This window comes from Lysinibacillus sp. GW821-FHT14F06 (assembly GCF_058803665.1).
Map to the genome: position 1 here is coordinate 1 of NZ_JBXAPF010000039.1, position 48,238 is coordinate 48,238.

Sequence of the window (48,238 nt, forward strand, 5' to 3'; positions counted from 1 at the left end):
TTACCCGCCCCTACTAGATAGGCCTCATCTGCTTTAAAGCGATGGAAGGCGCCACTATCCTCTCGTGAATAAATGGCCACCGTTTGGATATGAAGCTCCGTGCAGGCGCGGAAAATACGAATCGCAATTTCTCCTCGATTGGCTACGAGAATTTTGTTGATTGACTCCATTGATATCCCCCTTTATGATTGTGATTTTTTCCTTTCTACCTTTTCAAACATGGAAACATTAATCAATATCCCCATAGCTAAAGATAGAATAATTATAGATGTCCCGCCATAGCTAATAAAAGGTAACGTTACACCGGTTAACGGGATTAACCCAGTTACACCCCCAAGATTGATAAACGATTGAAAACCAATCCAGCTTGCAATACCAGCCGCAATCATACGTGCCAGTGGATCTTTTGTGCATAAAGCAATTGAAAATCCTTTATATATAATAAATCCTAGACCACCTAAGACGATTAGCACTCCCCAAATACCTAGCTCTTCCATAATAATCGCCATAATGAAATCGGTTTGTGGTTCAGGCAAATACCCCAATTTTTGAATGGATTGACCTAGTCCCCTTCCCTCTAAGCCGCCCCCGCCAATTGCATAATAACTATTAACAACTTGATGACCAAAATCGTTTTCATAATCAAACGGGTTAAAATAGGATAAAATACGACCTTTCCGGTTACCCTTTAACAGTTCGCCTTTAAACAACCATAGAATACCAATGATAGCTGCACCAAATGCCCCTAGCACACCAAAAAACTTCCAAAATGTTTTAAACGGAATTCCACTGGCTGCCACAACAGAGACAGCTATGCCACATAAAATAATGCTGGCTCCTAAATCCGTTTCAAAAGCTACCCCTGCAACGACAAGAATCCAAAGAAATATTGGATAAAATATTTCAGTCGGTTGTAGCTTTTCAAATGTGTATTTTTGTGCTTTTCGATGAAAGGCAGCAGCAAAATATAAAATAATAAATAGTTTCGCATATTCAGAGGGCTGGAAATTCCCAAATCCAGGAACAGCTATCCAGCTCTGAGATCCGATTCCTTCCTCAGCACCATTTCCGTCTATCTTTACCCAAGTAAATAACACAGCAAGTACAATTGTCAGTAGCAGCATGATATTTTTATTTGCATAATGCTTATAAGGGAAAAATGCAGCCACTAAAAATCCTAAAAACGCTACGATTAAATTGGTCACTTGCTTATTATAATAGAAATCGGGCGTTTGTTCTTTGAACACAATGGCCACCATCATACTGGAGCTATAAATCATCACCAAACCAAATAAGCTTAATAATAGGACCGTAAAAAATAATGGGTAATCAAAATTTTGTGCATAACGTTTTAAGTATTGTCTCATCGAAAAACCTCGTTCTAGAAAAAAAACTCAAATCGCAGATTGCGTTTGAGTTTTTTCTTTTTATTTGTCTGTATACGCGTCGTGTAGTACAGAAAGTTCTTTCTCGAGTGAATCGAGAATTTCTTTGCCTTTTTCGCGCTCAATCAGTCCAAGCTTCACAGCAAAGTCAATTTCACGTGAAAGGCCGAACATTTGTGTATCTAATACTTCTTCATATAAAGGGCATTGTGGCATTGTTAAATGATCCATTTGTACTCGAATAAGGCGAGCAATTTTGTCTGCATCAGCAACTAATAGCTCCAAAGCCTTCTCCTGAAAAGAAGTTTGTGATTTCGTATCCATGAGGACGCCCCCATTATCTGATATTTCTTCGATTCTATCTTAATAAAGTTTATCTTTTAGTCGTTAAAATTGCAAGTGTCTTCGTTGGAAAAATAGCGAATTCAAATTATATTTCTTTATTATCTCTAGTCATTAGCGTTATACTATTTCATGGATATACAAGATTTAAGGAGGATTTCTATTATGGAAACAATAATTCCTATTAAGGGTGCAGTTTCATTTCAACTAACATTAGATCCTACAGTTTGGATTTTCGATGATCGTAAATTAGATTTAAAAACATACTTCACATCACAAGAAGTGGAAGAAGATAAGGATATTAAATATATGCGTGAGGTTGGTGCTCATTGGTCACGTGAAATAATGGAAGGAGCAACTTTCCCTCCAACATTAAAATCTGAACGCAAATTTGATCGTAAAGGGATGGAAACAGGTACTTTCGGTATCGAATTAAGCCCCTTCTTGAAAAATGCTGAAATGAAACCTGAAGCGACAACAATTGTTATTGAATGCGAAGATAGCAAAGAATATTCGTTCTCAATTGCGGAGGCACAAACACTCATTTTAAAATATAGCCAGGATGGCAAACCTCTACTAGAAGATGGCCCTGTCCATGTGCTCTTTAAAGATGGTTCGAATGTAGATAACCCTATCAAAAATGTATCAGCCATTCGTGTTGAATAGGAGGGAATACAATGCGTGTAAAATGTGTCATTTGCGATACAATTAACAATTTAGACGATGATTTACCGTTAGCAAAAAAATTACGCAATCGACCAATTCATACGTATATGTGTGACACATGTCATGATCGTATTAAAGACAATACGCTTGCACGAATAGAAACGGGAAATTTCCGCTTTTATCGTACTTCACCACAAATGGATAAAGATTTTTAAATAAATACTGCTCTAACAACGAAATCATTCCGAGATATGAGTATTCTCGGAATGATTTTTGTTTATTGATTAGTGATTTGAAATATCATAGACATCATACAATAATAATTTCCCATAACGATAAAAGCGAGGAATCTCATAATAATGAGATAAACCTCACTTTCATTCTTTTAATTCCAATTAGGAGCCACTTCACCTTATACATTATTCTTTATAATCATCTTTTCAATCAGCTCGACCACTTGATACATAATTGTCGCAAAAAAGGCAATGATGAGCAGTGACATCAGAACTAGATTAAAATTAAATACTTGGAAGCCATAGATAATTAAATAGCCAAGACCTTTTGAGGCAACTAAAAATTCACCCACAATAACCCCTACCCATGATAATCCTACGTTTACCTTTAAAGTTGAAATAATCGTTGGGAAAGAGGCTGGGAGTATGACTTCTTTAAATATCTGCCACCTCGTAGCCCTAAAAGTTTGTAATACTTTACTATAGTTTGGATCTACCCCTTTAAAGGCTGTATAAACAACAATGGTTGTAATAATAATCGAAATTAATGCACCCATTGCAATTATCGAAAAATACCCTGGTCCAAGTGCAACGATTAAAATAGGTCCTAGCGCAACTTTTGGCATGGCATTTAAAATCACTAAATAGGGATCCAATACCTTCGATAACAAAGGAGACCACCACAAAATAATAGCTATTAATGTACCAAGTAAAGTACCAGCAATAAAACCAATAATGGTCTCCATCAACGTGACGCCCACATGCAATGTTAACGAACCATCACTTACTTTTCCAATAAATGTTTGCCATACATGTGTTGGTGAGCTAAAAATTAACCGATTAATCCATTCAAATCTAGAAAGAAGCTCCCATCCACCAAAAAAAATGAGTAAGATGATGAGCTGATACAGTCGAACAAAACGTTTTTCCTTCTTTAACATTCGTTGATATTGTTTAAAAGGTGTATTAACCAAGGCTCTCCAGCTCCTTCCAAATAGCTTGGAATACATCTGAATATGCTGGATGTTGTCGCACATCAAAAGGTGATAACTGTTGTAATGCTTCAGGTATTTTAAAAACTCTGTGTAATGTGCCTGGATTCGCTGAGAAAAGAAATACCCGTTCACTCATCGCAATCGCCTCACCAATATCATGGGTGACAAGAACTGCTGTTTTTTGATAGGCCTTTAACGTTTCAACAACCAAATCTTCAAGCTTTAACTTCGACTGATAATCAAGTGCCGAAAACGGTTCATCTAGCAATAAAATTTTTGGGTTTACTGCCAGCGTTCTTGCTAATGCAACGCGTTGCCGCATCCCACCGGACAGCTCTCGTGGGTAATTGCTGCTGACATTCGCTAGACCCACTTCTTGCAACAATGCATTTGCGGTTACTTTATGCGTTTTTTGGCTACGCTCCATAATTTTCAAACCAATCGTAATATTGTCCTCAATATTTTTCCATGGAAATAAATAATCTTGCTGAAGCATATAGCCAATAAGTGATTGATTTTGTGTCGATATTTCCTCACCATCAATATAGACCTTGCCTTCAGTAGGAGGAAATAAGCCTGCTATGATGGACAATAAAGTCGTTTTCCCACAACCGCTTGGTCCGATAAATGAGACAAACTCACCTTCACGAATGCCTAAATTAATATCACATAATACATCCTTTGCCTGTGTGCTTGAAAAATAACTATGGTGAATATTTTCTAGGTTTAAAAATTCCATATTACTCAGCAGCCTTTTTCGCAAAGGTTGTATTCACAAGTTTTTCATAATCCACCCGCTGAGGAAGTTCACCTGCTTCCTCCATAATCGTTTGCAAGTTATCCCATTCCCCCTTCTCCAGTATAGGATCTGTCGCATAAGAGCCCTGAGATTTATAACGCTCTACCACTGTTTCAATTAAAGCTACATCCACATTTTCAAAGTATGGCTGAATAATTTTAGCAACTTCAGCAGCACTTTCTTTTTGTACAAAATCTTGTGCTCGTTTCAATGCATTTGTAAAGCCTTGGACTGCCTTCGCATCGTCCTTTAAATAACTACTTTTTGCCATAAACGAGGTATAAGGTAATTGACCAGATTCTGTACCAAATGAAGCAACAATATAACCTTTCCCTTCTTTTTCAAACACACTTGCGGTCGGTTCAAATAGTTGTACAAAATCTCCAGTTCCAGAAGCAAAAGCCGTAGAAATATTTGCAAAGTCAATATTTTGAATAAGTGTTAAGTCTTGAGTTGGATCTATGCCATGTTTTTTCAATACAAATTCTCCTGCCATTTGCGGCATTCCGCCCTTACGTTGGCCTAAAAATGTGGAGCCTTTTAATTGATCCCAAGAAAAATTATCTATCTTATCTCGTGCAACTAAAAATGTACCATCTGTTTGAGTGAGCTGGGCAAAATTTTGAATTGGGTCGTTTGCGCCCTGAAGTGTCACATAAATAGAGGTTTCTGATCCAACTAGGGCAATATCAATCCCATCTGAAAGTAATGCTGTCATTGTTTTATCCCCACCTGCTATTGTCTGTAGCTCCACGGAAAGTCCTTCGTCTTCAAAGAATCCTTTTTCAAGAGCAACATACTGTGGTGCATAGAAAATTGAGCGAGTCACCTCTCCAACTTTGACTTTTTCAAGCTCTTGTTTATTACACGCTGTCAAAGAAAGGAGAAGTACAGCAATTACACTTAAAAACAAGCCTCTTTTAAACCACCGCATTCCTTTTCCTCCTTGTTGTTGAAAATAAGCCTATCGACATTAACTTATTCACATGAGAAGATTTCGGTGCCTATCTTTTAAAACTGTTCTACATCAAATGCTGAGTTGAATACAATTAGGTAATGATTTGTCATTTCTTTCCACAAACAAAAAAAGAAAACAGCCTTAGCTATTCAACGCTAAGACTGTTTTCATGTAAAGTTATCTTACTGATTAGTAGCTTGTTGCTCTTCTCTTTTTTCACGCCACATGCGTGTTTTATAGACAATTAAAATTAATGCCGCTACAATAAGCCCTTCAACCATTGGAAGATATAAAGCAAAAAATGTTAACAGAATACAACCTAAAAACAGGAAAATATAAATAATAATATTTTGTGATCGTTTTAATTTCTTTGCAAAGCCTAGTTTATAGACAATCGCCGAAAGTAGAAACACCAGGAAAAATAGAACATAGCCAGCAATATCATAGTTAGGCATATTCTCATATAAAAAACGTGTAATGCCAGCCATTTTTTTATAGGCTTCTTCTGTTTCCTTTGCATTTACCTGTGCAGCTACTTGAATAACATTCAGTTCCCCCATTAAAGCGGACTTAATATCCAAGACTCCTCTTCCTTTCATGGAAGCAAAAATTATTGTTCAGCGTTTTTAAGTTTTTTCGCTATTCTTTCACGTTCATTTTTATCTAGAATTTGCTTACGAAGGCGAATAGACTCTGGTGTAATTTCTAGGTACTCATCATCATTTAAGAATTCTAATGCTTCTTCTAGTGTTAATAAACGCGGTTTTTTAATAACGTTTGTTGCATCTTTTGTCGCAGAACGAACATTTGTCTTTTGCTTCATTTTTGTTATGTTTACAGTAATATCATTGTCACGTGTATTTTCACCAACAATCATACCTTCATAAATTTCAGTACCTGACTCTACAAATAGTGTACCACGGTCCTCTACCTGCATCATACCATAAGTTGTCGATTTACCAGTCTCCATAGATACTAAAACACCCTGATGGCGTCCACCGATGCGACCTGGAATGAATGCTTGGTAGCAATCGAATGTATGATTGATGATCCCAAAACCTTTTGTCATGGACATAAATTCAGTTGTATAACCAATTAAACCACGCGCAGGTACAAGGAACGTTAAACGAACTTGACCATTGCCATTGTTCACCATGTCCAACATTTCACCTTTACGTGTACCAATAGATTCAATAACTGAACCCACATTTTCTTCTGGTACATCGATTTGGACGCGTTCAAATGGCTCACATTTCACACCATCAATTTCACGAATGATTACTTGTGGTTTTGACACCTGTAACTCAAAGCCCTCACGACGCATATTTTCAATCAGGATTGATAAATGTAGTTCACCACGACCTGAAACTGTCCATGCATCCGGCGAATCTGTATCTTCGACACGTAAAGATACATCTGTTTGAAGCTGTGAACGTAAGCGCTCCTCTACTTTACGAGCTGTTACCCACTTACCTTCACGACCTGCAAATGGTGAGTTGTTGACTAGGAAAGTCATTTGTAATGTTGGTTCATCAATACGTAATGGTGTTAATGCTTCCTGATGTTCTACAGGACATACCGTTTCACCAACGTTGATGTCTTCCATGCCTGATACAGCAATTAAATCTCCAGCTTTAGCTGACTGAATTTCTTCACGTTTTAAACCAAAGAAACCAAATAGTTTAGTTACGCGGAATTGTTTTACTGTACCATCTAATTTCATTAATGCTACTTGTTGACCTACTTCGATTGTCCCGCGGAATACACGTCCAATACCGATACGACCTACATAGTCATTATAGTCCAGTAAAGCTACTTGGAATTGTAATGGTTCTTCAGAATTATCCACTGGTGCTGGAATTGCTTCGATAACCTTTTCAAATAGGCATTGCATATTTTCCTCTTGATTTGCTGGATCTGAATCAAGTGAAGCTGTACCATTGACACCTGAAGCATAAACAACAGGGAAGTCCAATTGATCATCATCTGCTCCCAGCTCAATAAATAGCTCTAGTACTTCATCTACTACTTCAAGTGGACGAGCAGAATCTTTGTCTACTTTGTTAACAACAACAATTGGTGTTAACTTTTGCTCTAATGCTTTTTTTAGCACGAAGCGTGTTTGCGGCATACAACCCTCATACGCATCGACAACTAGTAAAACGCCATCAACCATTTTTAAAATACGTTCTACCTCACCACCGAAGTCAGCGTGTCCAGGCGTATCAAGGATGTTGATACGAGTTCCGTTATAGTTTACCGCAGTATTTTTTGCTAAAATTGTAATACCACGTTCGCGTTCAATATCATTAGAGTCCATTGCACGTTCTTCAACATATTCGTTTGAACGGAATGTACCAGATTGTTTTAATAATTGGTCAACTAAGGTAGTTTTACCATGGTCAACGTGGGCGATTATTGCGATATTGCGAAGATCTTGACGTAAGTTTGTCATTATTCCACTCCATATTCTTTTTTCGAATGTTTAACTGTGATATTATAGCACAAGAGGGATAGAAATGTCCTTATTAGAATTTTCATCATTCTAAAAAATATATTTGATTTACAAATTTTTAATATAGGGGGCTCGGTTATGAATCGTGCAAAATTCGTAATGGCCATTTATGCATTAGCAGCTGTTTTAGCAATGTGTTCTATCGGATATTCTGTGGCTGCTGAAAGTGTGTTTGGTATTATAGCAGGCATTTTGGCTACTTGTGTCATTTTTATGACAGCCTTTAAAATGAAACGCAAATTGCGTGAGCAAGGATTACTTTAACAGACATTGATGTTACAAAAAGGAGCCTGTCTAAAAAAAGACAGCTCCTTTATTTTTCATAAGGCACAATATATGTTTCTAATAATTCTTTGTGTATGGAAGGATTTGCAATAATAAATGTATCCTGATGCAGGAAATCAAAGCCTTCACCGTGTAAATTTGTGGCAACAGCGCCAACTTCTTGTGCGATAATGGTACCCCCTGCAATATCCCATGGCGATAAACGCATAGAAACATAAGCATCTAGCTTACCACTCACTACAAACGCTATTTCCATAGCTGCCGAACCATATGATCGTGTACCTCGTACTTTACGGACCATATCAATAACTTTTTCATGATGAATATGCCGATTCGGTGCAACCCAGTGTGCATTAATCCCAATGATAGATTCTTCTATTTTTACTGACGGTAGTTTTCGTAAAGGAGACTCATTGTACCAAGCGCCTTCTCCAGCTATCGCATAAAATAAGTCTTCACGCATCACGTCAAATATGTAACCAAGCTTTCCGATTCCATTAATGAATATACCAATGGAAATCATAAAATGGCGGTGTTGTTTAACAAAATTCATCGTGCCATCAATAGGATCAATAATCCACACAACGCCATCTAAGGATTCTACTTTTTCTCCCATTCCCTCTTCCCCTAAAATTTTGTGAGATGGATCAAAAGCTTTTATTTTTTCAATAAAGAATAATTCTGTATCACGATCAATATTTGTCACAAGGTCATTGGCACCTGATTTTGTTTCGATGACCAAATTATACGAAAAGGCTTGTCTAATGCGGCTGCCCGCTTCAAAGATAATATTTTTCGCAAATTGATCCAATTGTTGCATGTCCATAAAAACCCACCCTTCGATTAAAAAAGCCTATGCTTTTGGCCTGACTTTACATATTTTCATGTTCTCACCATTTAAGAATATGCTGATTTCTTTTTCTCTCGATGTTAGCATGGTGTATACTGCACATTGTACTACTAAAAACGTAAAACATTTCATTATGATATAAAGTCTATTTTACCCTTTATAACAATAAAAATCACCTGCTGTCGGAATATTCAGCAAGTGATTTTCAAATTGGTATGAAATTTTTATTACGCATAGGCGTGCAAACTTTCAAGTTCCATCTGAATTTCAGTCAGACGTTTTTTACTTTTTTCAATTTCTGCTTCATTTTTTTCATTCATAGCGTCGAAGAGAGAAGCTAATTCATAATCTAATTCCAACTGTAAAATGTGTTCATATTGCTTTTCAATGTCAACTTTACGTATAATTTTTACGATTGGTTTCATAAAAATCACTTCCTTTTTTTAATTTTTCACAAGAACATTTTGGATATATGAGAAAGTTCTTGTTATAAGATTTTTTCCCATTTTTCTAATAAAATAAACCTTATAAATCGAAAGGGGCTACTATCATTGCCAAAAATAAAGTGGACGAATAAAGACTTTAATGTTTTTCATATAGACGGTTTAGAGCAGAGAATGGATGCATTAAATACTTCTGTACGACCAAAATTTCAACTGCTAGGAGAAGATTTTTCTGCTTTCTTTTCCAGTCATCTTGGAGAAGAATTTTATCCTCATGTTGCAAAACACGCACGAAGAACTGTGAATCCTCCAAATGATAGCTGGGTTGCCTTTGCTCCGTACAAAAGAGGTTATAAATCCTTACCTCACTTTCAGATTGGTCTTTGGAGCACACATTTATTCATCGTCCTAGCTATTATTTACGAAGCTCCTGAAAAAAATGTGATGGCTCAGCGTTTAATGGCTAATAAATCATTACTAGAACAGCTTCCTGAAGACTTTATTGTGTCTGGAGATCATATGTCTCCAGCAGCTACTCCAATGCAAGTGGCAAAGGAGGACAAGCTAGATGATTTACTCCTTCGTTTACGTGATGTTAAAAAAGGCGAATTTTTAGTAGGCCGGCATATTCCAAGAGAGCAGGCAAGTAAGCTGTCCGCTAGTCAACTCCATCAAATAACAGAAGAAACTTTCAGTCATTTGCTTCCAATTTATAACGTCATTATTGGAAAATAATGTTTGATGCATGATATTTTTATCCATGTGACATAATAATGCAGATGATGTAACTATGTTAAATGTCGATTTATATGTTGCCTGTTTACATTTATATATTGTGGAAAATTTCTAATTTTATTCCTATTTTATTGAATTTTTTTGCAGATAAATCAATCCAAATTGTAATATTTTACATTATTCAATAAAAATGATATTGATGTAGTGTATGCAAAACGCTCTTTTTTAACACACATATAGTGGAAAGCTCTAAAATAAAAAAAGTGGACGTGAGAATAACTCACATCCACTTTTTTAATGACGTTGTTTAGGAACGACTTTAATCAAAGTACCATCCATAGCTTCTTTTGTTAGTTTAACGACAGGATAACTTACATAGCCACTGGCTTCTTCAAACTCACGAAAAATAGATTTTTCTTCTGCTTGTGAAGGGACAATTTGTTTAAAACGACGATACTTTGCCAGCATACTCTCACGTTTAATGCCCTTCTCGTAAGCTTGCTCAATTCCTTCGAAGAATTGAACAACATCAACAATTTCTTCTGTAGACCAATCTGTTGAAAACGGATAGGAATATTCCATTAGACATAACCACCTTTACGTTATTGTCCCCATTTTACTCGGATACTTTCAGCTTCTGCAACCATACGATTGATAAGCTCCTCAACTGTTGGAATATCATGAATCATTCCTGTTACTTGACCAGCCCAGCCAAACCCTTGATCTTCCACACCATCATAAATAAAACGTTTATTGGCAGTGCCACTAATGAAATCTTTTAAAGCTTCATATGTCGGTGTTTTCTCCTCGATTTCTAAAATTTTCGCTGTAAAATCATTGCGTAATGCTCGAGCTGGTGCACCAATAGAACGTTTAATAATTGTTGTATCAGCCTCACTGCTTGCCAGTAACGCCTCTTTATAAGCTTCTGATGCATCTATGCACTCTTTAGTCGCAATAAAGCGTGTACCCATTTCAATACCCTCCGCTCCAAGTGCCTGCGCTGCCATCCAACCTCGACCATCACCTATACCACCAGAAGCAATCACCGGTATATTTACACTGTCAACAACTTGCGGAACAAGCACCATTGTGCCGACATCATCACGTCCAAGATGACCACCTCCCTCTTGTCCAACAACCATCACAGCATCTGCTCCAAGTTGTTCTGCTTTTTGAGCTTGTCTACGTGCGGCTACAAGCACTAACTTTTTAATGTCGGTTCCTGCCAAAATATCAAAAATAGGTGCAGGATTCCCTCCAGTCATTGTTACTACAGGTACTTTTTCTTCCACTGCCACACGTACCATATCCTCATAGCCAGTGCCATACATGCCAATGGCAAAGTTTACACCAAACGGTTTATCTGTTAATGTTCGTACTTTCTGAATTTCTGCGCGCAATAAGTCAGGATCACGTAAACTCATAGCCGTTATTTGCCCGAGTCCTCCAGCATTCGACACTGCAGCTGCCAAATCAGCATATGCTAAATAGGCTAAACCCCCTTGAATAATTGGGTATTTCACATTTAAAAGTTCTGTCACACGTGTATTCCAATTCATAGTACCTCCCCTTTCGTACGTTACTAACTTCTCGAAATGATCAAAAAACCCTTTTATTTTTTTAATTAAAGTCTATTCTTTCATGTCGTAAGGTGCTATAATTCATTTGTTTTCTTAGATATTATAAAGTGAGGTGGTACCTGCGTTGTCACAATTAGAGACTCCTTTGTTCGACGTATTACTTAAACATCGGAACAGACATCCGATTCAGTTCCATATTCCAGGCCATAAGAAAGGTCAAGGTATGGATCCAGCCTTCCGAGAATTCGTCGGCGACAACGTTTTATCAATTGATTTAATTAATATTGCTCCACTAGACGATTTACATTCACCAAAAGGAGCCATTAAAGAAGCGCAAGCACTTGCTGCCGAGGCCTTTGGTGCTGATCATACATTCTTTTCCGTTCAAGGTACTAGTGGCGCCATCATGACGATGATTCTGACCGTCGTCGGTCCAGGTGATAAGATTCTAGTGCCACGGAATGTTCATAAATCAATTATGTCAGCGATTGTTTTCGCTGGTGCAATTCCGATTTTTATTCATCCTGAAGTGGACAGTGAATATGGTATTTCGCACGGAATATCACCTGAAGCTGTCGAAAAGGCTTTAAAGGCTTATCCAGACACAAAAGCAGTTCTTGTTATTAACCCAACTTATTATGGCTTTACAGCTGATTTAAAACGTATTGTCGAAATTGCGCATGGTCAAAATATTCCAGTAGTTGTTGATGAAGCCCATGGCGTACACATTAAATTTCATGATGAGCTTCCATATTCAGCGATGGAGGCAGGAGCCGATATGGCTGCTACGAGCGTACATAAGCTAGGCGGCTCCATGACACAAACATCGATTTTAAATGTACGTGAAGGACTTGTATCAGCAAAACGTGTACAAGCTGTCTTTTCAATGCTGACAACAACATCGACATCTTATCCATTGCTGGCATCGCTTGATACAGCTCGACGTCAGCTAGCAATTCATGGCGTTGATTTAATCGATGATGCTCTTCGCTTGGCAAAGGATGCTCGTAAACGTATTAATCAGATCCCGCATTTAAAATGTGCTGGAAAGGAAAAATTGCATTCATCTGCAACCTATGATATGGATCCTTTAAAGCTTCTAATTAGTGTAAAAGATTTGGGTATTTCTGGGCATCGAGCTGAGGAATGGTTACGTTATAATGCGAATATAGAGGTAGAACTTTCTGATCTTTACAATATTCTATGTTTAGTAACTTTGGGAGATACGAAAAAGGAGATAAATCTTCTTATTAACGCACTTAATCGTATGTCCAAAGCATTTGATTCAGAAGCTGCAATCACTGAAGCAGTGGTTAATGTTCCAGAAATTCCAGCTCTTGCTATGTCACCACGTGATGCATTTTATGCAGATACTGAGGTTGTTCCATTGGCAGAGGCAGATAACTGTATTTGTGCAGAATTTATTATGGTATACCCTCCTGGAATTCCAATTTTTATTCCCGGGGAAATAATTACGCAAGAAAATATTCGTTATATTCAAATGAATATTGAAGCAGGTTTACCAGTACAAGGACCTGAAGATTCAACATTGAAAACCATTCGTGTTATTAAAGAACGCAAGCCAATTATTTAAACCTAAAAAGCTACCTCTTAAAATTGAGAGGGCACTGAAAAACTAAAAAAATTCACTTTTTTATATTAGAATTTTGTCTTTTGTTGGATTTGAAAACTTAAAAAAGTCGATTTGCATCACAATTTTTGTGGCAAATCGACTTTTTCAGTGCCCTCTAAAATTGATGAGGTAGCTTTTTAATTATCTATAAAATACACCCGAAAGCATACCAATAATTTCATAAATAATCTCTACTGTCTTTGGATGATAGATTTCTGCTTTAGAAAATGTTTCTTCAACTGTAATTAGCTTATCTATCTGATACTAATCACTTAACTTGATGTATATCAGGATAACCCTTCCCTAGATTCCATTTCGACACAGTTTGTCAGAAAATATTCAAATAATCCTCAACCTTATTCTATGTATAATGATATTGTTCTCTTAATTTTTTTTATGGTTTTCAACATCCACTCAATGTTCTATTGGATAGTATTAACATAATATATAGTAATCTATGGAAATTTTTATTTACATATTCGCAACGACTAGTTGCTTTTATAGAAGTGATGGTGTTTTTGTTAATATTCATGCAAAAAGTTAGATTAACTAAGATACATTTTCTACAATATAAAAAGGGAGGGATTTCGATGAATACATGGGATCAACAATTTAAAACTACCGAATATGTCTATGGTGAACAACCAAATGCGTTTATAGAAGACTATGCAGATTTTATAAAGGGTTATGTAAATGTTGCTGCATATGCAGAAGGTGAAGGAAGAAATGCGGCTTTTTTAGCTTCTAAAGAACATTTAGTAACCGCCTTTGATTATGCTCAAAGCGGGCTAGAGAAGACGAAACAACTGGCAAAAAAACAGGATGTTGTAGTGAATACACAGCTTATTGATTTATTACATGATGAATTACCAGTAGAAAAGTTTGATGCTGCTATAATGATATTTGGACATTTTCCAATGGAGAAACAGCATGACGTTTTTGAGCGTATTGTAAATTCAGTCAAGCCAGGTGGACGAATCATGATGGAGTTATACTCAATTTATCAGCTTCCATACGCATCAGGTGGCCCAAAGCAACTAGATTATTTATATGATCCTCTACATGTACTAGCTTGGTGTCAATCTTATAAAATTATCCATTTTTTCACAGGTGAACAAATAAGAAATGAAGGTACTTTACACACTGGTCTTGCCCATACTATTCAATTTATTATTGAAAAGAATAAAAAAGAGTCTTAATGGTCACAAAAAAAGCAGATTTTTACCCTTTACAATTATTTGTAAAGGGTTCGTTCTTTTACATAAACAAATACACAAAGAGTGGACAGAGAAATGCACCAATAATTGCCGTTAACCCCATTGATAATGAGCCAACTGATAATTCTCGTTCTCCATACTCTCTTAATTTAACAAGCCCAACACCATGTGAAGCACTGCCTACTGCAACACCTCTGCTAACCGCAGAATCAATTTTTCCAAATTTAATAACTAACGGTCCAATTATTGCGCCTACAAACCCCGCTAGCATGACAAATACAGCCGTTAAAGGAGGAATCCCTCCAATTGTTTCGCTCACCTGCATACCTACCGGTGTCGTTAAAGATTTAGGTAAGGCTGTCAGCATCCAGCTATCACTTACCCTAATCCATTTTAGCATCACAAAAATCGTCACTAAGCCAGTAATCATACCAATAAAGATACCTGACAAAATAGAATATTTATACTTCATAATAATGGCACGCTGATTATAAAGAGGATAGGCGAGTGCTACTACCGCTGGGCCAAGCATTTTTTGAAGCCACTCTCCTCCCTGCATATAGGTCGAATAAGGTATCTGAAATACTACTAAAATAACAGCACTTACAATAGTTGTCGTTACTAGCGGAATCATAATAGGATGTGGAAATCGCTGATATAGCTTTGTAAAAAGCATAAACAATACAATGGTGCCAATCACAACAATTATTTCAATCAACAGTTAATTTCCCCTCTCCTTCTTCAAGAACAGCCTCTGTTTCTTTTTTCACCGACTCTTTCTTCTCAATCATTTGAGTAAATAATCCAGTGATATAAATAGAAATTAATGTACTAGCTACAACAGCCAAAATAATTAGCAATCCAGTCGTTGACATAAGCTCTGGATAGTCAATCACTCCTACTGTTGCAGGAATGAAAAATAAGGTTAAAATACCGATTAAAAAGCCCGCTCCATCTTGAATATATTCTACTTTAATTATTCTAAATTGAAGTGATAGCGCTAATAAGAGTAGACCGATAACGCTTCCGGGAAGAGGTACATGCAATAAAGTCACAATGCCCACGCCCATGTAGTAATAAATATTGAGTATCCCAATTTGGACAATAATCCGTACAACTTTCATTAACCATGCAGCAAATTTTTCGTTCAACATTTCGCCACTTTTCACCCCCTATTACGATTATTCTACATCTGTAGGAATTTTCTGTCTATTACAATTTTAGAAAAACAATAGGAAAAGAAGATAACTCTACACAATTTGAGCCATCTTCTCTTCATACATTAGTCGAATATGCTTTTGTTTGGGCACCGTAACATTTTGTTTTTCTCAAAAAATATTACGATGTTTATTTTTTCAAATTTCTATAGTGCATGTCCAGATCCACCATCAATATTCACTGATGTACCAGTCACATAACTTGCTGCATCTGATACTAAAAAGGTAATGACATTTGCTGCTTCCTCTGTGTCCCCTACTCGACCAAGCGGAATTATTTGACCGACTTTGCGAGAATATGCTTCCCAAGCCATCTCCGGCTCTTCCTGCTTCCATTTTTTTTCGATTTGGTCACTACGAATTAGCCCTATACACACAGAATTTACACGAATATTATCCTTCCCTAAGTCTTTACTCATCGCTTTTGTTAAAGCAAGTCCAGCAGCTCGACTTACAGTAGTGGGAAGAGAGCTAGCAGGTGGCGTTTTAGCCATAACGGCCGTTACATTGACAATTGCCCCACCTCCAGCCTTACGCATATAAGGAACAGCATATTTTGAACAATGAACAGCACCAAATACCTTTAAATCTAAATCAGCCTGCCACAGTTCACTACTAACTGATTCAAATGGATTTGCTGAGGCTGTACCTGCATTATTAATAAGAATATCCACTCCTCCAAAATGCTCTACTGTACGCTCAATTAAGTATTTACAATCCTTTTCTTTTGTAATATCTGTCGGTACGAATAATACTTCTTCACCTGTTTCATTTTTAATACAGCCAGCTGCCACTTGAAGCTGTTTTTCGCCACGCGCGCACAGTACAACCTTTGCTCCCTCTTTCACAAGCTGCATCGCTGTATAATAGCCAATACCCTTACTTGAGCCTGTTATAATAGCGACTTTTCCCTTCAATCCTAGTTCCATATTCATCACCCCAGTTTTTGGTTCACTTCTATTGCTCTGTAGGCATCGATAGCTAGCGCTAATTATATTTCCATAATCTGTTTATATTAAAATTCTATCTATCTCTGCTAGATTAGCTACTTCGCACTGTTATTCGAACTATATTTTTTGAATATTCATTCGATATAATTACTTTATCAAAATTATTAGCATTATACAAAAAACGGCTATAAAGCTACTAATGCTTTATAACCGTTTAAATTCATCTAATTATTTTTTTGTAACAATATGGATTGGGTTGCCAAGTAGGACTTCAGCTGCTTCCATAGTGATTTCACCTAATGTTGGGTGAGCATGAATTGTTAATGCGATATCTTCAGCAGTCATACCGCCTTCGATTGCTAAGCCCATTTCAGCGATCATATCAGATGCACCAGCACCTACGATTTGAGCACCAATTAATAAGCCATCTTCTTTACGAGCAACAAGCTTCACGAAACCTTCTGATTGGTTTAATGCAAGAGCACGACCATTTGCTGCGAATGGGAATTTCGCTGCAGTGTATTCGATGCCTTCCGTTTTAGCTTGGTCTTCGTTGTAACCAACTGTTGCCATTTCTGGATCTGTGAAGCATACAGCAGGAACAGCTAAATAGTCAACTACTGATTTTTCACCAGCAATCGCTTCAGCAGCAACTTTACCTTCGTAAGATGCTTTATGTGCAAGCTGAGGACCTGCAACGATATCACCAATTGCATAGATGTTTGGAATATTTGTACGACATTGTTTGTCAACATTAATAAGACCGCGTTCACCGAATTCAATACCGATTTCAGCAAGGCCCATTTCATCTGTATTTGGACGACGACCTACAGTAACTAATACGTAATCAGCTTCAACTTTTTTCTCTTCTCCGCCAACTTCATATGTTACAACTACGCCGTTTTCAGTTTCTTCAACGCCTTTTGCAGATGCGTTAACTTCAATTTCAACGCCTTTCTTTTTAAGGCCTTTTTTCACGATTTGCGTCATTTGTTTTTCGAAGCCAGCTAAAATATCTTTTCCGCCTTCAATAATTGTTACTTGAGAGCCAAGGTTTGCGTAAGCTGATCCTAGCTCTGTACCAATATAACCTCCACCGATAACAACTAATTTACCAGGAACTTCTTGTAAAGAAAGTGCACCAGTAGAATTTAGTACGCGCTCAGAGAATTTGAATGTTGGAATTTCAACCGGACGAGAACCTGTTGCAATAATGACATTGTTAAATGTGTAAGTTTGAGCAGATTCACCATTGATGATACGCACTGAATGGGCGTCAACGAAATAAGCTTCACCTTGTACAATTTCAACTTTATTACCTTTAAGTAAGCCTTCAACACCGCCAGTTAATTTTTTAACAACGCTGTCTTTAAATGCTTGTGCTTTTGAGAAGTCTAATTTCACATCAGAAGCGATGATTCCCATGTCATCTGAATGTTTAGCTTGCTCAAAACGGTGACCTACTGAAATTAATGCTTTTGATGGGATACAGCCTACGTTTAAGCACACACCACCAAGTACATTTTTTTCAACGATTGTTACTTTTTGGCCAGTTTGAGCTGCACGAATTGCTGCTACATATCCTCCAGGACCTGAACCAATGACAAGAGTATCTGTTTCGATTGGGAAATCTCCTACTACCATTTTTGTTACGCCTCCATTAATAATAATTCTGGCTCACTTAACAAACGCTTTAAGTGGTTTAAAGCATTTTGCGCAGTGGCTCCATCGATCATACGATGATCAAAGCTCAATGATAATGCTAACACAGGTGCGGCTACAATTTCACCATTTTTTATTACAGGTTTTTCTGAAATTCGACCAATACCTAAAATTGCTACTTCAGGATGATTAATTACCGGTGTAAACCATTGTCCTCCAGCAGAGCCAATGTTCGTAATCGACATGGAAGCACCTTTCATTTCATGAGGTGCAAGCTTGCCATCACGCGCTTTCGTCGCTAGTTCATTAATTTCATTTGATACTGCAAAAACAGATTTACGATCAGCATGCTTAATAACTGGTACTAGCAAGCCTTTTTCTGTATCTGCTGCAATACCGATATTGTAGTAATGCTTTTGAATAATTTCTTGTGTTGCATCATCTAATGAGCGATTAAATTCTGGGAATTCACGTAAAGTTGAAATAAGGGCTTTTACTACATATGGTAAGTATGTTAATTTAACACTTTTTTCAGCAGCGATATCTTTGAATTTTTTACGATGTGCTACAAGAGCTGTTACATCGACTTCATCCATTAGTGTAACATGTGGAGCCGTTTGTTTCGAGTGTACCATTGCTTTTGCAATCGCTTTTCGAATACCTGACATTTTCTCACGTGTTTCTGGGAACTCTCCTTCAAGAACTACTGGTGTAGCTGGAGCAGTTGTAACTTGCTGAATTGCTGCTTCTGCTGTTTCTACAGATGCTGCTTCAGCTTCTAAAGTACCTCCACCTTTTAAGAAGTTTTCAATATCTTCTTTTAGGATTCGACCATTTTTGCCAGTTCCTTGAACTACATGGATATTTACATCGTTATCACGTGCAAATTTACGTACAGAAGGCATTGCAATCACACGTTTTGTGTCATCAACAACTGTCTCTGCTTTTTCTGTCTCTGCCTTCACCAGAGACTTCTCCTCATTTACAGGAGCTTTCTCTACGTTCTGACCAGATTCAGCAGTTGCTTGAACTTGTGCTTCTGTTTTTGCTTCAGCATGATCGTCACCTTTTAGCTTTAAGTCTTCATAGCCTGGTGCATCAAATCGGATTAAAACATCGCCAACAACCGCAACTGTCCCTTCTCCTACTAAAACTTCTTCTACCGTTCCTTCAACTGGTGAAGGGATTTCAACTACTGCTTTATCATTTTGCACTTCGCAAAGAATATCATCTTCTTTTACTGTATCGCCAGCTTTGACGAACCATTTCACGATTTCGCCTTCGTGAATACCCTCACCGATATCTGGTAATCTAAATTCAAATGCCATGTGTACCCATCCTTTCTAATTCATTAGAATGTTAAAACTTTTTTCGCTGTTTCCATTATATCTTTATAGTTCGGTAACCAAACACCTTCAGCTTGTGGGAATGGGTACACAGTATCTGGTGCAGCCACACGAAGTACAGGAGCTTCTAGGCTTAAAATAGCGCGCTCTGTGATTTCTGCTACTACATTTGCAGCGATACCTGCTTGTTTTTGCGCTTCTTGTACAACGATTGCACGACCTGTTTTTTCAACAGATGCAATAATTGTTTCAATATCAATCGGTTGAATCGTACGTAAGTCTATAACCTCTACAGAGTGACCTTCTTTTTCAAGCTCTTCTGCAGCCTTTAAGCTTTCATGTACCATTAAACCATAGGCAACAATCGTTAAATCCTTACCTTCACGTTTTACATCCGCCTTGCCTAGTGGAATTTCATATGCTTCCTCAGGCACCTCTTCACGGAATGAACGGTATAGTTTTAAATGCTCTAAGAAAATTACTGGGTTATCATTTCGAATAGATGAAATCAGTAAGCCTTTAGCATCATATGGTGTAGATGGTACAACAACAGTTAACCCTGGTTGTGCTGTCATTAAACTCTCTAAACTATCTGAGTGCATTTCTGGTGTATGTACTCCACCGCCAAATGGAGAACGAATTGTTACTGGTGCATTATAGACACCACCACTACGATACCTCAGACGTGCTAACTGACCACTAATTGAATCCATCACTTCATAAACAAAGCCGAAGAACTGGATTTCAGGAACAGGACGGAAACCTTGCAGAGAAAGACCAATAGCTAAGCCACCAATACCTGATTCTGCTAGAGGTGTATCAAATACACGGTCCACACCAAATTCTTTCTGCAAGCCTTCAGTTGCACGGAATACACCACCGTTGACACCTACATCTTCCCCGAATACAAGAACGTTTTCATCATTCTTTAATTCTGTGCGAAGTGCATCTGTAATTGCTTGAATCATTGTCATTTGTGCCATAGGTTATTTCGACTCCTTCTCTTTGTAGATTTCATACTGTTCTTTTAAATTAGATGGCATTTCGCCTTTATACATATTTTCCATTAATTCTGTTACTTTTTGTTTTGGTGCAGCATCAGCTTTTTTAATTGCTTCTTTAATTTCTTCTTTTGCACGCTCGATTACTGCTTCTTCTTTCTTCTCATCCCATAAACCTTTTGCTTCTAGGTATTTACGGAAACGCACAAGCGGATCTTTTTGAGACCATTCATTATCTGTATCAGACGTACGATAGCGAGTTGGGTCATCTCCAGCCATTGTATGAGGACCGTAGCGATAACACATCGTTTCAATTAATGTAGGACCTTCTCCATTAATTGCTCGTTCACGTGCATCACGAGTCGCGACGTACACTGCAAGCGCATCCATTCCATCTACTAAAATACTTGGTAAGCCTGCTGCTACACCTTTTTGTGCAATTGTTTTAGCAGCTGTTTGTAATTCACGAGGTGTAGAAATTGCATATTGGTTATTTTGTACGATGAAGATTGCTGGTGATTTAAATGCCCCTGCAAAGTTAATGCCCTCATAGAAATCCCCTTGTGATGAACCACCATCACCTGTGTATGTTACAGCTACAGCTTTTTTACCACGCTTTTGAATACCAAGCGCAACACCTGCTGCTTGAATATACTGAGCACCAATAATGATTTGAGGAGGTAAAACATTAACACCCTCTGGAATTTGGTTGCCAACGAAATGGCCGCGCGAGAATAAAAACGCTTTATCTAATGGTAAACCGTGCCACACGATTTGTGGAACATCACGATACCCTGGTAAAATCCAGTCCTCTTGCTCTAATGCAAAGTGTGAAGCAAGTTGTGAAGCTTCTTGACCTGCCGTAGGAGCATAGAAACCTAAACGACCTTGACGGTTCAGTGAGATTGAGCGTTGATCTAAAATACGTGTATAAACCATACGTGTCATTAGCTCAACTAATTCCTCGTCTGATAATTTTGGATCTGCCTCTTCATTTATAATTTCGCCTTCTGTATTCAAAATTTGAAACATTTCAAACTTATCTTCGATTTCAGTTAGCGTTTGTTTTGCATCAAAAATATTATTGTTTTTCTTGCTCATTTGTCACATCTCCCTTTCAACTGTATTAAAATAAATCACTATTTAACTAGTACAACTTGCTCTTAGGACTCAGTATACTGAATAAAATACTGTCGGTCAATCATATATTACGCGTACAAACAAAGATTTTTTCTAAAATAACAATTTAATTAAGCTGTCTCATACTGTATCATTCGTTAATAATATCTGTATTACAACAACATATTTAATGTGCATAAACATTAGGTTTTCTTCCATGCATACCAATAGTAGAATGCCCAGTTCTAAATAATCTAATAGCTCTAGAAAAACTTTTTAAGTATAGTCAAATAAGATCTTTTTTCATGTGATTGTTTTCATGCGTGATGTATAATTATATAAGGCACACAAAGTTGAAAGGAAGATTCACATATGATTTTAATGGATGATATTATACGCGAAGGTCATCCGACTTTACGCACGAAAGCTGAGGAAGTTAAATTTCCTTTAACAGAAGAAGTAAAACAGCTTGCAGTAGATATGCTTCAATATTTAATCAACAGTCAAGATCCTGAAATAGCGGATAAATATGATTTACGCAGCGGCATTGGTTTAGCTGCCAATCAAGTTAATAGTCTACATCGTATGTTCGCCTTACATTTGCAAGATGAGAATGGTGAACAGCTAAGTTTCACAGCAATCAACCCTAAAATTGTAAGTCACTCTGTAGAAAATACGTATCTTACTGCTGGTGAAGGCTGTCTTTCTGTAGACCGCAATGTCCCTGGCTATGTCCCTCGCCATGCCCGCATTACAGTAAAGTTTAAAACAGTTGATGGAGAAGAGAAAAAAATGCGTCTTAAAGGCTTACCTGCTATTGCCTTCCAGCATGAATTAGATCATCTGAACGGTATTATGTTTTATGACCGTATCAATGAAAAAAATCCATTTGAAGAAATTCCTGATTCAATTCCTTTTGAGCGTGACTAAAAATACACAAGCCTCTGCAGCTATTCCCTTCCTGCAGAGGTCTTTTTGTAACCCCTTTAATGAATCATACTTGACTTGTATTATCATTTCCCTTACTAAGCCAAAAAAAAACCTTCTAATTGTATATCCACAATCAAAAGGCTCTTTCACGAAGTTTACATCATCACTGTTTCACGTTTTAAGCGATCATTAATAATTTTAATTAACGCAGGTAACTCTTTCATAGTTTCAATAGTATAATGTGCACCAATTTCCTCAAAAATACGCTTCGCTTTCTCAATTTCTATTCGTTGTTCCTCCAGAGATAACGAGTTGAATTCCTCTTCAGAAAGACCCATCTCAGAACTTCCAATAATAACACCAACAGCCCAGACGCCCGCATTCAATGCTTCCCTTATATCTGAAGTTGTGTCGCCAATCTTCACAACTTGCTTCGTTGATGTTGACCCTAACGCCTCCATATTTTTGAAAATCATATATGGATAAGGACGTCCTTTATCTCCAACTTGTGTAGGTGTTACTAGAAAATCAGGTTGATAGCCCTTGATAGCTGCGTGCTGTGTGACGACTTCCATCATCGAATCTGTATAACCTGTTGTGGAACCAATTCGAATACCCGTATCTCTTAATTGCTGTACCGTTGCTGTCACATGCTGAATAGGATCTGTATACGTCGCTAAAGATTCCATTAGCTTCGACTCAAATTGTTGGTATAACGCCTGTACATTCTCTTCTGTATAGGGTTGACCGTGAATTTGTTTCCATTCTTCTTGAATTCTCGGCATTTCTAGCATTGTACGAATATGATCGATTTTCAGCATACCCATTGGTTTCCGAGCCTCTTCAAGCGTTACGGATACACCAGCATCTTCAAAAATCGTTAAAAAGACATTTACAGGGGCAAAGCAACCAAAATCAACTGCTGTTCCTGCCCAATCAAAAATAACTGTTTCAATTTTCATTGTTCTTCACCACCATATAATTTTCGATTACTTCACATAATGCGTGCATATCTTTTTCATGTATATCACCTATATTGCCTATACGGAATGTATCCACATCTGTCAGCTTGCCCGGATAGATGACAAAACCGGCTTCTTTCATTTCCTGATAAAAATGCTCAAAAGAGAACTCTTTATGCGGGAACAAGAATGTTGTAATAATTGGTGATTGTAGTTCTTCCGTTATATACGCTTCAAATCCAAGTGGTGACAAACGAGAGCGTAGTAATTGATTATTATCTGCATAGCGTTTATAACGGGCATTGATCCCGCCTTCTTCAGTCAGCTCTTCTAATGCCTTTGCAAAAGCCGCTACTACATGAGTAGGTGAAGTGAACCGCCACTTTCCGTCTTTTTTCATCGCTTCCCATTGATTGTATAAATCTAAAGCTACACTACGAGCCTGTCCTTTACATTTTTCTAATACCTCTGTTTTAGCAATAACAAAGCCAAATCCTGGGACACCTTGAATACATTTATTGGCACTACTAATACAAAAGTCAATATGCAAACTTGATAAATCCATTGGCACACCGCCAAAGCTGCTCATAGCATCCACAATATACGTTTTATTGAAAGCATGCACCACTTCTCCAATTTCTTTAATTGGATTTAAAATACCAGTTGTCGTTTCACAATGTACAACAGCTACATGTGTAATACTTGCATCTTTTTCAAGTAAAGCTTGTACTTCTAATGATGATGGCTGTTCATCATAAGGAACACTATAAACAACATGCTGCAGCTTTAACACTTCGACCATTTCAACGATTCTTTCTCCATAAGCACCATTTGTTAAAATCAGCACCTTATCTTCATCGCCTATAACCGTCGTTAGAACAGACTCTACCACAAAACTTCCACTACCTTGCATAAGCACTGCTGTGTAATTAAGCTCATCAACTTGTGCTAAATCCAAGAGCTGCTTACGAATAACTTGTGTAACGTTTTTATAGTCATCATCCCATGTACAGCGATCTTTTAGCATTTCCTGTTTAACCGTATCAGTTGTTGTTAATGGTCCTGGTGTCAATAATTTATAGTTGCTCATCTTCTATAACTCCTTATTGTTGCGCTTCTTTAAAGAATGCTTGATGTTTTTCTAATAAATCTACTGTCAAGGTTGTATCCCATTTTTTAAGGTGTGTTGGAACATGCTCATCCTTTACTTGTTCCCCTTCATAAAGTGCCACAGGATATTGCTCTAATAAACCACTGCGTGCCTCTGTAGCAATTACTTTCGCTATTTCTTTGGCTAGTGCTTCATCTCCTTCTTTGTCCACAACAGCTACAGATTCTGTAAGAGTGAAGTTTCCTTCTGTCGGGTCAATATAATCGATTGGCAGTCCTTCATTTTTAGCATCAATAGCTTGAATTCGTAAGCCAAAGCCAGCCGCTACTTCACCTGTTTTCACCTTTTTAATAGGACCTGAGCCTGAGCTTTCAATATGAGGTCCAGCATTTTTAATTAAATCTGCTAAAACCTTTTTCCCTTCCTGCTCACCATATTCTTTGATAATGGCTTGTACTAGAAGCCAGCCTGTTGAGGAATCCATAATATTTGGAAATGATACTAAATCCTTATAGGCAGAGTCTGTCAAATCCTTAATTGTTTTTGGTACAGCTAACCCTTTTTGTTGTAAAACATCCGTATTAATAAAAATCGAACCGACATTTCCTAAAATCGGCAACGCATACATAACACCACCATCAACAGGCTTTAAGTCTGAAGAGATATCTACAAACATCGATTTGGAAGTTTGCGCGCTTTCTATAAAATAAGAAGCCATTGTAACGACATCTGCTTCAATGTCTGCCCCTTCAGCCATCATTTTTCCACCTAGCTCAGAAGTACCAAACGATTGAATTAAATACTTTCCTTTATAGCCTTTGTCATCTAATGTAGACTCTATTACCTCAATTGCCTCATCATCAGCATTTGAATAAATAATTACTTGGTCTTTGGAATCTGCTTCCGCTCCTCCACATGCAGCTAAAACTACCACCGCTGCGCTAACTGTCCCTAGCATCATACATGTTGATTTCTTCATTTTGATATCTCCTTCACTTTTTCTTTATGTGTTGTTATATAATCACAACCTAATTTCACAATGAGGTTTGTACATAAAATAAATATTGATAGTACAAAAATATCGGTATATTTTGCGAAATGCTGTAACTCTTTTATCCGTGTCGATACAAGCATTGTCTTTGTACTGACAAGGAATATAACGCCACTGACAGTGACCATCGCATTTAAAAAAAAGTAGCTAAACATCTGATAAATAGTTGGTCTAATATTCGGTAATATGATACGAATAACGGTTTTTAACCAGGAATCCTTTAATAGCTCTGCAGTCACCTCCCAGGTAGGGTCCATCTTTTGCAATGAATTTTTTGCCATTAAATAAGGTGTTGTAAAGAAATGCACAATATTACACGCAATAATAATGAGGAATGTCCCTTTTAAAGAACTTCCATTAAAGAAAAACAGGTACGATAGACCAAGCACCATTCCTGGCACTGTGTTCGTAATCATGGAAACGAAATCTAAGCTTTTTCTTCCTTTCAGTGGTGTCCTCGCATTGAGAAGTGCCGACATAAAAGTAATGACTACACCTAAAACAGCTGTTACTACCGCTACGATTAGTGAATTGACATATACCTTTGTTAAATCTTTCTCCGCCAGTACATTTTGAACATGCTCTAACGTAAAGCTGAAATCATATGGATAGCCCTTTGTAAAAGGAACAATAAACATTGTTGAAAAAATGATAAATACTACTACTACACAGACAATTGAATAAGTAGTAAACACCCCGTCACGGAGACGGTGCTTTACAAGTTCACTTTGCCCAGCTTGTTTATATTGAAAATTAAAGCGCTCTAAAATCGTTAACATAACAACGCCAAGCACAGCAGGTACTAGCATTAATACTGAGATAACCGCTCCACGCTCAAAATGCACGATAGAACCTAACATTGCTTGATAGAGTTCAGTTGCAATCACTCGATAATTTCCACCAACCGATGCAGGAATCCCGAAGTCTGTAAAGCTTAAAATAAATGTTAAAATAAAAGCCCCACCAATCGTCCCCATCATCGGACGAAATACAGTGTGATAAAAGCGACGTAGTGAATGATCATGCATCAACATGGAAACTAGCAAAAATCGTTTATCTATATATTGCATGGAATTTTGCATTAAAATAAAAGCGACCGGTAATGTGTATAATACATAACCTATGACCAAGCCATTGTACCCATAAATTGTAAATAGAGGTTGTCCGATTAATTTTGTAAGGATTCCTTGATTTCCAAATGTATAAATCAGCACAAATCCATAGGTAATGGTCGGTAGCAGCATTGGCAACGTAATTCCTATTTGTACTAGCTTTTTCGTCTGGCGATGCATTGTCGTAAAATGAACCGCATAGGCCAATAAAAAAGCTAAAATGGTCGTGATTACCGATGCAACAAAGGAAACTTTAAAGCTATTTAAGAAAGATTCACGGATATCTATATTTTGTAAAGCATCTAGATAATTTTGAATGGTAATAACGTTTCCAATTTTGAAAGACTGCCAAAACATATAAAGCAATGGCACAATTAAAAAGATTAGAAAAAATAATAGAATCGGCAGAAAAATTATTTTCATCATTTTATTCGTTTTAAGCATATGTTTCTCCAAATAATCGATAGATATTGTGTCGCTTAATATGAAGCTGTCTTAAAATAAAATCTTCAATAAATTGATTGTTGGGTGCTGTTACGATTTCATGTGGTGTTCCAAATTGAGCAACTGTCCCTTCATTAATAATCAAAACTTTATCTGAAAGAGTTAGTGCTTCTTCTGGATCATGTGTCACAATAATAATCGTCAAATTAAATTCACGAGCGATTAATTTAATACGCTCTTTGATGGATTCCTTAATGACACCATCTAGAGCACTTAATGGCTCATCTAACAATAGAATTTTCGGCTGCATAACAAGTGTTCTTGCAATAGAAACCCGTTGTTTTTGACCACCTGACAATTCATGAATCTTTTTGTGTAAATGCGGTGTTAACTCTAGAAAATCAATATATTCTTGTACCTCCTCCTTGGACATTTGTACGTTTTTATTTTTCAATCCATAGACTATATTGTCGTATGCATTTAAATGAGGAAATAACGCAAAATCCTGAAAAACAATATTAAATCCTCTTTCTTGCATGGATTGCTTCGATATATCTTGTCCATTGTAGATAAGTTGACCAGCTGTTTGCTCTGCAAGTCCTAAAATGATATTGAGTAAAGTAGTTTTACCGCAACCACTTGGCCCTAATAACGAAATGATTTCGCCTGATTCGATGGTTAAATTGATATCTACTAAAACTTTCTTATTTTTATAGCTTTTTGAGATATTTTTTAGTTCTAACAAATTGGTCACCTCTCTCAGTTCTTAGCTTTAGTATAGTGACAATTTGTAAAGGAAAATGCGTTTTTGTGTAAATGTTGAGTAAATTCTGACTAACTGTTGACAAAGTTATGCTTACTTTGAGTAAATATCTAGTAGAGGTGATGAAATGTTTATGATTGAAAGGCAACAACATATTTTGCAGTTTATACGGGAGCATAAGGTTGTGAAATTAGTAACACTCACAAAAGAGTTTAATGTTTCAATGGAAACAATCCGTCGTGATATACAACAACTTGTGCAAGAGAAAAAAATTGAGAAGTTTTATGGAGGTGTAAAATACATTGAGCCAGTCGAGGGCGTTATTGATCAACGACTTCATGAACAGCTACCAGAAAAAATTGCTATTGCAAAAGCCTCCGCATCCTTCGTGCAGGATGGGGATTGTATTTTTATAGATAGTGGAACAACTACATATCAAATGACTCCATTCCTATTAGAAAAAGAGAAATTAACAGTCATTACAAATTCACTGCCTGTAGCCTTTGAGCTGATTGGTTCTAAAATAGAAATAATTATTATCGGTGGGAAAATTCGACACTCCGAGAAATCTGTAACATCTAACGAATTCCTTTTCCGCTTTGATCATCTTAATATTAATAAAGCCTTTATTTGTGCAAGTGGCGTTTCCATTGAAAAGGGTATTTCTGATTTTAATTTAGAGGAGGCCATTACGAGAAAACAAATCATTTCTATCTCTCAAACTGTTTTTGTGGCAACTGACTCATCAAAATTTAATAAGGATGTTGCCATCCAAGTCTGTCCACTCCAAGAAATAGATACGATTATTACTGATAGTGCATTGTCTAAAGAAACTATCAAGCATTTTACAAAAGAAGGTGTACAGATAAAACTCGTTCAATCAGATAAATAAAATAAAACAAAGCAACTAGCTGAGGCTTCCACCAACTAGTTGCTTTATGGTTCTTCATTAAATAATGGCTAGCTTACGCATTATTTTTGCCAAGCCATCATTATCCACATGATCAGCTATATGTGTAGCAATCGCCTTTACCTTTTCATGTCCATTTCCCATTGCCACACTTGTACCCACAGCTTGAAGCATTTCCATATCATTAATTCCATCTCCAAAAGCTACAGCATTCTCAAATGAAATGCCCATTCGCTCTAGAACTTTTTCAATACCAGTAGCCTTAGAGCCTCCACTTGGTAAAATATCACAAGAATAACGATGCCAACGGACAAATTGCACATTTGGAAATGTCTCACAGTATAAAGATTCATCTTTTTCTTCCATAAATATTAGTGTTTGATAGACATCATTCTGCATATAATAAGATGAGTCTAATTCTGGATATGGATATTTCAAAGTATTTAAAGATTCCGCCACCATATGATTATTACCAACAGACGCTATCATGCGTTTATCATCTAAAAAAACTACTGGTTCGTTTCGTGCCTCGCCAAAAGCAATAATTTTAGTAAGCTCGTCTTTTTCAATACCATTTGTATAGACAACCTCACCTTTGTAAACAACATATTGCCCATTAAAGGTAACGTATGTATCAATATCCAACTCCTCTAGCAAAGATTCAATCATGAACGGTGCACGACCTGTCGCAATGGCTATTTCATAGCCACGGCGACGCGCTTCAAATAACGCTTCTTTAGCGGATGCTGGTAATAATTTTTTACTATTATAAAGGGTTCCATCTACATCAAAAAACAAAATTTTTTTCATTTTATAATTCCTCTCTATAAATACATAATTGATTCAAGGTTCATTACTTTACATAAACACAATTTTTTATTATAATGATCCTAAGGAGTGATGTGCCATGCTGAAGAAACTCAAACGGAAATTGTTGAAGCAACTTCGCGGCGTACTCGGAAAAAAATCAATTGCCTAACATTTGCCCTTCAATATTTGAAGGGCTTTTCTTTATTTTAGAGTAACTGCGTGATAATATAAAGGAAATGCATTTATTTGGCTATGTGCAACCACTGTCTCATTGCTTTTTATCAATAACGCCTTGGTATATTTGTTGCTGTTTCTTTAGCATGTTGCTTTCATAGCAAGAAACAAAACATTCGAATTTTGAATTATAAGGCACAATTGATCAAAATTTGTGATATCTACCAGAGGCTTTAGCTTTTATCGGCTGCGACTAGTTTGCTGATTGAAGCAATTTGTGCTCATTTGAAGCATTGAGATACAAGAATTTCAAACGTCTTATTTCTGGTTATAAATAATAGAAATTCGTTGTTTTTTCTTGTAGTACGTGTGTGGTATTAGTTAAAGATGCAATAAAATTGTACGCAATAAAAGGAGAGCAAACTATGATTTACAAAGTTTATTATCAAGAAAATGCAAATGAAATTCCAGTTCGCGAAAACACTAAAAGTCTATACCTTGAAGCTACTTCAGAACGTGAAGTACGTCAAAAGTTAAAAGACCGAGACTACAATATCGAGTTCATCCAATTGCTTGAAGGTAATTATTTAGCCTATGAACAAGCAAGTCCGAACTTTGTCTTGGAGGAAATTTAACAAACATGAAGTTTGTTAAAAATGACCAAGCAGCTGTTTTCGCACTCGGCGGACTGGGCGAAATCGGCAAGAACACTTACGGCGTTCAATTTCAAGATGAAATCATTTTGATTGATGCTGGCATAAAATTTCCAGAAGACGACTTACTCGGCATTGACTATGTCATTCCAGACTATACGTATTTAGTACGTAACGTTGATAAAATTAAAGGCTTATTTATTACACATGGGCATGAGGACCATATTGGCGGTATTCCCTATTTATTACGTCAAGTAAATATCCCTGTCTATGGCGGTAAGCTTGCACTTGGCCTATTACGTAATAAATTAGAAGAACATGGCTTGCTGCGTACAACAAAGCTAATCGAAATTAAAGAAGATGATGTAATTAAGTTTAGAAAAACATCCGTTAGCTTCTTTAGAACAACTCATAGTATTCCCGATGCCTATGGTATTGTCGTAAAAACTCCACCAGGAAACATTGTGCATACTGGTGACTTCAAGTTTGATTTTACACCTGTAGGCGAACCAGCTAACCTAACAAAAATGGCAGAAATCGGACGTGACGGTGTACTTTGCTTACTTTCAGATAGTACAAATGCTGAAAAACCGAATTTCACAATGTCTGAACGTACAGTTGGAAAAAGTATTGATGAAATATTCCGTAAGGTAGATAGTCGTATTATTTTTGCAACATTTGCATCAAATATACATCGTTTACAACAGGCTACAGATGCTGCGATAAAATACGGACGAAAAATAGCTGTTTTTGGACGTTCAATGGATAATGCTATTACAATTGGGCGTGAGCTCGGTTATATAAACGCACCAAAGGATACATTCATTGATGCCCAAAGCATTAATCGCCTCCCTGCTAATGAAGTTATGATTTTATGTACAGGCTCTCAGGGTGAGCCAATGGCAGCTCTATCACGTATTGCGAATGGTACACATCGCCAAATTCAAATTCAACCTGGTGACACAGTTATCTTTTCATCCTCACCAGTACCTGGAAATACAGTAAGTGTCAACAAAATTATTAATTTACTGTTCCGCGCAGGTGCAGAGGTTATTCATGGTGCACTAAATAATATTCATACCTCTGGACACGGTTCTCAGGAAGAACAAAAACTGATGCTACGTTTGATGAAGCCAAAATTCTTTATGCCTATCCATGGTGAATTCCGTATGTTAAAAATGCATACACACCTAGCAGAAGACTGTGATGTGCCATTTGAAAATACGTTCGTTATGGAAAATGGTGATGTCCTTGCATTAAGTGCCAATGAAGCTCATGTAGCAGGACGTATACCTTCTGGCGACGTATACATTGACGGTAATGGTATTGGAGATATCGGCAATATCGTGCTACGTGATCGCCGCATTCTTTCAGAGGAAGGTTTAGTTATTGTTGTTGTCAGTGTTGATATGGTAAATCAAAAAATTGTTTCCGGTCCAGACATTATTTCTAGAGGATTTGTTTACATGCGTGAGTCAGGAACGATGATTAATGAAGCTCAAAAAATGCTAAATCGTCATCTTAACGAAACAATTCAAAGCAAAACCCCTCAATGGACTGAGCTAAAAAATGAAATTACAGATGTCTTAGGACCTTATCTATTTGAAAAGACAAAACGTCGACCAATGATTTTACCAATTATTATGGAGGTTTAAGCCTCTAGAAGAAGCTATGTAAAAATTTACATAGCTTCTTTTTTATTTTTTAATTTTTTTGAAACCTCCTTTATCGTTTTACGTATATAGTAATAAAACATGATAAAGGAGCATTTTTATGCTAGATAAAATCTTTCATTCTTTACTAAATAGTAAATCTAAACATTCTTCATCTAGTAGCCGCAGAAAATACTCAAAACGTCACAATTATTATGGTCATAACCACTATAAACGGAGCAATCGAAAAAGCTCTCGTAGTTTCTTCAGTTCCATGAGTTTCTTTAGTAGCTAATGTGGTGGAAACGATTATCAGAGAAAAGCTTCGATATAGCCGTTAAGCATTATCTTATGGAGCATCCTGATTACAGCTTTATTAAGTTTCTTGGCTATGGCTCATATGGTCGGGCTTATTTAATCAAAGATGAATCTTCAGAAAACCTATTTGTTTTAAAATGCTTACGCCCAAAGCATCGCCATCATCAAAAAACATTACGTAAATTTAATCAAGAAATACACATACTACAACATTTATCACTTCCATACGTTCCTTCGATAAAGGTAACTGGGATGATTCAGAATAGTCCATTTTTTATAATGGACTATATTAACGGTCAAACATTTGAACAGCTTATTTTTAATGAAAACCAAAAATTCACAGTCTCACAATCACTATTAATAACCCAACAGCTTTTAGAGCAGATTGTATTGTTACATGAACATGGCATTGTGCATCGAGATTTACGTATTCCAAATATTATACTCGTTGATCAACAATTACATATCATAGATTTTGGTCTTGCTGCTCCTATCCAAAAAATTGAAGTCGCTACTATTCGTAATCCTAAACGAGCAGAAAATCATATTAGTGATTTATATTTTGTTGGTCACTTCCTGTTATTTTTACTATATTCAAGCTATACCCCTACTTCAAAAAAAGAAAGATCATGGCAAGAAGAATTAAATTTGCCAGTAAGCATAAGAAATTACCTTGAACGGCTTTTATGGATTAAAGAGCCCTTTCAAAGTGCAGCAGACGCACTGCAATCTATGCCGTTAGAGGTGCTAAATAAAAAATAGAATTGTTCACAAAAATAGTGAACAATTCTCTCCTTACACTTTAAAATATTTGGCTATTACATAGGCAACCCAATTATACGCTGGTTCAACACGTATATTTTCAACCAAACCTTTTAGTATTGGCATACTATAAGTTGGGTTTTCTACTTGATCTTTTAAAAGCACCATTGATTCACGTACAATGGATTCTTCCATATTATTTATATTTTGCTCAATTAGCTGTAATAGAGTTTCCTTTGAAATTTCCTGTTCACAAGGCTTGGATACAAATTGAACAAGGTCTTCTGTAATAAAGGGAATCGTCGTGAAACGTGCAATAATATCTGTCTTTTCTGCTAGAGATTTAGCTAATTGATCTAAATCAAGAGGCATATTAGAAAAAATAAAGAGTTCTGCATAACTCTTCATAAAACCTTTTATGCAATACATAACATCGTATTTTGTCTCTTGGAGTTTATCCTCATAGAGTTGCTCAAGCATATAGATAATCGATTTAGACATTTCCGCCTCATAAGCCATTATTTTATGAAAAAGTTCTTTTTTTGTCAAAAAGATTTTCTCATTAAAAAAGACACGTGCAGAAGCAGAATGCGCTTTAAAGGCTTGGAAGATACTTTTGTAAAATTCAACCAATAAAGTATCTTTGTTATAAGAGCCTCTGACTACCTGGTCAACATCTATAAGAAACTGTTGTAAGTAATAGTCTACCATTGAAAAAACAAGCTCATCTTTTGTTTTGAAAGACAAATAAAATGCTCCTTTTGAAATACCACAGCGTTCCGTTATTTGCTGTACAGATGTAGCTTCAAAGCCTTGCTCAGAAAACAATTCTAATGCTTTCTCCATTATTAATTGCTTTTTTAACATATTTTTTTCTCTCTCCTAATGCATTTCGTTGACAAATGACCGATTAGTCATTAGTATAAATAATTGAATTTAGTAAGTCAATAAAGGGTAGGTGTGAAGGTGAAAGGTTTAGTTAATTTCGTATTGAAAAACAAATTGGCAGTATGGTTACTAACAATTATCATCACTGTCTCTGGTATTTATTCGGGAACACGAATGAAAATGGAATCCATTCCTGATATTTCGATTCCATACTTAATTGTGATGGGCGTCTATCCTGGCGCAACTCCTGAACAAGTTATGAATGAGCTTTCCATACCATTTGAAAAATCCATAGAAAGCTTAGAAGATGTAAAAGCTGTTTATTCAACATCCTCATCCAACGTATCACAAGTTCAAGTGGAATACGACTATGGAATTGATATGGATGAGAAAAAGCGCCAATTAGAATCAGCTTTAGATGATGTTAAGCTGCCTGAGGGTGCTCAAAAGCCGACAATTATGGCCATTAGCATGAATATGATGCCTGTTGTTGCATTATCAGTTAGTAGCTCTAAGGAAGATATTGTTGAATTAACATCAACAGTAGAAGACATTCTCCTTCCTAAAATTGAAAAAATTGATGGTGTTGCATCTGCAACAATTACTGGTCAGCACATTAACCAAATCTCATTTAAATATGATGAGGACAAAATGGCTGCACTCGGTTTAACAGAAGATACCGTCAAACAAATGATTCAAGCTAGTGATATGTCACTTTCACTTGGTTTATATCAATTTACTGTTGGTGAACAAGCTGTTTCTGTTGACGGTAAAGTAAAATCTGTAGATGAATTAAAAGATTTATTAATTCCAGTCACACCTTCAGCAACAAACCCTTCTCCATTCGTTCGCTTAGGAGATATTGCAAAGATTGAGGTTGAGGGTAAAGTACAATCCGTATCACGTACAAATGGTCAAGATGCAATTGCCATTCAAATTGTGAAAGGTCAAGATGCAAATACGGTGACAGTCGTAAACGCAGTAAAAGACCTAATTAAGGATGAAGAAAAATTAATTGATGGCTTAAAGGTCGATATCTCATTAGACCAAGGTGCCCCAATTGAAGATTCAGTCTTTACAATGATTGAAAAAGCCGTATTTGGTGGTGCAATTGCTGTTTTAATAATTTTACTATTCTTACGAGATTTCAAATCAACAATCATTTCTATTATCTCTATTCCAGTTTCTATCTTTATGGCATTGCTATTATTAAACTGGATGGATATTACATTAAATATTATGACTCTCGGTGCCATTACCGTAGCGATTGGTCGTGTTATTGATGACTCCATTGTAGTAGTAGAAAATATTTATCGACGTATTCATTTAAAAGAAGAAAAAGTAACAGGTCGCGCTCTAATTCGTGAAGCGACTATCGAAATGTTCAAACCAATTCTTTCTTCAACCTTGGTAACTGTAGCAGTATTTGCTCCACTTATATTTGTAGGCGGTATGGTTGGTGAGTTATTCATGCCGTTTGCATTAACAATGTCATTTGCCTTAGGAGCTTCATTATTAGTAGCAATTACCATTGTTCCAGCTTTATCGCACTTCCTGTTCCGTAAAAAACTGTATGGTGAGAAAAAGGAAAGTCAACATAAGGAAGTTGGTAAACTAGCGACTTGGTATAGAGGTGTACTTGAAAAAGCATTAAACCATAAAATTATCACTTCTGTAATTGCGATTATACTGCTAGTTGGTTCACTTGCTTTAACACCATTGATTGGCTTTAGCTTCATGGGTTCACAGGAAGAAAAGGTTATGTACTTAACTTACACACCTGGAACTGGTGAGCTTATGGATGAAACGGAAGCCAATGTTGCTAAAGTAGAAAAAGAATTAATGAAACGTAAAGATATTGATATATTACAAGTCTCTATCAATGATTCGCAAAATGTTGATCCATCCGCTATGATGATGGGCGGCGGTGCAGGCGGTGCATTAATGTACCTGATCTTTGATAAAGATATGGAGGACTTCCCTAAAGCTCGTGAAGAAGTCGAAAACTACGTATTTAACATCGGTCAATCTGGAGAATGGAAATCTCAAAACTTCTCTTCTATGTCGATGTCTTCAAACGAAGTCAGCTATACGCTGTATAGTGAAGATTTAGATAAGCTTCGAGATGCAGTGAAACAAGTAGAAGGCGCACTAAAAGACGTAGATGGCTTAGAGGACATTAAATCTGACAACGAAGATCCATATGTTGAGCATGTTTTAAAAGTAGAACAGAAAAATGTTCTACAATATGGTTTAACTACAGCTCAAATCGTCATGGCATTGAGCAACAATACTTCTAAAGAAGTTTTAACATCCGTAAGATATGATGGTGAGGATATTGATGTTATTGTACAACGTGACGCAAAAGCCGCAGCTCTATCCATCGATGATGTATTAGCTACTGAGGTTAAAACAGCATTAGGTACAACAATGACTATCGGTGAACTAGTAGACGTAGAGGAAGGCACTACGCTTAACTCATTATCTCGCTCAAAAGGTGAATATTTCGCAACAGTTACTGGTACGGTTATCGACGAAGATATCTCAAAAGCTACTTCAGCCGCAGATAAAAAAATCGATAAATTAGATTTACCTAAAGGCGTAACAACTGGCGTATCCGGTGTAGCTGCAGATATGCAAGAAACATTTACAAAGCTTGGTATTGCTATGTTAGCTGCCATTGCTATCGTATACTTCATCTTAGTAGTAACTTTCGGTGAAGGTTTAGCTCCATTTGCTATTCTGTTCTCACTTCCATTTGCTGTAATTGGTGCATTTGTTGGTTTGTTTGTAACAGGTCAAACAATTTCTGTGTCGGTTATGATGGGCTTACTAATGCTTATTGGTATCGTTGTTACAAATGCCATCGTATTAGTAGACCGAATTATTCATATGGAACGTGACGGACTCATTATGCGTGAGGCAATCTTAGAGGCAGGGGCCACACGTTTGCGTCCAATTCTGATGACAGCCATTGCAACAATTGGCGCTATGCTTCCAATGGCATTCGGTACTGGTGGTAGTGGTCTTATTTCGAAAGACCTAGCGATTACCGTAATTGGTGGTTTATTATCTTCCACATTATTAACTTTAGTAGTAGTACCAATCGTTTATGAAATGTTATCTAAAATGTTAAAGAAAAACCGTAAAGATATTGAGGAAAATTAATAAAGTGAAACTTCAATCAGTGAGGGTTCCTCATTCCCCACTGATTGTTAGTTGAACCAATCGGGCTTTTACGGGCAGTTTATCTCCCACTTATATTTTTTGCTTCCTTAAATCTTTATCATACTGCCCGTTTATGGGGGATAAAAAAACAGCCACTCATGCGTCATCGCGCGTGAGTGGCTGTTGTTATACATAAGCTATTTACTAATCTTCTTTCACCACAAAAGCTTCCTTGCTTTCCACACCTGTAGCAGATACAGCTGTAATGCCGTATGTGTAGCTATGTTTAGCAAGAGCTGTCTTGTCCACAAATTCAGTGATTCCATCCATATTATAAACAACATCCACTATATTTTGAGGGTCATTATAAGAACCTTCTTTGTTCCCTGCAAAACGATAAATGACATACCTGCGTGGCTGAGTTTCATTTTCGTCAAAAATTTTAATCTTACGACCAGCCGCATCCTTTGTTACTTGTACAGAAGTCGGCTCACTTGGCACTGTATCATCATTCCAAGATGTATCTGGTGTCAGTGCTGTATAATTATATAGTTGCTGATTAACAATCGTTGCATAGCCCAGTTTATTGTTTTGAATACTTCTTAAGGAGAAATGCATTTGCCCCTTGGCTGCTACCTGCTCTGAACGATTCGCCATAATTTGGCTAGGAAGCTCCATCTTATTTTTCCATGCCCCATCACTGTCATTTCCTACCTTATAGTCGGCAAGTCCAATATACAGCTGAACAGGATGTGTCTGCGCATAGGTATTTACCTCATGGCTCCACCAATCCAGTAATGTACCATATTTGGCAACAGCTAATGTTCTTGACCAATAAATTTGTGGTGTAATGTAATCTATCGTGCCATTTTGAATCCATGTTCTGACATCTGCATATAAATCATCGTAATTATTGACACCAGCTCTCGTATCGCTTCCTGTCTTATCCAATGATTTATTGCGCCATACGCCAAATGGTGAAATACCATATTGAACATATGGCTTTGTTTCTTTAATGGCTGTGTAAAGAGTTTCTACAAGCTGGTTAACATTATCTCGTCGCCAATCTTCCACATTTTTAAAGGAAGCACCATATTTTTTGTAAGCTGCTTGATCTGGAAAGGCTTCCTTGGCAATTTTGTATGGATAAAAATAATCATCCATATGGACAGCATCAATATCATAATTGGCAACTAGCTCTTTCACTGTTTCAACTAAATAGTTTTGCACTTCTGGTAAACCAGGATTTAAATAATATTGTTTTCCATATTGGACAACCCAGTTTGGATTTGTTCTTGCCACATTATTCGCAGCAAGGTCTGATAGTTTTTGTCCCGGCATAGTTACACGATAAGGATTCATCCATGCATGCAGCTCCATACCTCGTTTATGTGCCTCCTCTACAATAATCGCAAGAGGATCGTAACCAGGATTTGTGCCTTGCTTTTTCCCTGTTATGTAGGACGACCATGGTGCTAGCTTAGACGCATACATTGCATCATTTGTTGGTCTTACTTGGTAAATAACAGTATTCAATTTATTGGCTTTCAATTGATCCAATGTTTGGCGTGTCCAAGTCGTGTATTGCTCCTTAGTCATGCCTGCTTTCATATCAATATTTTGAACCGTTGAAATCCAGACAGCTCGCATTTCCCTTTTCGGCTGTGTCGTGCTTGCCATCGCTATCTTTGTAGGGATTGTCGATAGGCATAACATAAAAATCATCGCGACTAAAGTGATAAGTTTCCATTTACTATTTTTCTTTCTCATATTTCCTCCATTTGCTATTTTTCTATTTTAGTATATGATAAGTGCTCACTATATGCACGTCTCTAAAGCTGCTTCACCCAATGATTGAAATGCGGTAGTAATTAATCTCCTTTAGCATGAATAAAATCAATTTATTGACAATATTTACTTAGGAATATTGTCTATTGAATACAGTTCCAATATTTTCTTCTTTCCGTTTTTTAGATATATATTCTAAAAAAGTAGGATAATTATAGACCATCTCTCATTGATGTTCATTTGTTATTTTATCAAATGCACTAGTTAATTCCAACCAAAATATGTATATATTAAAATGAAAAACTGCCGAAAAAGCAGTAAATACTTGCTTTCTCGGCAGTTTTTTATTTGTCCATTATTCCCATTGCTCGATACATAAAAGCTACAAATTGAGCACGTGTGATAGATTCATCTGGTCTGAAATTCCCATTGTCTCCAAGTGCAATGCCATGGTCTGCTAATATCGCAATATAGTTGTTTGCCCAATGTGTGAACGGCACATCTTGGAATGTACTTTTCGCATCTGATGTTAGGTTAAATATTTGCACAAGTACTTTTGCCATTTGTGCACGTGTGATATTGGTATCTGGCTTAAACTGTCCATCCGTACCATCAAAAATACCTGCTTGGTAGACTTTCATAATAGCCTCATAATATAAATGGCTTGTTGGAACGTCACTAAAAGTCAACGTGTTGCGTGTTGGTATCAAATCAAATGTGCGTGTAAACAATACTGCTACATGTTGGCGTTGAATCGGGTCATTTGGTTTAAATGTGCCATCTGGATAACCCTTGATAATACAACGCCCTGCGATTTCTTCAATCATTTCTCTTGCCCATGATGTAGCAATATCTGTAAATGAAACCGTACATGCAGGAGCTATCGGTTTTTCAGCTAGTGATTCTTCAATTGTTGGTACTTCTTTTTCTATTTCTATTTGCTCCGTTTTGTTTTCCTTTACCCATTTGGCATACAATGTAAGGTTTTCCCTCACAACATCTGTGTCAAAATGCCATTCCTTCGTTAATGCACTATCTGTATACCATCCTGCGAATGTATAGCCTTCTTTTACTGGTATTGGTGGCACTATAATTTTACCATTATAGTTTTTTATTTGATTCGTAATCACTGTGCCGCCATTCGTTTGAAACAGGACAGTGTACGTGCTTTCAGTATCAGATGGTGTGCTACTTCCCACTTCACTAACTGGTGGTGGTGTCACCATAGGATTTGCCACCCACTTTGCATACAGTGTCGTGTTTGCCACCACCTTCTCATTCGCAAAATCCCACTTTGACTTAAAGTCAGCTTCTTTGTACCAACCAGCAAATATATGTCCTGCCTTTGTTGGCAGTGCTGGCTCTGTTGCTTTTTGTTGATATACAATAGTTTGATTCGCTATAGTTGTACCCCCATTTGCATCAAAGGCTACTATATATTTATTTGGTGTCCATTTTGCATAAAGCATTGTATCTGCTGTTACTTCATCATTATCAAAATCCCAATTTGTCTGGAAACCTTCTTCCTTGTACCAACCAGCAAATGTATGCCCTGCTTTTGTTGGCGGTGCTGGCTCTGTTACTTTTTGTTGGTATGCAATAGTTTGATTCGCTATAGTTGTGCCTTCATTTACATTAAAGGTTACTGTATATTCATTTGGTGTCCATTTTGCGTATAGCATTGTATCTACTGTAACTTCATCATTGTCAAAATCCCATAAGCTCTTATTAGCTGTATCCGCTTCTTTATACCAGCCAATAAAGCTATGTCCCGATTTTGTTGGAGGTTGAGGTACTGTTACTTTTCCATTAGGCACAATATTTTGCTGGTCTATCACTGTTCCCCCATCTGTATCAAATGTAACCTTATGGGAATATTTCGCATAAATCGTCATTTTGTGAGGAACAATATTATCCCAAGACAGAATAAAATCTTGATCTGTAAACCAGCCAATATTGGTAATAGAATTCTGTTGCTGATAATCAAATGCATTAAACGCAATAGAGGGCAATGTACCTTCAAATTCTACTTTACTTAACTGATTATTAAAAAATGCATTGTTGCCAATTGATGTTACACCGCTAGGAATCGTTACATTGCTTAGCTGATTGTGCTGAAATGCTGAATTGGCAATTGACTTTACACTATTAGAAATTATTACGTTTGTTATCTGATTATACTGAAAAGCTAATTTTCCAATGGCTGTTACACCGTTCGGAATCGTTACATTGCTTAATTGATTGTATTGAAATGCTGAATCTCCAATTGATGTCACGCTACTGGGAATTGTTATATTGGTGAGTTCATTCTTCTGAAATGTCTCTTCTTTAATCATTGTCACACCATCTGGAATTATGACACTTTCTAAGTAGTTATCTCGAAATGCTCCTTCACCAATAGTATTCACGCTATTAGCAATATTCACAAGGACTAACTCATTATCAGCAAATGCATAGGGTCCAATTGATGTCACACTGTTAGGAATATCAACGCTCGATAATTTATTAGCACCAAACGCAATTTCTTCAATTGTTTTCACAGTATTTGGTATTGTCACGCTTGTTAAGTTTTTACTCCTAAATGCATTCTCTCCAATCGCTGTCACTGATTTCCCACCCAAACTTTTCGGAATGACAATATCCTCAGGAGCTGTACCAATATAACCTGTAATGGTGACACTCACATCATCGGGATTGTCAGTATAGGTAAATGGTGTCCATTCCGCGTAAATCGCTATCGGCTGAGGGACCGTTCTATCCCAAGGTTCAGTAAAATCCTGATCTGTAAACCAGCCAAGGAAGCCAGTAGCCCCTTCTTGGCGGTTAAAAGAGCTTGCATCAATGGATGGCACTGCCCCTTCAAATGTCACGTTTGTTAATCTATTCAAAGTAAACACCCCCTCTCCAATAGAAGTCACACTATCTGGAATAGTCACACTTGTTAAGTAATTGGATTGAAATGCGTACATTTTAATTGATGTTACACTGTTAGGGATATCCACACTTGTTAATTTATTTTTTATAAATGCCGTGTGCCCAATTGTCACCACTCCATATGGAATATCTACACTCGCTAACTCGTTGTTAGCAAATGCCCCTGTTCCGATTAACGTCACGCTATTAGGAATTTCCACATGTGTTAACTGGTTGTTAGAAAATGCATTATTACCAATTTCCTTCACACCATTTGGGATTGTCACACTTGTTAACCCTTTGTTTGAAAAGGCTGCCGTTTCAATAGCAAATGTTTCAACCCCAATCTTCGTCACAGACTTTCCACCTAACGTATCTGGAATATCAACGTGCCCTCCTGCACCTGTATAACCTGTAATCGTCACCGTATTATCACCATTATCCTGATATCGAAAATAACCATCCGTTTGAGTCTCCGCTTGGGCAGGTAGACTACTAAATGGGGATAAGAGTAAAACAACCATCATTAGTAATAAACTACTTTTCCTCAAAAAAACACTCCTTTCTTAGAATAATTTTTTGGCGATTTTATGCTACTTACTTTCATTTCTCTGTGAGAGCTATTACCATAGTCAAATCATCGCTTCAAAAAAGGCTATCATATGCTTATGAAAGAAAAATGAAAGAATCTAAAAAAGGCTAGGTACTCAACATTATAGGAGTACCTAGCTCGATTATTGTCTATATAACTGCTGTATTGCTATTGATGGTAGTAGATTAAACTCTTGTTGCATAATCTGTACATATTGTTGATAGTGATTATGAAGTGCATACATATCCCCCATTGCTCCGTATATGTTGAGCAAAAGCTGATTCGCCTCTTCGTCAAATACATCACGTTTTAGTACTCTTTTCGCTACTTCTAAAGCTTCTGGATGGCGTTCGCAAGCCAATAGCCAGTCAGCAAGTCGTTTAGCAAAAGTGACGTACATTAAGTTTATGCTCTCCTGTTCAAGAGCTGCCCATGAAAAAGACTGTCCCTCAAATAGCTCACCCACAACTTGTTTCTCAAGCTCTATTGCAACAGACTCATTATCATTGTTTATTTGAGTGAGCAGACCTAGCCCTTGCTCAAATTGAATAAAATCCACATCCACATTTCTTAGCTCAAGACGATATTTTTCCTGTCCTGAAATTATATTCTCCTTAAAGCCGTGTGTACTTAATGCTTTTCTAAGTTGATAAACTGCCGTATTCAAATAGATTTCCGCATTTTTCAAAGGCATCTCTGGAAATATATCGTCTATTACTTTCATTTTCCCAACACTTCTACCTCTATTTACGAGTAAATAGACAAAAAGCTCCTTACTTTTTTTGGATCTCCATTTCACTTCTCCCTGCTGTGTACTACTAACTTCAAGACATCCGAAAGTTTGAACTTTGAGACGATTTAGTACTGGCCTATTGATAGTAGAAGAACTGTGGCGTCTGTTAAATGCTCTCGTTATTGTTTGAACCAATCTGCTTTTCGAAATGGGCTTCATCATATAATCCAGCGGATAAACATCATAGGCTTGTATAGCATAATCTGCGTGTGAAGTAGTAAAGACAATATCTAGATCCGTGTTAGCTGAACGCAAGTTTCGAGCTAATTCTATACCATTCTTATCTGCTATCTCAATGTCTAAAAACGCAAGATCCACTTCATGCTGACAAAGAAAGGTAAATGCTTCTTCCATTTGCTGAAAGCTGCCAACAAGTTCGATACCTTCTATACTAGATAGCATGCGCTTCATTGTTAGCAACATAATAGGCTCATCATCTACAATAAGAACTTTCACCGTTTCCTCCACCTCTCAATGTAAAGTAAAATACACTTCCTTGCCCTACTACACTTTCTGCCCACATGCTCTCTCCACTTAACTGCACAAACTGCTTACTGACTAGCAAGCCAAGACCTGCCCCTTTCTCGCCTGCTGTGCCCATTGACGAATACATCTGATTCTCATTGAATAGTCGTTCTATCTGCTCATTATCCATTCCAACACCATTATCGCGAATAGATACGATCACCATTTCTCCAGAGTATTGAGCACTAACTTGTATAGTGCCTCCTACTTGAGTAAACTTGATCGCATTAGACAATAAATTTCGTATAACGAGTAACACCACTTCTCGATCAGCAAATACATAAGTATTCTTTAGAATGTTATTCGTTATATGTAAACTCTTCACTCTGCTATGAATGGCTACTAACTGACGACATTCCTCCATAATCTCCGTAAGCTCCAATAATTGTGGGTAAAACACAACGTCTTCTCGTTGACTACGGAACCATTCTAGTAAATTGTTCGACATCCCAAGTGTATGCCGAATCTGCTCCCCAAGTTTTATGATAATTTCCTGATGTTCTGCACCGAAACTATCGAGGTCTTCCTCAAGTAGCTCTATTAACTGATATTGCATAGCTAACGGGCTGCGTATATCATGCGATACCACAGTAAAAAGCTGGTCTTTGAGTTTATTAAGATGAGCGATTTTCTCCAAATGCCCCTGTTGCTCCGTGATATCAATGATCAGCGAAACACTGCCTTGTCCTTGTTCACCTAGTGTGCGTAATGGATAAACATTCACTCTGTATATCTTCTTTTCATTATTCAGCCAAACATTTATATCTACACTACCTTGCTGTAATGACTGCGATAAGCTACACCATTCTGGCCATTGTTTTAATAGCTCTGAAATTGGTTTATCGTAAAAAACTGAATAACCTAATTGTGCAAAAAACTGAACAGCCTTTTGATTTCCCTCAATAATTTTTCCAGCGGCATTCATAATGACAATGCTTTCTGGGAAGCTATCAAACACAATATTTTTAGCAATAGGAACGATGGAAAAGAATTTAGTTCTTAAAATAATTAAAATAATAATCATACCTGTCATAGCACAAAAAACCGACAATGTTCCTAACCATGTAGACCATTGCGGTTGAGAAAATCGAATGATCTCTAAAATCAACGGGAGTGAACATAACAGTAAAACTACTATTCCTGGTCTACGAAAATCATTACGAATCGACCATACATATCTAAATAGTATATAGATACATACAGCTAGGCTACTATAGCAAAAAATATTGAAAATATTGGCATAAATAGTCCTAACCCTCATTAACTGACCATCGACCAACTCATTTGTATAGTAAACAATATGCAAATACGGATCGAACCATATTAACAATATCCAGATGGAAAATATCGAAAAAAGCGGAATTTTCCAATGAATACTTTTCGCTTTCTGATGACTTATTAAACTGTAGACAAACAATATAAAGAACGGTACCATCATACAAAGTGATGTCTGTTGTATATTACGAAAAATAACCTTTTCAGCTAATAAATAACTACTTTTTTCCAAAATGACACTACTAGCGAAAATTATTCGGTATACGACCAAGCCTATAAGATAAATAACCCCTCGCACTTTCCTAAATCGGAAGAGGGTAAACAAAATAATCCCCATCATGATGATCGAAATCATCATCAAAATAAGCTCAATACTAAAAATCATGAAAGAACCTCACCTAAACTGCTTTACCAGAATGAATTCTATTAAATCAATTACTGTGGAGCATAATTGATTTTGGATTTTTCGTCAGGGCTTTATCTTGATTCAGCGGGCATTTGTACGCCCACTGAAACTACATTCATCTCGCCATCTATAGGGAAAGTATTCTACTGAATCAAGATAAAAGCCAAATTCACGTATCATCACTTTTTTATTCCAAGTGTATCAAATTGATTTTACCCTTGCCATCTTTTTCTAATTTCCTTCCCTAGTACTATACATCTTCCATAGAGCGAATAATCCCGATTATTTCTTCAGCTAGACAACGATTCCATTCCACTAATTAAAAATGTATCACTCGTCTCACTATATTCTTTTCATCTCACTTTCAAAGATAATTTAGATTGGATATATGGTAAATAACAAAACAGTTTCCATTTCATTTTATCGCTTGCATGATATTGCTAATAGAAGTATGCTATGGTATGATTTCTTTATCTTTCAAGAAATGGAGGTACTTCTAACGATGGCACAACGATTCCATAATTTGAACCGTTAATTAAATACGTTCAAAACTTTGCCTGCTGTGCAGAGTAAATGGGATTGGTCTGCCTTTTTAGGAATATCTTTATTTTACGCTTATGTAAAAAAGAGGGCCTTTTTGACCCTCTTTTTTGCTGTCTATAAATAGTGAATTCTTGAACATCTATTAGCATCTGTTCTACACAGATGTTGAATGGTTTTAATGTCCTTCATGCCACATGTAGGATTTCTTGATCCTCAAATTAAGAATGTTCATCACATAAGAACAGTACATTATTTTCACAAATTTCCCACTTACACTTAGCACAGGCAAAAACCTGTGTTTTTTTATCTTCATTTATTAAAAACACATACTTTGCAAGAAATTTATGAAGAAAGGAAATGATTTTTTATGACACAATCAAATGCACAGTCAATGGAACATTGGAAAAGGAATATTACCCTATTTTTAAGCAGCCAAACCATTTCACTTTTTGGTTCATCTCTCGTACAATACGCCATTACTTGGTATATTACATTAACAACACAATCAGGGATGATGATGACGATTTCGATTATTTGCGGCTTCTTACCAACATTCTTCCTCTCACCTATTGCTGGTGTTTGGGCTGACCGTTACAATCGGAAATGGTTAATTGTTTTAGCGGATGGCATGATCGCTCTTTCCACTCTTATTTTAGCTATTCTATTTTTAATGGGACATGATTCACTCTGGCTGCTCTTTGTTATTTCTGCCATTCGTGCTATTGGTGCAGGAATTCAAACACCGGCTGTAGGCGCCATACTGCCACAAATCGTTCCAGAAGATAAATTGATGAAGATTAATGGAACAAACAGCAGTATTCAAGCTTTTGTGATGATTATCTCACCTATGGCTAGTGGGGCATTATTAACAAAAGCCTCGATAGAATCTATTTTCTTTATTGACGTCATCACTGCTGCAATCGCTATTAGTACATTGCTTGTATTTTTACACATCCCAGCACATGCAAAGGCAGCACAGCCACAAACAACTGGCTATTTTGATGATATGAAAAAAGGCTTTAAATATATTAAAAACCATAACTTCCTAAAAAGCCTATTCATGTTCTTTGCATTTTTCATGATTTTAGCTGCACCTGCGGCATTTTTAACGCCTCTTCAAGTAACCCGCAGCTTTGGTAATGATGTCTGGCGTTTAACAGCTATCGAAATTACCTTCGCGGTTGGTATGCTCATTGGTGGTATCTTTATGGCCTCATGGGGTGGTTTTAAAAATAAAGTACACACAATGACATTTGCAACTCTTTTGTTTGGTGGCTGTACATTTGTCCTCGGTATTATTCCAGAATTTTGGCTGTATCTAGTCTTTATGGGGATAACAGGCATGGCAATGCCTATCTTTAATACACCCGCTACTGTTTTACTTCAAGAAAAAGTTGAAGGAGACTTTTTAGGAAGAGTATTCGGCATACTTGGAATGATTTCTACCTCTATGATGCCATTAGGAATGCTTATTTTTGGTCCTATTGCTGATATTTTCGCGATTGAATGGTTACTCATCGGTACAGGGATACTATTGTTTATCCAAGGATTTTTCCTTCTTGGCAGTAAAGTTTTAATAGCAGCGGGCAAAACCACTGCTGAGCATAAGGATGTTTAAACTCTAGCAAAAAAAGTGAATGATTTGTTAAGTGATAATAAAGGTATTTAATTTTCTTATAAAAATAAAAGAGGCTGGGACATAACTAGCTTCAATTCGTGAGAAATCCGACTTTGAATTCATTCAAAGTCGGATTTCTCGAT

The 48,238-nt window shown here is 36.8% G+C and carries 43 protein-coding genes; 13 read left to right on the forward strand and 30 right to left on the reverse strand.

Going from position 1 to position 48,238, the window contains the following annotated elements; genetic code table 11:
- The 3 genes from AC1RNS_RS22975 to AC1RNS_RS22985 all read right to left on the reverse strand — a co-directional run.
- On the reverse strand, window positions 1-176 hold a 176-nt coding region (locus AC1RNS_RS22975; protein WP_492996109.1), incomplete at its 3' end, for a biotin carboxylase N-terminal domain-containing protein.
- A gap of 6 nt (window positions 177-182) precedes the next feature.
- Window positions 183-1,367: an FtsW/RodA/SpoVE family cell cycle protein gene (locus tag AC1RNS_RS22980; RefSeq protein ID WP_492996039.1), complete on the reverse strand. Its 1,185-nt coding sequence runs from the start codon at window positions 1,365-1,367 to the stop codon at window positions 183-185.
- Window positions 1,368-1,427: 60 nt separating this feature from the next.
- Window positions 1,428-1,709: an Fpa/YlaN family protein gene (locus AC1RNS_RS22985; protein ID WP_004224778.1), complete on the reverse strand. Its 282-nt coding sequence runs from the start codon at window positions 1,707-1,709 to the stop codon at window positions 1,428-1,430.
- A 183-nt stretch (window positions 1,710-1,892) separates the two neighbouring features.
- Here AC1RNS_RS22985 and AC1RNS_RS22990 point away from each other — a divergent pair, with 183 nt between their 5' ends.
- Complete coding sequence (locus AC1RNS_RS22990) at window positions 1,893-2,393, forward strand: peptidyl-prolyl cis-trans isomerase (RefSeq protein WP_492996040.1); 501 nt, start codon at window positions 1,893-1,895, stop codon at window positions 2,391-2,393.
- An 11-nt stretch (window positions 2,394-2,404) separates the two neighbouring features.
- A complete protein-coding gene (locus AC1RNS_RS22995; RefSeq protein WP_492996042.1) occupies window positions 2,405-2,608 on the forward strand; it encodes a YlaI family protein in 204 nt (67 codons plus the stop codon).
- A 197-nt stretch (window positions 2,609-2,805) separates the two neighbouring features.
- Here AC1RNS_RS22995 and AC1RNS_RS23000 read toward each other — a convergent pair whose 3' ends face one another.
- From AC1RNS_RS23000 to typA, 5 genes are all read right to left on the reverse strand, one after another.
- On the reverse strand, window positions 2,806-3,567 hold the full coding sequence (locus AC1RNS_RS23000) for an ABC transporter permease (RefSeq protein WP_492996111.1): 762 nt from the start codon (window positions 3,565-3,567) through the stop codon (window positions 2,806-2,808).
- Window positions 3,568-3,592: 25 nt separating this feature from the next.
- Complete coding sequence (locus AC1RNS_RS23005) at window positions 3,593-4,360, reverse strand: ABC transporter ATP-binding protein (protein WP_492996044.1); 768 nt, start codon at window positions 4,358-4,360, stop codon at window positions 3,593-3,595.
- 1 nt (window position 4,361) lies between these two features.
- A complete protein-coding gene (locus AC1RNS_RS23010; protein WP_492996046.1) occupies window positions 4,362-5,354 on the reverse strand; it encodes an ABC transporter substrate-binding protein in 993 nt (330 codons plus the stop codon).
- 206 nt (window positions 5,355-5,560) lie between these two features.
- Window positions 5,561-5,959 (reverse strand): YlaH-like family protein, encoded by a 399-nt coding sequence (locus AC1RNS_RS23015; protein ID WP_492996047.1) that lies wholly within the window; start codon window positions 5,957-5,959, stop codon window positions 5,561-5,563.
- 29 nt (window positions 5,960-5,988) lie between these two features.
- Window positions 5,989-7,833: a translational GTPase TypA gene (typA, locus tag AC1RNS_RS23020; protein WP_492996049.1), complete on the reverse strand. Its 1,845-nt coding sequence runs from the start codon at window positions 7,831-7,833 to the stop codon at window positions 5,989-5,991.
- Between the two features lie 138 nt (window positions 7,834-7,971).
- Between typA and AC1RNS_RS23025 the strand changes: the two genes are divergently transcribed.
- Window positions 7,972-8,157: a DUF5325 family protein gene (locus AC1RNS_RS23025; RefSeq protein ID WP_054770794.1), complete on the forward strand. Its 186-nt coding sequence runs from the start codon at window positions 7,972-7,974 to the stop codon at window positions 8,155-8,157.
- 49 nt (window positions 8,158-8,206) lie between these two features.
- On the opposite strand, the gene AC1RNS_RS23030 is transcribed toward AC1RNS_RS23025, so the two are convergent.
- Complete coding sequence (locus AC1RNS_RS23030) at window positions 8,207-9,004, reverse strand: inositol monophosphatase family protein (RefSeq protein ID WP_492996051.1); 798 nt, start codon at window positions 9,002-9,004, stop codon at window positions 8,207-8,209.
- Between the two features lie 251 nt (window positions 9,005-9,255).
- The gene (locus tag AC1RNS_RS23035) at window positions 9,256-9,453 is read right to left on the reverse strand and encodes a YkzI domain-containing protein (protein WP_283871022.1); all 198 of its coding nucleotides are present in this window, start codon (window positions 9,451-9,453) and stop codon (window positions 9,256-9,258) included.
- A gap of 126 nt (window positions 9,454-9,579) precedes the next feature.
- Between AC1RNS_RS23035 and AC1RNS_RS23040 the strand changes: the two genes are divergently transcribed.
- Window positions 9,580-10,206 (forward strand): YktB family protein, encoded by a 627-nt coding sequence (locus tag AC1RNS_RS23040; protein WP_492996053.1) that lies wholly within the window; start codon window positions 9,580-9,582, stop codon window positions 10,204-10,206.
- Window positions 10,207-10,500: 294 nt separating this feature from the next.
- On the opposite strand, the gene AC1RNS_RS23045 is transcribed toward AC1RNS_RS23040, so the two are convergent.
- Together AC1RNS_RS23045 and AC1RNS_RS23050 are read right to left on the reverse strand one after the other, a co-directional pair.
- Complete coding sequence (locus tag AC1RNS_RS23045; protein ID WP_492996055.1) at window positions 10,501-10,788, reverse strand: UPF0223 family protein; 288 nt, start codon at window positions 10,786-10,788, stop codon at window positions 10,501-10,503.
- A 20-nt stretch (window positions 10,789-10,808) separates the two neighbouring features.
- A complete protein-coding gene (locus AC1RNS_RS23050; protein WP_492996057.1) occupies window positions 10,809-11,768 on the reverse strand; it encodes an NAD(P)H-dependent flavin oxidoreductase in 960 nt (319 codons plus the stop codon).
- 145 nt (window positions 11,769-11,913) lie between these two features.
- Between AC1RNS_RS23050 and AC1RNS_RS23055 the strand changes: the two genes are divergently transcribed.
- Both AC1RNS_RS23055 and AC1RNS_RS23060 read left to right on the forward strand, forming a co-directional pair.
- The gene (locus AC1RNS_RS23055) at window positions 11,914-13,383 is read left to right on the forward strand and encodes an aminotransferase class I/II-fold pyridoxal phosphate-dependent enzyme (protein WP_492996059.1); all 1,470 of its coding nucleotides are present in this window, start codon (window positions 11,914-11,916) and stop codon (window positions 13,381-13,383) included.
- Between the two features lie 629 nt (window positions 13,384-14,012).
- Window positions 14,013-14,621 (forward strand): class I SAM-dependent methyltransferase, encoded by a 609-nt coding sequence (locus AC1RNS_RS23060; protein WP_492996061.1) that lies wholly within the window; start codon window positions 14,013-14,015, stop codon window positions 14,619-14,621.
- 58 nt (window positions 14,622-14,679) lie between these two features.
- On the opposite strand, the gene AC1RNS_RS23065 is transcribed toward AC1RNS_RS23060, so the two are convergent.
- The 7 genes from AC1RNS_RS23065 to pdhA form a co-directional block, all read right to left on the reverse strand.
- Window positions 14,680-15,357: an LrgB family protein gene (locus AC1RNS_RS23065; protein WP_492996063.1), complete on the reverse strand. Its 678-nt coding sequence runs from the start codon at window positions 15,355-15,357 to the stop codon at window positions 14,680-14,682.
- Window positions 15,350-15,793, reverse strand: a complete 444-nt coding sequence (locus AC1RNS_RS23070; RefSeq protein WP_492996065.1) for a CidA/LrgA family protein — start codon at window positions 15,791-15,793, stop codon at window positions 15,350-15,352. The genes AC1RNS_RS23065 and AC1RNS_RS23070 overlap by 8 nt, the downstream gene beginning before the upstream one ends.
- A gap of 209 nt (window positions 15,794-16,002) precedes the next feature.
- Window positions 16,003-16,785: an SDR family NAD(P)-dependent oxidoreductase gene (locus tag AC1RNS_RS23075; protein WP_492996067.1), complete on the reverse strand. Its 783-nt coding sequence runs from the start codon at window positions 16,783-16,785 to the stop codon at window positions 16,003-16,005.
- Window positions 16,786-17,034: 249 nt separating this feature from the next.
- Window positions 17,035-18,450 (reverse strand): dihydrolipoyl dehydrogenase, encoded by a 1,416-nt coding sequence (lpdA, locus tag AC1RNS_RS23080; protein WP_492996069.1) that lies wholly within the window; start codon window positions 18,448-18,450, stop codon window positions 17,035-17,037.
- Window positions 18,451-18,455: 5 nt separating this feature from the next.
- Entirely contained in the window at window positions 18,456-19,796 is a 1,341-nt protein-coding gene (locus tag AC1RNS_RS23085; protein WP_492996071.1) for a dihydrolipoamide acetyltransferase family protein, read from the reverse strand.
- A gap of 23 nt (window positions 19,797-19,819) precedes the next feature.
- A complete protein-coding gene (locus AC1RNS_RS23090) occupies window positions 19,820-20,797 on the reverse strand; it encodes an alpha-ketoacid dehydrogenase subunit beta (protein ID WP_492996073.1) in 978 nt (325 codons plus the stop codon).
- 3 nt (window positions 20,798-20,800) lie between these two features.
- Entirely contained in the window at window positions 20,801-21,916 is a 1,116-nt protein-coding gene (gene pdhA / locus AC1RNS_RS23095) for a pyruvate dehydrogenase (acetyl-transferring) E1 component subunit alpha (protein WP_492996075.1), read from the reverse strand.
- Window positions 21,917-22,306: 390 nt separating this feature from the next.
- On the opposite strand from pdhA, the gene def reads away from it, so the two are divergent.
- Window positions 22,307-22,864: a peptide deformylase gene (gene def, locus AC1RNS_RS23100; RefSeq protein ID WP_492996077.1), complete on the forward strand. Its 558-nt coding sequence runs from the start codon at window positions 22,307-22,309 to the stop codon at window positions 22,862-22,864.
- Window positions 22,865-23,019: 155 nt separating this feature from the next.
- On the opposite strand, the gene phnX is transcribed toward def, so the two are convergent.
- From phnX to AC1RNS_RS23125, 5 genes are read right to left on the reverse strand one after another with little or no spacing between them, the layout of a single operon-like run.
- The gene (phnX, locus tag AC1RNS_RS23105) at window positions 23,020-23,826 is read right to left on the reverse strand and encodes a phosphonoacetaldehyde hydrolase (RefSeq protein WP_492996079.1); all 807 of its coding nucleotides are present in this window, start codon (window positions 23,824-23,826) and stop codon (window positions 23,020-23,022) included.
- Window positions 23,816-24,916 carry a 2-aminoethylphosphonate--pyruvate transaminase gene (gene phnW / locus AC1RNS_RS23110; protein WP_492996081.1) on the reverse strand — a complete coding sequence of 367 codons (1,101 nt, stop codon included), beginning with the start codon at window positions 24,914-24,916 and terminating at the stop codon, window positions 23,816-23,818. The genes phnX and phnW overlap by 11 nt, the downstream gene beginning before the upstream one ends.
- Window positions 24,917-24,929: 13 nt before the next feature.
- Window positions 24,930-25,916, reverse strand: coding sequence for an extracellular solute-binding protein (locus AC1RNS_RS23115; RefSeq protein ID WP_492996083.1), 987 nt, complete (start codon window positions 25,914-25,916; stop codon window positions 24,930-24,932).
- A complete protein-coding gene (locus AC1RNS_RS23120) occupies window positions 25,913-27,544 on the reverse strand; it encodes an ABC transporter permease subunit (RefSeq protein WP_492996085.1) in 1,632 nt (543 codons plus the stop codon). The genes AC1RNS_RS23115 and AC1RNS_RS23120 overlap by 4 nt, the downstream gene beginning before the upstream one ends.
- On the reverse strand, window positions 27,537-28,289 hold the full coding sequence (locus tag AC1RNS_RS23125; protein WP_492996087.1) for an ABC transporter ATP-binding protein: 753 nt from the start codon (window positions 28,287-28,289) through the stop codon (window positions 27,537-27,539). Before AC1RNS_RS23125 ends, AC1RNS_RS23120 begins: the two co-directional genes overlap by 8 nt.
- A 151-nt stretch (window positions 28,290-28,440) precedes the next feature.
- Between AC1RNS_RS23125 and AC1RNS_RS23130 the strand changes: the two genes are divergently transcribed.
- Window positions 28,441-29,199, forward strand: coding sequence for a DeoR/GlpR family DNA-binding transcription regulator (locus AC1RNS_RS23130; RefSeq protein WP_492996089.1), 759 nt, complete (start codon window positions 28,441-28,443; stop codon window positions 29,197-29,199).
- A 57-nt stretch (window positions 29,200-29,256) separates the two neighbouring features.
- On the opposite strand, the gene AC1RNS_RS23135 is transcribed toward AC1RNS_RS23130, so the two are convergent.
- Window positions 29,257-30,027, reverse strand: a complete 771-nt coding sequence (locus AC1RNS_RS23135) for a Cof-type HAD-IIB family hydrolase (protein WP_492996091.1) — start codon at window positions 30,025-30,027, stop codon at window positions 29,257-29,259.
- 599 nt (window positions 30,028-30,626) lie between these two features.
- On the opposite strand from AC1RNS_RS23135, the gene AC1RNS_RS23140 reads away from it, so the two are divergent.
- The 3 genes from AC1RNS_RS23140 to AC1RNS_RS23150 all read left to right on the forward strand — a co-directional run bounded on the left by AC1RNS_RS23140 (window position 30,627) and on the right by AC1RNS_RS23150 (window position 33,586).
- Complete coding sequence (locus tag AC1RNS_RS23140) at window positions 30,627-30,836, forward strand: DNA-dependent RNA polymerase subunit epsilon (RefSeq protein WP_054770786.1); 210 nt, start codon at window positions 30,627-30,629, stop codon at window positions 30,834-30,836.
- Between the two features lie 5 nt (window positions 30,837-30,841).
- Complete coding sequence (gene rnjA, locus AC1RNS_RS23145) at window positions 30,842-32,509, forward strand: ribonuclease J1 (protein ID WP_492996093.1); 1,668 nt, start codon at window positions 30,842-30,844, stop codon at window positions 32,507-32,509.
- A 291-nt stretch (window positions 32,510-32,800) separates the two neighbouring features.
- On the forward strand, window positions 32,801-33,586 hold the full coding sequence (locus AC1RNS_RS23150) for a serine/threonine protein kinase (RefSeq protein WP_492996095.1): 786 nt from the start codon (window positions 32,801-32,803) through the stop codon (window positions 33,584-33,586).
- A 33-nt stretch (window positions 33,587-33,619) separates the two neighbouring features.
- Here the strand turns inward: AC1RNS_RS23150 and AC1RNS_RS23155 are convergent, their stop codons facing one another.
- Complete coding sequence (locus AC1RNS_RS23155) at window positions 33,620-34,453, reverse strand: TetR/AcrR family transcriptional regulator (protein ID WP_492996097.1); 834 nt, start codon at window positions 34,451-34,453, stop codon at window positions 33,620-33,622.
- 99 nt (window positions 34,454-34,552) lie between these two features.
- On the opposite strand from AC1RNS_RS23155, the gene AC1RNS_RS23160 reads away from it, so the two are divergent.
- Window positions 34,553-37,642 carry an efflux RND transporter permease subunit gene (locus AC1RNS_RS23160; RefSeq protein WP_492996099.1) on the forward strand — a complete coding sequence of 1,030 codons (3,090 nt, stop codon included), beginning with the start codon at window positions 34,553-34,555 and terminating at the stop codon, window positions 37,640-37,642.
- A 204-nt stretch (window positions 37,643-37,846) separates the two neighbouring features.
- On the opposite strand, the gene AC1RNS_RS23165 is transcribed toward AC1RNS_RS23160, so the two are convergent.
- From AC1RNS_RS23165 to AC1RNS_RS23180, 4 genes are all read right to left on the reverse strand, one after another.
- On the reverse strand, window positions 37,847-39,412 hold the full coding sequence (locus AC1RNS_RS23165) for a glycoside hydrolase family 10-like protein (RefSeq protein ID WP_492996101.1): 1,566 nt from the start codon (window positions 39,410-39,412) through the stop codon (window positions 37,847-37,849).
- A gap of 362 nt (window positions 39,413-39,774) precedes the next feature.
- Window positions 39,775-42,894 (reverse strand): leucine-rich repeat protein, encoded by a 3,120-nt coding sequence (locus AC1RNS_RS23170; RefSeq protein ID WP_492996103.1) that lies wholly within the window; start codon window positions 42,892-42,894, stop codon window positions 39,775-39,777.
- A gap of 183 nt (window positions 42,895-43,077) precedes the next feature.
- Entirely contained in the window at window positions 43,078-44,184 is a 1,107-nt protein-coding gene (locus AC1RNS_RS23175) for a response regulator (RefSeq protein ID WP_492996105.1), read from the reverse strand.
- Window positions 44,162-45,913 (reverse strand): ATP-binding protein, encoded by a 1,752-nt coding sequence (locus AC1RNS_RS23180; RefSeq protein WP_492996107.1) that lies wholly within the window; start codon window positions 45,911-45,913, stop codon window positions 44,162-44,164. Before AC1RNS_RS23180 ends, AC1RNS_RS23175 begins: the two co-directional genes overlap by 23 nt.
- Before the next feature lie 955 nt (window positions 45,914-46,868).
- Here AC1RNS_RS23180 and AC1RNS_RS23185 point away from each other — a divergent pair.
- Window positions 46,869-48,095 carry an MFS transporter gene (locus AC1RNS_RS23185; protein ID WP_492996113.1) on the forward strand — a complete coding sequence of 409 codons (1,227 nt, stop codon included), beginning with the start codon at window positions 46,869-46,871 and terminating at the stop codon, window positions 48,093-48,095.
- The last annotated feature ends 143 nt before the right edge of the window (window positions 48,096-48,238 follow it).

Coding starts and splice junctions, on each gene's coding strand:
- AC1RNS_RS23010 (WP_492996046.1), bottom strand. CDS start 5,354: ATGCGGTGGTTTAAAAGAGGCTTGTTTTTAAGTGTAATTGCTGTACTT.
- AC1RNS_RS23130 (WP_492996089.1), top strand. CDS start 28,441: ATGATTGAAAGGCAACAACATATTTTGCAGTTTATACGGGAGCATAAG.
- AC1RNS_RS23000 (WP_492996111.1), bottom strand. CDS start 3,567: ATGTTAAAGAAGGAAAAACGTTTTGTTCGACTGTATCAGCTCATCATC.
- AC1RNS_RS23060 (WP_492996061.1), top strand. CDS start 14,013: ATGAATACATGGGATCAACAATTTAAAACTACCGAATATGTCTATGGT.
- AC1RNS_RS23135 (WP_492996091.1), bottom strand. CDS start 30,027: ATGAAAAAAATTTTGTTTTTTGATGTAGATGGAACCCTTTATAATAGT.
- AC1RNS_RS23120 (WP_492996085.1), bottom strand. CDS start 27,544: ATGCTTAAAACGAATAAAATGATGAAAATAATTTTTCTGCCGATTCTA.
- AC1RNS_RS23165 (WP_492996101.1), bottom strand. CDS start 39,412: ATGAGAAAGAAAAATAGTAAATGGAAACTTATCACTTTAGTCGCGATG.
- AC1RNS_RS23155 (WP_492996097.1), bottom strand. CDS start 34,453: ATGTTAAAAAAGCAATTAATAATGGAGAAAGCATTAGAATTGTTTTCT.
- AC1RNS_RS22985 (WP_004224778.1), bottom strand. CDS start 1,709: ATGGATACGAAATCACAAACTTCTTTTCAGGAGAAGGCTTTGGAGCTA.
- AC1RNS_RS23115 (WP_492996083.1), bottom strand. CDS start 25,916: ATGAAGAAATCAACATGTATGATGCTAGGGACAGTTAGCGCAGCGGTG.
- AC1RNS_RS23050 (WP_492996057.1), bottom strand. CDS start 11,768: ATGAATTGGAATACACGTGTGACAGAACTTTTAAATGTGAAATACCCA.
- AC1RNS_RS23090 (WP_492996073.1), bottom strand. CDS start 20,797: ATGGCACAAATGACAATGATTCAAGCAATTACAGATGCACTTCGCACA.
- AC1RNS_RS23140 (WP_054770786.1), top strand. CDS start 30,627: ATGATTTACAAAGTTTATTATCAAGAAAATGCAAATGAAATTCCAGTT.
- pdhA (WP_492996075.1), bottom strand. CDS start 21,916: ATGAGCAAGAAAAACAATAATATTTTTGATGCAAAACAAACGCTAACT.
- AC1RNS_RS23150 (WP_492996095.1), top strand. CDS start 32,801: ATGTGGTGGAAACGATTATCAGAGAAAAGCTTCGATATAGCCGTTAAG.
- AC1RNS_RS23030 (WP_492996051.1), bottom strand. CDS start 9,004: ATGGACATGCAACAATTGGATCAATTTGCGAAAAATATTATCTTTGAA.
- AC1RNS_RS23075 (WP_492996067.1), bottom strand. CDS start 16,785: ATGGAACTAGGATTGAAGGGAAAAGTCGCTATTATAACAGGCTCAAGT.
- AC1RNS_RS22990 (WP_492996040.1), top strand. CDS start 1,893: ATGGAAACAATAATTCCTATTAAGGGTGCAGTTTCATTTCAACTAACA.
- AC1RNS_RS23025 (WP_054770794.1), top strand. CDS start 7,972: ATGAATCGTGCAAAATTCGTAATGGCCATTTATGCATTAGCAGCTGTT.
- typA (WP_492996049.1), bottom strand. CDS start 7,833: ATGACAAACTTACGTCAAGATCTTCGCAATATCGCAATAATCGCCCAC.
- AC1RNS_RS23035 (WP_283871022.1), bottom strand. CDS start 9,453: ATGAAACCAATCGTAAAAATTATACGTAAAGTTGACATTGAAAAGCAA.
- AC1RNS_RS23180 (WP_492996107.1), bottom strand. CDS start 45,913: ATGATTTTTAGTATTGAGCTTATTTTGATGATGATTTCGATCATCATG.
- AC1RNS_RS23070 (WP_492996065.1), bottom strand. CDS start 15,793: ATGTTGAACGAAAAATTTGCTGCATGGTTAATGAAAGTTGTACGGATT.
- phnW (WP_492996081.1), bottom strand. CDS start 24,916: ATGAGCAACTATAAATTATTGACACCAGGACCATTAACAACAACTGAT.
- AC1RNS_RS23045 (WP_492996055.1), bottom strand. CDS start 10,788: ATGGAATATTCCTATCCGTTTTCAACAGATTGGTCTACAGAAGAAATT.
- AC1RNS_RS22995 (WP_492996042.1), top strand. CDS start 2,405: ATGCGTGTAAAATGTGTCATTTGCGATACAATTAACAATTTAGACGAT.
- AC1RNS_RS23185 (WP_492996113.1), top strand. CDS start 46,869: ATGGAACATTGGAAAAGGAATATTACCCTATTTTTAAGCAGCCAAACC.
- phnX (WP_492996079.1), bottom strand. CDS start 23,826: ATGAAAATTGAAACAGTTATTTTTGATTGGGCAGGAACAGCAGTTGAT.
- lpdA (WP_492996069.1), bottom strand. CDS start 18,450: ATGGTAGTAGGAGATTTCCCAATCGAAACAGATACTCTTGTCATTGGT.
- rnjA (WP_492996093.1), top strand. CDS start 30,842: ATGAAGTTTGTTAAAAATGACCAAGCAGCTGTTTTCGCACTCGGCGGA.
- def (WP_492996077.1), top strand. CDS start 22,307: ATGATTTTAATGGATGATATTATACGCGAAGGTCATCCGACTTTACGC.
- AC1RNS_RS23085 (WP_492996071.1), bottom strand. CDS start 19,796: ATGGCATTTGAATTTAGATTACCAGATATCGGTGAGGGTATTCACGAA.
- AC1RNS_RS22980 (WP_492996039.1), bottom strand. CDS start 1,367: ATGAGACAATACTTAAAACGTTATGCACAAAATTTTGATTACCCATTA.
- AC1RNS_RS23005 (WP_492996044.1), bottom strand. CDS start 4,360: ATGGAATTTTTAAACCTAGAAAATATTCACCATAGTTATTTTTCAAGC.